The 54,556-nt window shown below is 67.6% G+C and carries 58 protein-coding genes and 1 tRNA gene (1 of these 59 cut by a window edge); 31 read left to right on the top strand and 28 right to left on the bottom strand.

The genetic code is table 11. From position 1 onward, the window contains the following. Positions 1-319 precede the first annotated feature (319 nt). Positions 320-1,156, top strand: a complete 837-nt coding sequence (gene choW, locus ICN82_RS08490; protein WP_193181662.1) for a choline ABC transporter permease subunit — start codon at positions 320-322, stop codon at positions 1,154-1,156. Further along, positions 1,153-2,184 (top strand): choline ABC transporter ATP-binding protein, encoded by a 1,032-nt coding sequence (gene choV, locus ICN82_RS08495; RefSeq protein WP_193181664.1) that lies wholly within the window; start codon positions 1,153-1,155, stop codon positions 2,182-2,184. The genes choW and choV overlap by 4 nt, the downstream gene beginning before the upstream one ends. Positions 2,185-2,271: 87 nt before the next feature. Here choV and ICN82_RS08500 read toward each other — a convergent pair whose 3' ends face one another. The 6 genes from ICN82_RS08500 to hslO all read right to left on the bottom strand — a co-directional run bounded on the left by ICN82_RS08500 (position 2,272) and on the right by hslO (position 10,157). After that, positions 2,272-3,489, bottom strand: coding sequence for a class I SAM-dependent RNA methyltransferase (locus ICN82_RS08500; RefSeq protein ID WP_193181666.1), 1,218 nt, complete (start codon positions 3,487-3,489; stop codon positions 2,272-2,274). A gap of 69 nt (positions 3,490-3,558) precedes the next feature. Further along, positions 3,559-5,451 (bottom strand): ABC transporter ATP-binding protein, encoded by a 1,893-nt coding sequence (locus ICN82_RS08505; RefSeq protein WP_193181668.1) that lies wholly within the window; start codon positions 5,449-5,451, stop codon positions 3,559-3,561. Continuing rightward, a complete protein-coding gene (locus tag ICN82_RS08510) occupies positions 5,448-7,301 on the bottom strand; it encodes an ABC transporter ATP-binding protein (protein ID WP_193181669.1) in 1,854 nt (617 codons plus the stop codon). Before ICN82_RS08510 ends, ICN82_RS08505 begins: the two co-directional genes overlap by 4 nt. Before the next feature lie 96 nt (positions 7,302-7,397). Then, on the bottom strand, positions 7,398-8,549 hold the full coding sequence (locus tag ICN82_RS08515) for a CCA tRNA nucleotidyltransferase (RefSeq protein ID WP_193181800.1): 1,152 nt from the start codon (positions 8,547-8,549) through the stop codon (positions 7,398-7,400). Further along, the gene (locus tag ICN82_RS08520; protein WP_193181671.1) at positions 8,546-9,154 is read right to left on the bottom strand and encodes a CoA pyrophosphatase; all 609 of its coding nucleotides are present in this window, start codon (positions 9,152-9,154) and stop codon (positions 8,546-8,548) included. The genes ICN82_RS08515 and ICN82_RS08520 overlap by 4 nt, the downstream gene beginning before the upstream one ends. Continuing rightward, a complete protein-coding gene (hslO, locus tag ICN82_RS08525; protein ID WP_193181673.1) occupies positions 9,147-10,157 on the bottom strand; it encodes an Hsp33 family molecular chaperone HslO in 1,011 nt (336 codons plus the stop codon). The genes ICN82_RS08520 and hslO overlap by 8 nt, the downstream gene beginning before the upstream one ends. 70 nt (positions 10,158-10,227) lie before the next feature. On the opposite strand from hslO, the gene ICN82_RS08530 reads away from it, so the two are divergent. After that, on the top strand, positions 10,228-10,668 hold the full coding sequence (locus ICN82_RS08530) for an NUDIX domain-containing protein (protein WP_193181675.1): 441 nt from the start codon (positions 10,228-10,230) through the stop codon (positions 10,666-10,668). 68 nt (positions 10,669-10,736) lie between these two features. On the opposite strand, the gene ICN82_RS08535 is transcribed toward ICN82_RS08530, so the two are convergent. Continuing rightward, positions 10,737-12,038 (bottom strand): PP2C family protein-serine/threonine phosphatase, encoded by a 1,302-nt coding sequence (locus ICN82_RS08535; protein ID WP_193181677.1) that lies wholly within the window; start codon positions 12,036-12,038, stop codon positions 10,737-10,739. A 138-nt stretch (positions 12,039-12,176) separates the two neighbouring features. On the opposite strand from ICN82_RS08535, the gene ICN82_RS08540 reads away from it, so the two are divergent. Then, the gene (locus ICN82_RS08540; protein WP_193181679.1) at positions 12,177-12,518 is read left to right on the top strand and encodes an Hpt domain-containing protein; all 342 of its coding nucleotides are present in this window, start codon (positions 12,177-12,179) and stop codon (positions 12,516-12,518) included. Here the strand turns inward: ICN82_RS08540 and ilvA are convergent. Both ilvA and ICN82_RS08550 read right to left on the bottom strand, forming a co-directional pair. Beyond that, the gene (ilvA, locus tag ICN82_RS08545) at positions 12,511-13,758 is read right to left on the bottom strand and encodes a threonine ammonia-lyase IlvA (RefSeq protein ID WP_193181681.1); all 1,248 of its coding nucleotides are present in this window, start codon (positions 13,756-13,758) and stop codon (positions 12,511-12,513) included. The two genes, ICN82_RS08540 and ilvA, sit on opposite strands and share 8 nt — an antisense overlap. A 53-nt stretch (positions 13,759-13,811) precedes the next feature. Then, entirely contained in the window at positions 13,812-14,240 is a 429-nt protein-coding gene (locus tag ICN82_RS08550; RefSeq protein ID WP_193181683.1) for an acyl-CoA thioesterase, read from the bottom strand. A gap of 132 nt (positions 14,241-14,372) precedes the next feature. On the opposite strand from ICN82_RS08550, the gene ICN82_RS08555 reads away from it, so the two are divergent. Both ICN82_RS08555 and ICN82_RS08560 read left to right on the top strand, forming a co-directional pair. Continuing rightward, positions 14,373-15,599: an argininosuccinate synthase gene (locus tag ICN82_RS08555; protein WP_193181686.1), complete on the top strand. Its 1,227-nt coding sequence runs from the start codon at positions 14,373-14,375 to the stop codon at positions 15,597-15,599. 154 nt (positions 15,600-15,753) lie between these two features. Further along, a complete protein-coding gene (locus tag ICN82_RS08560; RefSeq protein WP_193181688.1) occupies positions 15,754-16,158 on the top strand; it encodes a HEAT repeat domain-containing protein in 405 nt (134 codons plus the stop codon). Here the strand turns inward: ICN82_RS08560 and ICN82_RS08565 are convergent. Further along, positions 16,153-16,229 (bottom strand) — tRNA-Arg (locus ICN82_RS08565). The genes ICN82_RS08560 and ICN82_RS08565 overlap by 6 nt on opposite strands. 137 nt (positions 16,230-16,366) lie before the next feature. Here ICN82_RS08565 and ICN82_RS08570 point away from each other — a divergent pair. Both ICN82_RS08570 and ICN82_RS08575 read left to right on the top strand, forming a co-directional pair. Beyond that, positions 16,367-17,413, top strand: coding sequence for a LacI family DNA-binding transcriptional regulator (locus tag ICN82_RS08570; RefSeq protein ID WP_330998979.1), 1,047 nt, complete (start codon positions 16,367-16,369; stop codon positions 17,411-17,413). A 117-nt stretch (positions 17,414-17,530) separates the two neighbouring features. After that, positions 17,531-18,022, top strand: coding sequence for a L,D-transpeptidase family protein (locus ICN82_RS08575; RefSeq protein WP_193181690.1), 492 nt, complete (start codon positions 17,531-17,533; stop codon positions 18,020-18,022). Here ICN82_RS08575 and ICN82_RS08580 read toward each other — a convergent pair. Then, the gene (locus tag ICN82_RS08580; RefSeq protein ID WP_193181692.1) at positions 18,016-18,525 is read right to left on the bottom strand and encodes a CAP domain-containing protein; all 510 of its coding nucleotides are present in this window, start codon (positions 18,523-18,525) and stop codon (positions 18,016-18,018) included. The two genes, ICN82_RS08575 and ICN82_RS08580, sit on opposite strands and share 7 nt — an antisense overlap. Positions 18,526-18,672: 147 nt before the next feature. Here ICN82_RS08580 and ICN82_RS08585 point away from each other — a divergent pair, with 147 nt between their 5' ends. Together ICN82_RS08585 and ICN82_RS08590 are read left to right on the top strand one after the other, a co-directional pair. Continuing rightward, complete coding sequence (locus ICN82_RS08585; RefSeq protein ID WP_193181696.1) at positions 18,673-19,257, top strand: L,D-transpeptidase; 585 nt, start codon at positions 18,673-18,675, stop codon at positions 19,255-19,257. A 262-nt stretch (positions 19,258-19,519) separates the two neighbouring features. Continuing rightward, positions 19,520-19,699, top strand: a complete 180-nt coding sequence (locus ICN82_RS08590; RefSeq protein ID WP_193181698.1) for a hypothetical protein — start codon at positions 19,520-19,522, stop codon at positions 19,697-19,699. Positions 19,700-19,785: 86 nt separating this feature from the next. Here ICN82_RS08590 and hemH read toward each other — a convergent pair whose 3' ends face one another. Together hemH and ICN82_RS08600 are read right to left on the bottom strand one after the other, a co-directional pair. Then, positions 19,786-20,853, bottom strand: a complete 1,068-nt coding sequence (gene hemH, locus ICN82_RS08595) for a ferrochelatase (protein ID WP_193181804.1) — start codon at positions 20,851-20,853, stop codon at positions 19,786-19,788. A 63-nt stretch (positions 20,854-20,916) separates the two neighbouring features. Continuing rightward, entirely contained in the window at positions 20,917-21,747 is an 831-nt protein-coding gene (locus ICN82_RS08600; RefSeq protein WP_193181700.1) for a methyltransferase domain-containing protein, read from the bottom strand. On the opposite strand from ICN82_RS08600, the gene ICN82_RS08605 reads away from it, so the two are divergent. The 3 genes from ICN82_RS08605 (at position 21,746) to ICN82_RS08615 (ending at position 23,441) form a co-directional block, all read left to right on the top strand. Further along, positions 21,746-22,507, top strand: coding sequence for a ComF family protein (locus tag ICN82_RS08605; RefSeq protein ID WP_193181702.1), 762 nt, complete (start codon positions 21,746-21,748; stop codon positions 22,505-22,507). The genes ICN82_RS08600 and ICN82_RS08605 overlap by 2 nt on opposite strands. Before the next feature lie 33 nt (positions 22,508-22,540). Beyond that, positions 22,541-22,798: a glutaredoxin 3 gene (gene grxC / locus ICN82_RS08610; protein WP_193181703.1), complete on the top strand. Its 258-nt coding sequence runs from the start codon at positions 22,541-22,543 to the stop codon at positions 22,796-22,798. Between the two features lie 184 nt (positions 22,799-22,982). After that, positions 22,983-23,441, top strand: coding sequence for a MarR family winged helix-turn-helix transcriptional regulator (locus ICN82_RS08615; protein ID WP_193181705.1), 459 nt, complete (start codon positions 22,983-22,985; stop codon positions 23,439-23,441). On the opposite strand, the gene ICN82_RS08620 is transcribed toward ICN82_RS08615, so the two are convergent. Further along, positions 23,428-24,309: a ribokinase gene (locus ICN82_RS08620; RefSeq protein ID WP_193181707.1), complete on the bottom strand. Its 882-nt coding sequence runs from the start codon at positions 24,307-24,309 to the stop codon at positions 23,428-23,430. The genes ICN82_RS08615 and ICN82_RS08620 overlap by 14 nt on opposite strands. 92 nt (positions 24,310-24,401) lie before the next feature. Continuing rightward, on the bottom strand, positions 24,402-26,657 hold the full coding sequence (locus tag ICN82_RS08625; RefSeq protein WP_193181709.1) for an NADP-dependent malic enzyme: 2,256 nt from the start codon (positions 26,655-26,657) through the stop codon (positions 24,402-24,404). A gap of 177 nt (positions 26,658-26,834) precedes the next feature. On the opposite strand from ICN82_RS08625, the gene mutS reads away from it, so the two are divergent. Further along, positions 26,835-29,468 (top strand): DNA mismatch repair protein MutS, encoded by a 2,634-nt coding sequence (mutS, locus tag ICN82_RS08630; protein WP_193181710.1) that lies wholly within the window; start codon positions 26,835-26,837, stop codon positions 29,466-29,468. Between the two features lie 6 nt (positions 29,469-29,474). Here the strand turns inward: mutS and ICN82_RS08635 are convergent, their stop codons facing one another. Beyond that, positions 29,475-30,098, bottom strand: a complete 624-nt coding sequence (locus ICN82_RS08635) for a Smr/MutS family protein (RefSeq protein WP_193181712.1) — start codon at positions 30,096-30,098, stop codon at positions 29,475-29,477. A gap of 18 nt (positions 30,099-30,116) precedes the next feature. After that, on the bottom strand, positions 30,117-30,779 hold the full coding sequence (locus tag ICN82_RS08640) for a Tim44/TimA family putative adaptor protein (RefSeq protein ID WP_193181714.1): 663 nt from the start codon (positions 30,777-30,779) through the stop codon (positions 30,117-30,119). Between the two features lie 94 nt (positions 30,780-30,873). Between ICN82_RS08640 and ICN82_RS08645 the strand changes: the two genes are divergently transcribed. Together ICN82_RS08645 and secB are read left to right on the top strand one after the other, a co-directional pair. Continuing rightward, positions 30,874-31,383, top strand: coding sequence for an FxsA family protein (locus tag ICN82_RS08645; RefSeq protein WP_193181716.1), 510 nt, complete (start codon positions 30,874-30,876; stop codon positions 31,381-31,383). A gap of 156 nt (positions 31,384-31,539) precedes the next feature. Next, positions 31,540-32,031, top strand: a complete 492-nt coding sequence (secB, locus tag ICN82_RS08650) for a protein-export chaperone SecB (RefSeq protein WP_193181718.1) — start codon at positions 31,540-31,542, stop codon at positions 32,029-32,031. Between the two features lie 53 nt (positions 32,032-32,084). Here secB and ICN82_RS08655 read toward each other — a convergent pair whose 3' ends face one another. The 5 genes from ICN82_RS08655 to ICN82_RS08675 all read right to left on the bottom strand — a co-directional run bounded on the left by ICN82_RS08655 (position 32,085) and on the right by ICN82_RS08675 (position 36,500). Then, positions 32,085-33,602, bottom strand: a complete 1,518-nt coding sequence (locus ICN82_RS08655) for an acetyl-CoA hydrolase/transferase family protein (protein ID WP_193181719.1) — start codon at positions 33,600-33,602, stop codon at positions 32,085-32,087. A gap of 148 nt (positions 33,603-33,750) precedes the next feature. Next, the gene (gene dnaQ, locus ICN82_RS08660) at positions 33,751-34,488 is read right to left on the bottom strand and encodes a DNA polymerase III subunit epsilon (RefSeq protein WP_193181720.1); all 738 of its coding nucleotides are present in this window, start codon (positions 34,486-34,488) and stop codon (positions 33,751-33,753) included. Next, the gene (gene coaE, locus ICN82_RS08665) at positions 34,481-35,074 is read right to left on the bottom strand and encodes a dephospho-CoA kinase (protein ID WP_193181721.1); all 594 of its coding nucleotides are present in this window, start codon (positions 35,072-35,074) and stop codon (positions 34,481-34,483) included. The genes dnaQ and coaE overlap by 8 nt, the downstream gene beginning before the upstream one ends. Then, positions 35,071-35,904, bottom strand: a complete 834-nt coding sequence (locus ICN82_RS08670) for a shikimate dehydrogenase (RefSeq protein ID WP_193181722.1) — start codon at positions 35,902-35,904, stop codon at positions 35,071-35,073. Before ICN82_RS08670 ends, coaE begins: the two co-directional genes overlap by 4 nt. Next, complete coding sequence (locus ICN82_RS08675; RefSeq protein ID WP_193181723.1) at positions 35,901-36,500, bottom strand: Maf family protein; 600 nt, start codon at positions 36,498-36,500, stop codon at positions 35,901-35,903. The genes ICN82_RS08670 and ICN82_RS08675 overlap by 4 nt, the downstream gene beginning before the upstream one ends. A 393-nt stretch (positions 36,501-36,893) precedes the next feature. Here ICN82_RS08675 and hemJ point away from each other — a divergent pair, with 393 nt between their 5' ends. From hemJ to ICN82_RS08710, 7 genes are all read left to right on the top strand, one after another. Next, positions 36,894-37,349, top strand: a complete 456-nt coding sequence (gene hemJ / locus ICN82_RS08680) for a protoporphyrinogen oxidase HemJ (protein WP_193181724.1) — start codon at positions 36,894-36,896, stop codon at positions 37,347-37,349. 119 nt (positions 37,350-37,468) lie between these two features. After that, positions 37,469-38,740, top strand: a complete 1,272-nt coding sequence (gene rho / locus ICN82_RS08685; RefSeq protein WP_193181726.1) for a transcription termination factor Rho — start codon at positions 37,469-37,471, stop codon at positions 38,738-38,740. Between the two features lie 13 nt (positions 38,741-38,753). After that, positions 38,754-40,040, top strand: a complete 1,287-nt coding sequence (mnmE, locus tag ICN82_RS08690) for a tRNA uridine-5-carboxymethylaminomethyl(34) synthesis GTPase MnmE (protein ID WP_193181727.1) — start codon at positions 38,754-38,756, stop codon at positions 40,038-40,040. An 11-nt stretch (positions 40,041-40,051) separates the two neighbouring features. Continuing rightward, a complete protein-coding gene (mnmG, locus tag ICN82_RS08695; RefSeq protein ID WP_193181729.1) occupies positions 40,052-41,923 on the top strand; it encodes a tRNA uridine-5-carboxymethylaminomethyl(34) synthesis enzyme MnmG in 1,872 nt (623 codons plus the stop codon). A 2-nt stretch (positions 41,924-41,925) separates the two neighbouring features. Next, the gene (gene rsmG, locus ICN82_RS08700) at positions 41,926-42,534 is read left to right on the top strand and encodes a 16S rRNA (guanine(527)-N(7))-methyltransferase RsmG (protein ID WP_193181731.1); all 609 of its coding nucleotides are present in this window, start codon (positions 41,926-41,928) and stop codon (positions 42,532-42,534) included. Next, positions 42,527-43,342, top strand: a complete 816-nt coding sequence (locus tag ICN82_RS08705; RefSeq protein WP_193181733.1) for a ParA family protein — start codon at positions 42,527-42,529, stop codon at positions 43,340-43,342. The genes rsmG and ICN82_RS08705 overlap by 8 nt, the downstream gene beginning before the upstream one ends. A 10-nt stretch (positions 43,343-43,352) precedes the next feature. Next, positions 43,353-44,222 (top strand): ParB/RepB/Spo0J family partition protein, encoded by an 870-nt coding sequence (locus tag ICN82_RS08710; RefSeq protein WP_193181735.1) that lies wholly within the window; start codon positions 43,353-43,355, stop codon positions 44,220-44,222. 10 nt (positions 44,223-44,232) lie between these two features. Here ICN82_RS08710 and ICN82_RS08715 read toward each other — a convergent pair whose 3' ends face one another. From ICN82_RS08715 to rph, 4 genes are read right to left on the bottom strand one after another with little or no spacing between them, the layout of a single operon-like run. Continuing rightward, on the bottom strand, positions 44,233-44,586 hold the full coding sequence (locus ICN82_RS08715; protein ID WP_193181736.1) for a YbaN family protein: 354 nt from the start codon (positions 44,584-44,586) through the stop codon (positions 44,233-44,235). Then, complete coding sequence (gene hemW, locus ICN82_RS08720; RefSeq protein ID WP_193181806.1) at positions 44,587-45,741, bottom strand: radical SAM family heme chaperone HemW; 1,155 nt, start codon at positions 45,739-45,741, stop codon at positions 44,587-44,589. It abuts the gene before it with no gap. A gap of 1 nt (position 45,742) precedes the next feature. Next, positions 45,743-46,354, bottom strand: coding sequence for an RdgB/HAM1 family non-canonical purine NTP pyrophosphatase (rdgB, locus tag ICN82_RS08725; protein ID WP_193181737.1), 612 nt, complete (start codon positions 46,352-46,354; stop codon positions 45,743-45,745). After that, a complete protein-coding gene (gene rph, locus ICN82_RS08730) occupies positions 46,351-47,061 on the bottom strand; it encodes a ribonuclease PH (RefSeq protein ID WP_193181738.1) in 711 nt (236 codons plus the stop codon). The genes rdgB and rph overlap by 4 nt, the downstream gene beginning before the upstream one ends. Positions 47,062-47,161: 100 nt before the next feature. Here rph and hrcA point away from each other — a divergent pair, with 100 nt between their 5' ends. Genes hrcA through ICN82_RS08745 form a run of 3 tightly spaced genes read left to right on the top strand, consistent with a single transcriptional unit; the run spans position 47,162 to position 49,405 of the window. Beyond that, positions 47,162-48,220 (top strand): heat-inducible transcriptional repressor HrcA, encoded by a 1,059-nt coding sequence (gene hrcA, locus ICN82_RS08735; protein WP_193181739.1) that lies wholly within the window; start codon positions 47,162-47,164, stop codon positions 48,218-48,220. A gap of 11 nt (positions 48,221-48,231) precedes the next feature. Continuing rightward, complete coding sequence (locus ICN82_RS08740; protein ID WP_193181740.1) at positions 48,232-48,867, top strand: nucleotide exchange factor GrpE; 636 nt, start codon at positions 48,232-48,234, stop codon at positions 48,865-48,867. A gap of 1 nt (position 48,868) precedes the next feature. Beyond that, the gene (locus ICN82_RS08745) at positions 48,869-49,405 is read left to right on the top strand and encodes a YdcF family protein (RefSeq protein ID WP_193181742.1); all 537 of its coding nucleotides are present in this window, start codon (positions 48,869-48,871) and stop codon (positions 49,403-49,405) included. Here the strand turns inward: ICN82_RS08745 and ICN82_RS08750 are convergent. Both ICN82_RS08750 and pcaQ read right to left on the bottom strand, forming a co-directional pair. After that, the gene (locus ICN82_RS08750; protein WP_193181744.1) at positions 49,351-50,283 is read right to left on the bottom strand and encodes an alpha/beta fold hydrolase; all 933 of its coding nucleotides are present in this window, start codon (positions 50,281-50,283) and stop codon (positions 49,351-49,353) included. The two genes, ICN82_RS08745 and ICN82_RS08750, sit on opposite strands and share 55 nt — an antisense overlap. A gap of 94 nt (positions 50,284-50,377) precedes the next feature. Further along, the gene (pcaQ, locus tag ICN82_RS08755; protein WP_193181746.1) at positions 50,378-51,295 is read right to left on the bottom strand and encodes a pca operon transcription factor PcaQ; all 918 of its coding nucleotides are present in this window, start codon (positions 51,293-51,295) and stop codon (positions 50,378-50,380) included. An 82-nt stretch (positions 51,296-51,377) separates the two neighbouring features. Between pcaQ and pcaD the strand changes: the two genes are divergently transcribed. The 5 genes in view from pcaD to ICN82_RS21290 are tightly spaced (each overlapping or abutting the next) and all read left to right on the top strand, a layout consistent with a single transcriptional unit that may run on beyond the window. Then, positions 51,378-52,184 (top strand): 3-oxoadipate enol-lactonase, encoded by an 807-nt coding sequence (gene pcaD, locus ICN82_RS08760; RefSeq protein WP_193181748.1) that lies wholly within the window; start codon positions 51,378-51,380, stop codon positions 52,182-52,184. Then, positions 52,181-52,573 (top strand): 4-carboxymuconolactone decarboxylase, encoded by a 393-nt coding sequence (pcaC, locus tag ICN82_RS08765; RefSeq protein WP_193181750.1) that lies wholly within the window; start codon positions 52,181-52,183, stop codon positions 52,571-52,573. The genes pcaD and pcaC overlap by 4 nt, the downstream gene beginning before the upstream one ends. Further along, entirely contained in the window at positions 52,563-53,303 is a 741-nt protein-coding gene (pcaH, locus tag ICN82_RS08770) for a protocatechuate 3,4-dioxygenase subunit beta (protein WP_193181751.1), read from the top strand. Before pcaC ends, pcaH begins: the two co-directional genes overlap by 11 nt. Next, the gene (pcaG, locus tag ICN82_RS08775) at positions 53,303-53,914 is read left to right on the top strand and encodes a protocatechuate 3,4-dioxygenase subunit alpha (protein ID WP_226898380.1); all 612 of its coding nucleotides are present in this window, start codon (positions 53,303-53,305) and stop codon (positions 53,912-53,914) included. The genes pcaH and pcaG overlap by 1 nt, the downstream gene beginning before the upstream one ends. Further along, on the top strand, positions 53,889-54,556 hold the 5' portion of the coding sequence (locus ICN82_RS21290) for a BKACE family enzyme (RefSeq protein WP_226898381.1). Its footprint extends 205 nt past the window's final position; 668 of the gene's 873 nt are visible here — the first part of the coding sequence; its start codon is at positions 53,889-53,891; its stop codon lies beyond the right edge, outside the window. Before pcaG ends, ICN82_RS21290 begins: the two co-directional genes overlap by 26 nt.

A 54,556-nucleotide genomic window follows, 5' to 3' on the forward strand; every position in this document is an offset into this window, starting at 1 on the left:
CGGCGACCCGTCGGGCCGGCGCGGCATCGCCGGAATGCGGCTGGAGCGCGGCGTTGATGACCGCCTGCTCCGGCGCTCCGGCGGCGCAGGCAGGCCAGCGGCCGCACTCCGCCCGTCCCGCGACCCCAGGCGCCGGCTCCGCTGCGGGACAGGCCCCGGCCATGTCGGCGCGGATCGCCGCATCCGGGGATCACCGCGTCGCCGGGCCGGCCCGCCTCCTCCAAGAGCCACCGCGCGACGCGGCCGCGGGACATCGGATCTGCACAGGGAACGGGGCCGGTCATCAGGGCCTCCGCGAAAAGAACGTAAAAGGGGTAACATGGACTGGCTGACCGGCAACAAGATCCCGGTGGGACAATGGGCAGCGGCGGTATTCGACTGGCTCCAGATCAACGGGGCGTGGTTCTTCGACGGTCTCGCCGATGTCATGGAGCGGATGATCGAGGGCATCCTCTGGGTGCTGCAGGAACCGCCGATCCTGCTGGTGGTCGCGGCATTCGTGACCCTCAGCTACCTGCTGCAGCGCAGCTGGAGGATCGCGGCCGGGGTGCTGGCCGGCTTTCTCTTCATCATCAATCAGGGCTACTGGGAAGAGACGACCGAAAGCCTCACCCTCGTGCTCTCGGCCTGCCTGGTCTGCATGGCGGTCGGCGTGCCGATCGGCATCGCCGCGGCGCACCGGCCCCGGCTGCATGCCGCGCTGCGCCCGGTGCTGGACCTGATGCAGACGCTGCCCACCTTCGTCTACCTGATCCCGGCCATCGTCTTCTTCGGCATCGGCATGGTCCCGGGCCTGATCGCGACCGTGATCTTCGTGCTGCCCGCGCCGATCCGGCTGACCTGCCTCGGCGTCGCCGCCACGCCGCAGCCGCTGCTGGAAGCCGCGCGCGCCTTCGGCGCCACCCCGCGCCAGGTACTGTGGAAGGTCGAACTGCCCTGGGCCGTGCCGCAGATCATGGCCGGGCTGAACCAGACCATCATGCTGAGCCTGTCGATGGTGGTCATCGCCGCGCTGGTCGGCGCCGACGGGCTGGGCGTGCCGGTCGTGCGGGCGCTGAACCAGGTCAATACCGCGCTCGGCTTCGAAAGCGGCTTCGTCATCGTCGTCGTCGCCATCATGCTCGACCGGGTGCTGCATGCAGGAGGCCGCAAATGACCGCCGCCGTCCGTTTCGACAAGGTCGACATCGTCTTCGGGGACTCGCCCGAAACCGCGCTGCCGCTCATGGATGCGGGGCAGGACCGCGCCGCGATCCAGGCCGCGACGGGCCAGGTGCTGGGGGTGCATGACTGCTCGCTCGAGGTTGCCGAGGGCGAGATCCTGGTGCTCATGGGCCTGTCGGGGTCCGGCAAGTCGACGCTTCTGCGCGCGGTGAACGCGCTGAACCCGGTCGCGCGCGGCCGGGTCGAGATCCGCCGCGGCGACCGGATGGTCGACATCACCCATGCCGATCCCGCGACGCTGCGCGAGATGCGGCTCAACCAGATCGCCATGGTCTTCCAGCAATTCGGCCTTCTGCCCTGGCGCAGCGTGGCCGAGAATGTCGGGCTGGGGCTGGAGCTCGGCGGGATGCCGCGCCGCGACCGCGCCGCCCGGGTCGCGCGCCAGCTGGAGCTCGTCCATCTCTCGGACTGGGCGGACCGCAGGGTGGGCGAGCTGTCGGGGGGCATGCAGCAGCGCGTCGGGCTGGCGCGCGCCTTCGTCACCGAGGCGCCGATCCTCTTGATGGACGAACCCTTCTCGGCGCTCGACCCGCTGATCCGCACCCGGCTTCAGGACGAGCTCCTGCAATTGCAGCGCGAGCTGCGGCGCACGATCATCTTCGTCAGCCACGATCTGGACGAGGCTTTCAAGCTGGGCAACCGCATCGCGATCATGGAAGGCGGACGGATCGTGCAATGCGGCACGCCGCGACAGATCTTCTCCGCCCCGGCCAATGACTACGTGGCAGAATTCGTCGCCCATATGAACCCGCTGGGCGTGCTGACGGCCGAGGATGTCATGGAGCCCGCGACAACGGCCGGGGGCACCGGGATGGACGCCGCCACGCCGGTGGCGGAGGTCATGCAGGCGCTCCGCGTGGCCGCGGCGCCGCTGCCGGTGATCCGCGACGGGCAGTGCATCGGCCAGGTCAGCCCGGCCGGCGTCCTGGCCCGGCTCGCCGCCACGGGCACCTCCGGCTGAGCCCCGGCCCGCCGCGGCCCGAAAGCGGCGGGGTGGGTCCGGGAGGGGGATCTGTCCCCTCCCGGCTCCGCTGCGGCAAGCGCGCCCTCAGCCCCTGCGCACGAACCCGGCCACGATCTCGGCATGCGGCGACCAGCGGAACTGGTCCACCACCGTCACCTTCCCCATCTCGTAGCCGCCGCCAATCAGGATCGCCGCATCGCGGGCAAAGCTCGACGGGCTGCAGGAGACCGAGGCGATCACCGGCACCGCCGATTTCGCCAATTCCGCCATCTGCGCCGCGGCCCCGGCGCGCGGCGGGTCGATCACCACCGCCTCGACGCCCTTCAGCTCGTCCGCCATCAGCGGGCGGCGGAACAGGTCGCGCGCCTCCGCCCGCAGCTGGTGCAGCCCCTCGGTGCGGTTCCAGGCGGCCTGCAGCGCCGCGACCTGCGGCCGCTCGGCCTCGAAGGCCAGAACATCCGCCCGCGCCGACAGGGGCAGCGCGAAGGTCCCGCAGCCGCAGAACAGGTCGGCGATGCGCGCCGCCCCCGCCGTGATCTCCTCCACCGCCGCGGTCAGCGCCGCCTGGCCATGGGCCGTCGCCTGCAGGAAGGCCCCCGGCGGCAGCGCCACCCGTGCCGAGCCCAGCCGGATCTCGGGGGCGGCCCATTGCGCCACCTGCTCGCCGTTCCAGGACAGCCGCGCCAGCCCGGCCTCCGCGCCGAGCGCCACCAGCTCCTGGTGCAGCGCCAGGTCCAGCGGCTTGCCGCCCGTGGCGGCCAGGTCCGGCCCGTTCAGCGTTTCGGTCGCCAGATACGTGATCTCGCCCTTGCGCGATCCGCCCGCCATGGTCATCGCCCCCAGATGCGGCATAATCGCGGCGAGACGCGGCGCGATCACCCGGCAAGCCGGCACCTCGACCAGCGTATGGGACCGCGGCCCGTGGAACCCCACCATCGCGCCCTTCTTGGTGCGCCGCCCCGAGAAGCCCGCACGGCGGCGGCTGGCAGGCGGCGAGGTCAGGGGCGGGGCCACCTCCGCCGCGATCCCCCGGGCGCGCAGCGCATCGGCCACGATGCCGCGTTTCCATTCCGAGACCAGCGCGTTCGATCCGTGCTGGATCACGCAGCCGCCGCAGGCGCGGGCATGGGGGCAGGGCGGCGTGACCCGGTCGGGCGAGGGGGTGACGATCCTCGGCGCGGGCATCGTGCCGCCCTCGAGCGTGCCGGTGACGGTCTCGCCGGGCAGGGCGCCGGGCACGGCGATGCCCTCGGCCAGCCCGTCGCCCAGATGCCCCAGTTTCGTGATCACAAGCTCGGTCATGCCTGGCTCCTCATGTGCCGGGCCGACCTATACCACGCGGGCGGGCGGGGCCAGAGCCCCGCACGCGCGCTATTCGGCGGCTTCCGCGCCGAGGAACCCGCCCGACTGGCGATGCCAGAACCGCGCATAGAGCCCGCCCTGCGCCAGCAGCTCGTCATGCGTCCCCGTCTCGGCGATGCGCCCGGCCTCCAGCACGATGATCCGGTCCATCGCCGCGATGGTCGACAGCCGGTGCGCGATGGCCAGCACGGTCTTGCCCTCCATCACCCGGGTCAGCGCCTCCTGGATCTCGGCCTCCACCTCGCTGTCCAGCGCGCTCGTCGCCTCGTCCAGCGCGAGGATCGGCGCGTCCTTCAGGATGGCGCGGGCCAGCGCGATGCGCTGGCGCTGCCCGCCGGACAGCTTGACGCCGCGCTCGCCCAGATGGGCCTCGTAGCCGATGCGCCCGCGATGGTCGCGCAGGGTCAGGATGAAATCATGCGCCGAGGCCTTGCGCGCGGCCTCCATCACCTCCGCATCCGTGGCATCGGCGCGCCCGTACCGGATATTGTCCATCGCCGAGCGGTTGAACATCGCGGTTTCCTGCCGGACCATGGCGACCTGCCGGCGCAGCGCGTCCTGGGTCAGCTCGCGGATGTCGCGCCCGTCCAGCGTGATGCGCCCGCCTTCCACCTCGTAGAGCCGCAAGAGCAGCGACATCACCGTCGACTTGCCCGCGCCCGAGCGGCCGACCAGACCGATCTTCTCGCCGGCGCGGATCTCCAGGTCGAACCGGTCCAGCGCCGCGCCGGGCGTGCCGCCATAGCCGAAGGACACCTGTTCGAAACGCAGCGCGCCCGCGGCGCGCGGGATCTCGGCCGCGCCGGGCGTGTCGGTGATCGCGTGCGGCGGGGTCAGGGTGCGGATCCCGTCCTCGATCTCGCCGATATTGGAGAAGATGCCGAGCGCCGCGAAGCTGACCCAGCCGGTCATCGTCGCCAGCCGGGTGGAGACCAGCCCCGCCGCCGCGATGTCGCCCGCGCTGGCGGTGCCCTGCGACCACAGATACAGGCTCAGCCCGATCAGCACCGTCGGCAGCACCCCGGCCAGCACGAAGATGCACAGCCGGAACATCACCACCACCGAGGCCCAGGCCACCGACGCCTCGCGATAGCCCGAGAGCGACTGTTCGGTGGCGGCCTCCTCGCTGCTGCCATGGGCGAAGAGCTTGACCGTGGTGATGTTGGTGATCGTGTCGACGATCTGCCCCGTCACCATGGCGCGGCGCGCGGCGCGCAGCTGCGACCGGGTGCGGATGCGCGGCAGGAAATGGCGGATCAGCAGCGCATAGCCGCCCATCCAGACCAGCACCACCAGCCCCAGCCACCAGTTGACCACGCCCAGCATGACCACGGCGGACAGCGCCGCGGCCACCGCGTTGCCCAGGATGTTGGTGGATTCCGTCACCACCTCGGTCAGGGCGCGCGCGGTCTGCTGGGATTTCTGCGCGATCCGCCCGGCGAAGTCGTTGTCGAAATAGCTGACGCTCTGGCCCAGCGTGTGGCGGTTGATGCGGCTGAGCACCAGCGCATAGAGGTTGGGCTGCAGCGTCACGGTGTTGAAGGCGGCATTGGCGACCATCGAAAGCGGAAAGATCGCCAGGTAGAAGACCGCGAAAACCGCGATCTGCCAGCCATGGGTCGCCAGGTAGGACGGCCCCGCCGCCTGCGCCCCGTCGATCACCCAGCCGATCATCCAGAAGCCGATCACCGTGGTGATGCCGACCGAGATGGAGGCCGCCACCGCCAGCCGGATCTGCCGGCCCGCCCCGTTCAGCGCCCAGCCCATGAAGGCCCGCAATTTCCGCGGCGGCGGACCATCGGCATCGGCGAAGGGTTCGATCGTGTCGGCCAGGCGCCGGAAGAAGGGCGGGATCCGTGCCGCCTTGCGTTCCGCGATCTCAGCTTCGGGCCATTTGCTCATCCGGCCGCCTCCGTCTTGTCATCCGTTCCCAGGAAGCCGCCGGACTGACGCGCCCAGAACCCGGCATAGAGCCCGCCGCGCCCCAGCAGATCGCCATGGCTGCCGGCCTCGGCGATGCGCCCCTGGTCGAGCACGAGGATGCGATCCATATGGGCGATGGTGGACAGGCGATGCGCGATGGCGATGACGGTCTTGCCCTCCATCATGCCGTAAAGCGTGTCCTGGATGGCGGCTTCGACCTCACTATCTAGCGCGCTGGTGGCCTCGTCCAGCACCAGGATCGGGGCATCCTTCAAGATCACGCGAGCGAGAGCGATCCTCTGCCGCTGGCCGCCGGACAGCTTCACGCCGCGTTCGCCGACCTGCGCGTCATAGCCGGTGCGGCCTTGCGCATCGCGCAGCCCCAGGATGAAATCATGGGCCTGCGCCTTGCGGGCGGCGGCGATCATCTGGGCCTCGCCGGCCTCGGGGCGGCCATAGAGGATGTTGTCGCGCACCGAGCGGTGCAGCAGCGAGGCATCCTGGCTGACCATGCCGATTTCACGGCGCAGGCTGTCCTGGCTCACACCGGCAATGTCCTGGCCGTCGATCTCGATCCGGCCGCCATCGGGGTCGTAGAAACGCAGCAGCAGCTTGACCAGCGTCGACTTGCCCGCGCCCGAGCGGCCGATCAGGCCGATCTTCTCGCCCGGCGCGATGTCCAGCGTGATGGCGTCCAGGCCGCCCGTCTGCTGGCCGTAATGATGGGTCAGGTCGCGCAGCGCGATGGCGCCCTTCTCCAGCCGCAGGGCGGGGGCACCGGGGCGGTCGGTCAGGGTCACGGGCTGGGCGATGGTTTCCAGCCCCTCGGAGACGACCCCCAGCGACTGGAAGAAGTTGGACACCGCCCACATGATCCAGCCGGTCATCGCGTTCAGCCGCAGCACCAGCGCCGCGGCCGCCGCGACCACGCCGACCGAGGCCGCGCCCTGGCCCCAGAGCCAGATCGCCCAGCCGACCACGCCCAGCACCAGCGCCCCGTTCAGCAGCGTCAGCACCACGTCCATGATGGTGAAGAGCCGCATCTCGGCGGCGAAGGTGGACCGGGCATGATCGATCGCCTCCTTCGCATAGTCGAGTTCGCCCGAATGATGCGCGAAGAGCTTGACCGACTGGATGTTGGTATAGCTGTCCACCACCCGCCCGGTGACGGCGGAGCGCGCGTCAGAGGCCGCCTTCGAGGCCGGCCCGATCCGCCGCACGGTCCAGCGCAGCAGCGCCAGATAGGCCGCGAACCAGGCCGCCATGGGGATGAACAGCCGCAGGTCGGCATCGGCCAGAAGGATCGCCGCGCCGATCACGTAGGCGGTGGCGAAGGTCAGCGCGTCGAAGACCTGGAACACCGCCTCGCCGGCCGCGGGCGGCGCCTGCATGATGCGGTTGGCGATGCGCCCGGCAAAGTCGTTCTCGAACCAGCCGACCGACTGGCGCAGCACATGGCGATGCGCGCGCCAGCGGAAGAGCGTGCCGAAATTGGGCATCACGGCGTTGTTGAGAAGCGCCACGTTCAGCCCCTGCAGCGCCGGGCGCAGGGTCACGAGGAACACCGCCATCGCCACCAGCTCGACCCCGTGCGCCGCCCAGAAGGCGGCGGGGGTGGTGTTGCCCATGAGGTCGACGACCCGGCCGAGATAGCCGATCAGCCAGATCTCCACCGCCGCGACCGCGATCGAGGTGACGAAGGCCCAGGCGAAGACCTTGCGGAAGGGGCGCGACAGGTACAGCAGGTAGGACCGGAGCCCGCGCGGCGGCCTGTCGGTCTGGGGATAGTCGGCATAGGGGTCGACGAGGGTCTCGAAGAAACGGAACACGGGAAGCAGCCTTTCAGGGTCGGCCGGTGATAGGCCGATTCCCGTGCCCCGGGAAACACCCGGCGGGGTGGCGGCGGCGGGAAGATGCCGCGCCGGTCAGTCCTGCGCCCGCGCCAGCAGCGCCGCGCGATCCAGCGCGAAACCCGAGCCGATCCACGCCTCGCGCAGCGATGCCAGCCGCGCGCCCAGCTCCGCCCCCTGATGGCCCAGGGCCATCAGGTCGCGCGCGGTCACCGGAAAGCGCGCGGCCGCGGCATGGTCCAGCACCGGTTCGAGATCCGGGGGCAGGGGCTGGCCGGTCAGTGCCGCGGCGATCAGCGCCAGGTCGCGGCCGCGATCGATGCCGTGCTCCTGGGCGATCCGGGCCGGCGCGTGCCCGGCCTCCAGCGCGTCACGATAGAGCTGCAGCCGCCTCGCCTCGGCCCGCGACAGCCGCAGCGCCGCGACCGGGTCGGTTCCGCCCAGCACCGCGAGGCGCCGGATCGGGTCCGGCGCGAGACCGTCCTCGAGATGGATCAGCGGCGCCAGGGCCTGCGCCTGCGCGCCCGGCAGCACCTGCGCCAGGATCCCCGCCTGCGCCATGGTCGCCACGACCGGCGCCGGATCGGGCGCGGCCAGCAGCTTGCGCATCTCCTGGCCCTTGCGTTCGGCGGCGATGCGGCCCAGCCCCTCGGCCAGGGCGGCGCAGGCGGCCAGTCCCGTGGCATCCGGCCCCTGCCGCCCGTACCAGGCGGTGAAGCGGAAGAAGCGCAGGATGCGCAGGTAATCCTCCGCGATCCTCTCCTCGGCCTCGCCGATGAAGCGCACCCGTCCGGCGCGCAGATCCGGCAGCCCCTCCAGCGGATCGACGACGCGGCCATCGGCCTCGGCATAGAGGGCGTTCATGGTGAAGTCGCGCCGCGCGGCATCCTCCTCGATCCGCCAGGAGAAGGTGACGCGGGCATGGCGCCCGTCGGTTTCGACATCGCGGCGCAGCGTCGTGACCTCGTAGCCCTCCCCCCCGGCCACGACGGTGATCGTGCCGTGATCGGCCCCGGTCGGAACGGATTTCAGCCCGGCCCGCCCGGCGGCAGCCACGGTCTGATGGGGCCGGGCGGTGGTGGCGATGTCGATATCGCTATCCGCCCGGCCCAGCAGCGCATTGCGCACGCAGCCGCCGACGAACCAGGCGCGATGCCCGTCGCGCATCAGCGCCGCCATCACCGCCTGCGGGCCGGCCCGGTCCAGCCAGTCGGGCGCGATCCTCAGCGACATGCGGCGACCCGGTCGGCCAGGCCCTTCAGGATCCGCGCCGTGGCGCCCCAGATATAGTAGGGCCCCCAGGGCACCGCGTAGTAATGGCGGCGCGTCCCCTGCCAGCGGCGGCCCTCGACGCGGAAATTCGCGGGATCCGCGAGGAAATCAAGAGGCACGGTGAAGACCTCCTCGACCTCGCCCGCCTCGGCCACCGGCTCGAAGCGCGCCGCCAGTTCGGCGACGACCGGTGTCACGTGGAAGGAGGTCACGGTCTCGTGCGGGGGGAGCCGGCCCAGGACCCGCACCAGGGCCGGGTCCAGTCCGACCTCTTCCTGCGCCTCGCGCAGGGCCGCCGCCTCGGGGCTGCCGCCATCGCCGGGATCCAGCCGCCCGCCGGGAAAGGCGATCTGGCCGGGATGATGGCGCAGTTTCGAGGACCGCTTGGTCAGCAGCACCTCGAGCCCGGCGGGCCCCGGCAGCAGCGCGACCAGAACCGCCGCGGGACGCAGGCGGCGCCCGGCGGGCTGCCCGGCGCCGGGGGTGAGGTCGAAATCGGAGGAGGCGCCCTCCCCCTGCCGCAGCGCCGCGGCGACAAGGGGCAGGCCGGTCTCAGCCATCGTCGCGGATATCGCCGTCTTCCCCGCGCGTCGCCTCGAAGCCCAGCGTCGCGGGGTCGAATTCGTAATGCGCGCCGCAGAACTGGCAATCGGCGGTGACGATGCCCTCCTCGGTGGTCATGTGGGCGATGTCCTTGGCCGAATAGATCGACAGGCTCTGGCGCACGCGGTCGGCCGAGCAGGTGCAGCCGAAGGTCACCGGCTGGCTGTCATAGACGCGCGGCTGCTCCTCGTGGAAGAGCCGGACCAGGAGGTCGGTGGGCTGCACGCTCGGGCCGATCAGCTCCAGGACGTCCATCGTGTCCAGCAGCAGGTTGGCGCGGTTCCAGTTCTCCTCGTCATCGCCGTCGAGCATGTCGTTGGGCCGCAGCAGGCCGCCCTCGCCCGAACCGCCCTCCTGCGAGACGAAGGGAGAGGCCTTGGGCATGTGCTGCAGCATCACGCCGCCGCCGCGCCAGCTTTCCGGCGTGCCGGGCTGCGTCGACTGGCCGAAGGCGATGGAGAACCGCGTCGGCAGCTGTTCGGACTGGGCGAAATAGGTCTCCGCGCAGGCGGCCAGCGAGCCCCCCGACAGCGGCGTGATCCCCTGATAGGGCGTGGTGCCGCGTCCCTGGTCGATCAGGATGGCGAAATAGCCCTGGCCCAGCAGCGCGAAGGGATCCGTCCCGTCGAGCCGGTCGCGATCGAAGGAGGCATAGGCGCGGATCCGGGCCGGCTCGCCATCGGCGGTGGGGCCGTAGTAATCGGTCGCGATCAGCCGCACCGGCCCGTCGCCGCGCACCTGCAACGACAGTTTCCAGCGCAGCTCGATCGTCTGGCCGATCAGCGCGGTCAGCAGGGCCATCTCCGCGACAAGCGCCTCGACCGGGGCGGGGTAATCATGTTGTTCGAGAATGCGGTCCAGCACGGTATCGAGCCGCGCAACGCGGCCGCGGATATCCGCGAGGTCAAGCTGGAACGGCAACACGTTGTCGTCCCAGGCGATCTGCTTGCCAATGGTCATGGGCTTTCCTTCAGGGCTTCGCTTGGGCATACCGCGCCTAGATAGGCTCGGCAACCTGGGGGTCCAAGACATGCGCCGCTACGGAGAGAGGGTGAAACCCGGCATCCGCTACCGCGTCCGGCCGGGCGCCTACGCGATCCTGTTTGCCCAAGGGCGGATCCTGCTGACCCGCCAGGCCGCGCCGCAGCCGGAATACCAGCTGCCCGGCGGCGGGATCGATCCCGGCGAATCGCCCCTGCAGGCGCTGCATCGCGAGGTGCTGGAGGAGACCGGCTGGCGGATCGGCGGGCTGCGCCGCATCGGCGCCTATCGCCGCTTCGTCTACATGCCCGATTACGACCTCTGGGCGGAAAAGACTTGCCGCCTGTACCTGGGCCGCGCCATCCGCCCGCTCGCCCCGCCGCTGGAGCCGCATCACCGCGCGGTCCTGCTGCCGCCGCGCCGGGCGCTGGAATGCCTGGGCAGCGCGGGCGACCGCGCGGTGCTGGCCAGGCTGATCCGCGCGGGCTGATCCCGTCCGGCCGATCGCCGGGGGCCGCCTGCGCGGACGGCCCTCGACGGATCGATCGGCCCCCGCGGTCACGCCAGGGGCGGCGCCCGGGTCGGCCCGCGATATTCCAGCAGCACGGCCGAGACGTCGTCGGGCAGATCCTCCGCGCCGTAGAACTGGCTGAGATCCCAGACCATCGCCTCCAGCAGGCGGGGCCCTGCGAGCCCCCGGTTGCGCGAGAGGATATTGGCCAGCCCGTCCTCCCCGATCATCTCGGACCGCCCGGGCCCCGCGGGACATTCCGTGACCCCGTCCGAGGCCATCAGCAGCCGGTCCCCGGGATGAAGGCGGAAGCGGAACCCGTCATACTCGCTCTGAGGCAGAAGCCCCACCGGCAGATCCCCCGCGCCGAAGAATTCGATCCGCCCGTCGGCCCGCTGGACCGCCGGGTGGGGGTGGCCGGCCTGCGTCATCTCCACCTCGCCGGTTTCGAGATCGACGATCGCGAGGCAGAGGGTGAAGTAATGTTCCGTCTCGATATCCTGGAACATCAGGTCGTTGAGCCGCCGCACGGCCAGAGGCGGCGGCAGCGGCCGGTAGCTGCCATCCGCCAGCCGGTCGAGCGCCACGTTCTGGTCGCGCGAGGTGGAGGAGAGATAGCCCGCCAGCCGCGCGGTCAGCAGCGCCGAGGTGATGCCATGGCCCGACACGTCGATCGCATAGAGCCCGATCCGTCCCGGCGCGACGGGGAACCAGCCCACCAGGTCCCCCCCGACATGCCCGGCCGAGCGCAGGAGCAGGGACATCTCGGCCTGGCCGAAATCGCGATGGCGGTCGCGGATCAGCGATTGCTGCAGCCGCTTGCCCTCGGCGAGGTCTGCCTCGATCGCGTCGTACAGGGTGCGGATCCGCTGGAAGGCCAGGCTCAGCTGGCGGTTCTTCTGGCTCAGCTGGCGTTGCATGGCGACGATGCGCTGCCCGGCGGTCAGACGCGCGCGCAGCTCCACCGCATTGACCGGCTTCGTGATGAAATCATCGGCCCCGACCTCCAGCCCCTTGGCGATGTCGTCCCGCTCGGATTTCGAGGTCAGGAGGATGAAATAGCCATAGCCCTCGGGCTCCAGGTCACGGAACCGCGCGCAGAATTCCGGCCCGTCCATGCCCGGCATCATCCAGTCCGACAGCACCAAATCGAAGGCGTGCCCGCGGCAGAGGTCCAGCGCCTCCTCGCCGGAACCGGCCTCCGTCACGCGATAGCCCATCCGCCGCAGCGTCGCCGAGAGGATCCGCCGCTGCATCCGGCTGTCATCGACGATCAGCACCTCCGACAGTCCCGCCGCAAGAATGTCGCCCGGCGGGGGATCCGTGCCGCTGTCGAGGGAAGACTCCATCCATACCATCCGCATCCTGTCGCGCCGGTCATCGCATGGCAGGCTTTAACGCGCTGTGAAGAGGGGTCGGAATCCTTCTCCCTCCCGCTAACGCGGCCTTCATCCCTTCGCACCATGCTGGCGGCGAAAGGATCGCGGATGCTGGACTGGGACCGGATCTCCGAATTGCGCGAGGAAATCGGCGTCGAGGATTTCGCCGAGGTCGTGGCGCTGTTCCTCGAGGAAACCGGGGAGGCGCTGTCGCGGCTCGCGGCGGGTCGGCCGACGCTGGCGGCGGATCTGCATTTCCTCAAGGGGGCGGCGCTGAACCTGGGATTCGCCGACCTGGCCCGGATGGCGGCGGAGGGAGAAGCCCGGGCAGGGCAGGGCGGGGCGCCGGACCTAGCATCTCTGGCGGCCTGCTACCGTTCCAGCCGGGACGCATTCCTGCGCGGCGCGGCGGCGAAGGGATACCTTGCCGCCGCGCCGGCGGTCAGATGACGAATTCCGCCAGGGTCTGATCGGCGGTGACATCGGTATAGGTGAATCCGCGCGCATCCAGCCGCGCGAAGAGCGCGGTGAAATTCTCGGGCGCCGCGGTCTCGATCCCGATCAGGACCGACCCGAAATTGCGCGAGGACTTCTTGAGATATTCGAAGCGCGCAACATCATCCTCGGGCCCCAGGAGATCGAGGAAGTCGCGCAGCGCGCCGGGCCGCTGCGGCAGGCGCAGGATCATGTATTTCTTCACCCCTGAGAAGCGCTGCGCGCGTTCCTTCACGTCGGGGAGCCGCTCGAAGTCGAAATTCCCGCCAGAGGTCACGCAGACCACGCTGCGCCCGGCGATCTCCTCGCGCAGATCCTTCAGCGCATCCACTGCCAGCGCGCCGGCGGGCTCCAGCACGATGCCCTCGACATTCAGCATTTCCAGAAGCGTCGTGCAAAGGCGGTCTTCCGGGATGGCCCGCACGTGGTCCGGCGCGGTGCCCGCGAGCCGTTCGAAGGGGAGGGCGCCGATCTGCGCCACCGCCGCGCCATCGACGAAATTGTCGACGCCGGACAAGGCCACCGGCGCCCCTGCCGCCAGCGCGGCGGCCAGGCTGGCCCCGCCTGCAGGCTCCACCAGCCGGATATCGGTGCCGGGCGCGGCCTCGCGCAGGAAGGACACCGCCCCCGCCGACAGACCGCCGCCGCCCACGGGCAGGATCAGCATGTCGGGCGCGCGCCCCAGCTGGTCGAGGATCTCGACCGTGACGCTGGCCTGTCCCTCGATCACGTCCGGATCGTCGAAGGGCGCCAGGAAATGGCCGCCGATCCCGGAACAGAAGGCCTTGGCCGCGGCCAGCGTGTCGTCGAAATAATCGCCGACCAGCCGGATCTCGATATTCTCGCCGCCGAAGGTGCGGGTCTTCATGATCTTCTGCTCGGGCGTCGTCACCGGCATGAAGATCGTGCCCTTCACCCCGAAATGGCGGCAGGCATAGGCGACGCCCTGGGCGTGGTTGCCTGCCGAGGCGCAGATGAACTGGTCCTGGGCGGGATCGGCCTCGCGGCATTTCTGCATCGCGTTGAAGGCGCCGCGGATCTTGTAGCTGCGCACCGGCGTCAGGTCCTCGCGCTTCAGCCAGATCTCGGCCCCGTATTTCGCCGAGAGATGGGCATTCAGCAGCAGCGGCGTGGCGTCGAACACGCCATGCATGCGGGCCGTGGCGGCGCGGGCGGCATCCATGAAACTGGTCATGTCCCGCAGATGCAACGAAACCGCCGCGACGGCAAGCCCGCGAATGCCTCCGCTCAGTCCAGCTCGACCAGCGCGTCCTCCAGCTCGGCGCGGATCTCCGGCGGCATGAAGGTGGAGCGGCGGTGCTCGGGGTCGAAGAACACCTCCACCATGTCATAGGTGGCGTGCAAGAGGCCGGTATCCGCGTTGAACATCCGCAGGTGGAAGCTGACCGACTTGGTGCCGACCCGCGTCACGGCCCCGTCGATGCGGATCAGGTCGCCGGCCTCCAGTTCGCGGATGAAATTGGTCGTGGCCTGGGCAGTGACGCAATGGATGCCATGCGTCTCCATCATGTCCTTGTAGGAAATGTCCAGCACCGTCCACAGGTGGTAGGCCGCATCATCGAAGAAGGGCGCGTAATGGCGCACGTTCATGTGCCCGAAATGATCATGATGCCAGGGGTGGATCACCCCGCGCAGCAGCTCCTGGAATTCGCCCATGCCCGTCCTCGCGTCTTTTTGCGGCCAGAATACCAGCAAGGCCGCCACGGAAAAGCCCATTCCGCCGCATTTGCTTGTCCCTGCGGGCGTTCCCCGCTATTTGCGCGGCAAGTTTGACCAGGAGACTGCCCCATGACCGCGCCCAAGAAGGTCGTGCTCGCCTATTCGGGCGGGCTTGATACCTCCATCATCCTCAAATGGCTCCAGACCGAATATGGCTGCGAGGTGGTGACCTTCACCGCCGATCTCGGCCAGGGCGAAGAGCTGGAGCCGGCCCGCAAGAAGGCCGAGATGCTGGGGATCAAGCCCGAGAACATCTTCATCGAGGATGTCCGCGAGGAATTCGTCCGCGACTTCGTCTTCCCGATGTTCCGCGCGAATGCGGTCTATGAGGGGCTCTACCTGCTCGGCACGTCGATCGCGCGGCCGCTGATCTCCAAGCGGCTGATCGAGATCGCCGCCGAGACCGGCGCGGATGCGGTCGCCCATGGCGCCACCGGCAAGGGCAATGACCAGGTCCGCTTCGAACTGTCGGCCTATGCGCTGAACCCCGAGATCAAGGTGATCGCGCCCTGGCGCGAATGGGACCTGACCTCGCGCACGCGGCTCTTGGAATTCGCCGAGGCGAACCAGATCCCGATCGCCAAGGACAAGCGCGGCGAGGCGCCCTTCTCGGTCGATGCGAACCTGCTGCACACCTCCTCCGAGGGCAAGGTGCTGGAGGATCCCGCCGAGACCGCGCCCGACTATGTCTATCAGCGCACGGAAAGCCCGCTGAGCGCGCCGGATGCGCCGCAATACGTGGAAATCACCTTCGAGAAGGGCGATGCCGTCGCCATCGACGGCGAGGCGATGAGCCCGGCGACGATCCTGACGAAACTGAACGAGCTGGGCCGCATCCACGGCATCGGGCGTCTCGACTTCGTCGAGAACCGGTTCGTCGGCATGAAATCCCGCGGCATCTACGAGACCCCCGGCGGCGAGATCCTTCTCGAGGCGCATCGCGGCATCGAGCAGATCACGCTGGATTCGGGCGCAGGCCACCTGAAGGACAGCCTGATGCCGCGCTATGCCGAACTGATCTATAACGGGTTCTGGTTCTCGCCCGAGCGCGAGATGCTGCAGGCCGCCATCGACCGCAGCCAGGAATTCGTCTCGGGCACCGTCCGGCTGATGCTCTACAAGGGCTCCGCGCGCACGGTCGGCCGCTGGTCGGATGCGTCGCTGTATTCCGAGGCGCATGTCACCTTCGAGGACGATGCCGGCGCCTATGACCAGAAGGACGCGCAGGGCTTCATCCAGCTCAACGCGCTGCGCCTGAAGCTTCTGGCCGCGCGCAAGCGCCGCCTGCAGAAGTGACCTTTCCCGGCCGGGCGCCCTGCATGCCCGGCCGGACCGGCTGACGGCAAATCGACCGCTGCGGCGGTTTGCCCGGCGGCTTTGCCGCCCCGGCCCATGCAGACTGGCCCCGACCCGGCAGTTCCGCCGGCGCGACCGCGAAGATCCGGAGCCGATGCAGACCCATTGCCCGAACTGCTTCGACACGATCGAGGCCGATGCCATGACCTGCCCCGCCTGCGGCTGCGCGGTGCTGTTCTGGGGCCGTGCGCTCAGCGAGACCGAGCGGCTGATCCACAGCCTCGGCCATCCCGACCGCGCGCAGCGGCTGAAGGCGGTCTACGCGCTCGCCGACCTGCCGCAATCCGAGGCGGCCCTGCCCCTGGCGGATCTGTGCTTTGCCGCGCCCGGCGATGTCTGGCAGGCGGTGGAGGTGATCCGCACCCTGGCCGCCATGCCCGCCGTGGAACGGGTGGAGGTCGCGCTGGCGCGGCTGGCGCTGGAACATCCCGCAGGTCCGGTCCAGACCCTGGCGGCCCATGCGCTGGACGCGAAATTCGGCGGCGGAGACGGCTGGTGATCCCGGCAGGATTCGAACCTGCAACCTGCCCCTTAGGAGGGGGCTGCTCTATCCAGTTGAGCCACGGGACCACGCAGGGCGTGATTGCCCGATTGCGCCGCGCAACTCAAGCCCCCGCGGGACTTCTGCGGATATCGGCGACGGCAGGACGCCTTGTGCCCGGCGAAGCAGACGCGCTACGATACCGGCATAGCATCCGGGAGGCACCGTGAACACCGAACCCCCTTCCCAGCCGGTCCGCCCGCTGACCCTGCGCGACGTGTCCGAGGCCTGCGGCGTCAGCGAGATGACGGTCAGCCGGGTGCTGCGCAATCGCGGCGATGTCTCGGAGGCCACCCGCGAAAAGGTCCTGGCCGCCGCCAAGAAGCTGGGCTACGTGCCCAACCGCATCGCCGGCGCGCTGGCCTCGCAGCGGGTGAACCTGGTCGCGGTCATCATCCCCTCGATGTCGAACATGGTGTTCCCCGAGGTCATGACCGGCATTTCCGAGGTCCTGGACGGCACCGAATTGCAGGCCGTGGTCGGGCTGACCCATTACAAGCCCGACCGCGAGGAGCAGGTTCTCTACGAGATGCTGTCCTGGCGTCCCTCGGGCGTGATCATCGCCGGGCTGGAACATACCGACGCCTCCAAGGCGATGATGCGCGCCGCGGGCATCCCCGTGGTCGAGATCATGGATACCGATGGCGAGCCGATCGATTCGGCGGTCGGCATCTCGCATCGCCGCGCCGGCCGGCAGATGGGCGAGGCGATCGTCGCCGCAGGCTATCGCCGCATCGGCTTCATGGGCACCAAGATGCCGCTGGACCATCGCGCGCGCAAACGCTTCGAGGGGATGACCCAGGCGCTGGCCAAGGCCGGGCTGGAGATCGAGGACCGCGAATTCTACGAGGGCGGATCCGGTTTCGTGAAGGGCCGCGAGATGACCCAGGCGATGCTCAGCCGCAGCCCGGATCTGGATTTCCTGTACTATTCCAATGACATGATCGGTGCAGGCGGGTTGTTGTGGTGCCTGGAGCAGGGCATCGACGTGCCGGGTCGGCTGGGTCTGGCCGGGTTCAACGGGGTCAATCTGCTGCACGGGCTGCCCAAGCTTCTGTGCACGATGGATGCCTGCCGGAACGAGATCGGCCGCCGCGCGGCGCAGCTGATCGCCGATCGCGTGGCCACGCCGGATCAGGGCCGCGGGGCCATCATCGAGCTGAGCCCGGAGATCGCGCTCGGCGACACGATCCGCCGCGCGGCGGCCGACTGAGGCGGCACCGCATCAGCGTACCGGCCGCAATGCGCGGCCGGTGATCGACTCGCTTGGTTTAACCCGATTTTGAAAGTATTCTCCGCAAAAAAGACGGAACCCTTATCGAGGCAGAGCATGGTCCGGGTCCTTTCCCTTGTCCTTTTCCTGGCGCTTTCCGCATGCGGCGGCGGCAGCAAGTTCCAGTCCTATGACGGACCGGAAGTCACGCAGATCTACATCTCGAAGGAGCGGCGGAAGCTTTACCTTCTCCACGAGGCGCAGGTCATCAAATCCTATGATATCGGACTGGGCTTCAACCCGGTCGGCCACAAGGTCGCGCGCGGCGACGGTCGCACGCCGGAAGGCCTGTACCTGATCGACCGGCGCAACCCCAACAGCGCCTATCACCTGTCGCTGGGCATCTCCTATCCCAACCGCGCCGACACGGAACGGTCCAAGACGCTGGGCGTCGATCCGGGCGGCGACATCTTCATCCACGGCGAATCGTCCAAGCCGATGAACGGCAAGGACTGGACCGCGGGCTGCATCGCCGTCACCGACAAGGAGATGGAGGAGATCTTCGCGATGGTGAAGACCGGGACCCCGATCTACATCACCTCCTACTGAGCCGCCCCGCCGCGCGATCCCAGGGTCAGCACCCACCAGATCATGCCGCTGGCATCCTGGTGGAACGCAAAGCCCAGATCGGTCGCGGCGGGATCGCGGATGCTCTCCGCCCAGGCCTCGTCCTGAAGCCAGGCGGTGAGCGTTTCCAGTTCGGTATCGAAGGACTGGGAATACAGTTCGGCCACCAGCTGGCCGGGATAGCCGGCCCGGGCGATGCGCGCATAGGGGCTCGACCAGTCCGACCCCCAGGCCCAGGCCCGTTTCTGCGCCGAGATATCCGCCGCCTGCGCCGCCGCCGCGCGCGACAGTTCGGGGCTCAGCGCCACGGGCGCCACGCCGGCAAGCCGACGCATGTCATTGACCGATTCGAGCATGTTCATCTGTACCTCGTCCAGATCGCTGGCGCGCAGATGAGGTGCCCCCGGCACCCGCTGCACGGAACTTCCGCCGCAGCCCGACAGACACAAGGCGACCGCGATCCCGGCCGTCAGAACACGCAGCATGGCACACCCTCCACCATTTTCCGCAAACTAGCGGGCGAATGTCACGGCTTTCAACCAATGCAAGGGTCCGGACGCGGTTTGATTTGCCGATGCGGCTTCGGCGCCATATCTTCCGGGCAAATCCGTTTCCTGCCGCGAGAGATGCCGATGACCCTTCGCCGTTCCAGACTGACCCGCCGCAGCCTGCTCGGGGCCGCGCTTGCCGCACCCGCCCTGTCCATGCCCGCCCTGGCCCAGACCGCCGCCGAGGACGCGCCCGAACTGCCGGTGGCCCGCGTCACCAGCGGCTTCCGCGCCCATGACTGGCGGGACCATTTCGACAGCCTCGGCAGGGGGGCGATCCTCGTCGATACCGAAAGCCGGACGCTGCATTACTGGTCCGGGGACCAATCGGTGGCGCTGGTCTATCCGACCAGCGTCCCGCTTTCCGAGGAGATGACCCGCCGCGGCCGCACCTCGGTCACGCGCAAGGTCGTCGGGCCCAGCTGGGCGCCCACCCCCTCCATGCTCAAGCGCAACCCCGACTGGCCGCCCTTCATCGGGCCGGGCCCGGACAATCCGCTGGGCACGCATGCGCTGTACCTGTCCTGGAAATACTACCGCATCCACGGCACCCACGACACGCGCAAGATCGGCCGCCAATCCTCCAATGGCTGCATCGGCCTGTATAACGAAGACATTGCCATGCTCTTCGACCGGGTCGAGGTCGGCACGCAGGTGCTGCTGATCTGAGCGCGGAAGGCGGCGGATCGCCGGGGCCCGGCGATCTGGCCGTCCGTCGCACGGCGGCAGGAACTTTTCCGCGATCCCGGGGTTATTTGGGGTTGCGATGAGCGGGAAGATGCGGTTTTTGATGCGTTTTTGCATCACCCTACCGTGAGCTTCAACGCAGCGTTGCCTTTCGCGAATTTGCGCGGCATGAGTCGATTACGAGGACATCGCCGTCGTCCGCACCTCATGTAACTACCCGGGCGGCAACCATTGGAGGTTAACCATGAAGAAGTTCGCACTCGCTGCTACCCTGGCTGTCGCTGCCACTGCCTCTTTCGCAGGCGGCCTGGAAGAGCCGATCGTTGAGCCGGAAGTCATCGTCGAAGAAACCAGCGGCACCGGCGCTGCATGGATCGTTCCGGTCCTGCTGCTGGCAGTCGTTGCTGCCGTCGCCGCAAGCTGATTTCGGCCCCGGCCCGCAAGCCGAAGAGACATTGAGGTGGCCGATAAGGCCACCTTTTTATTTTGCCCCGCGGGGTGGTTCCGGCCTCAGCCGGTCCAGCCCATGAGGTTCCGCTCGATCACCCCGGTCAGGGCCGCGACATGTGCCGCGTCGTCATTGAGGCAGGGGATGTAGGTGAAGCTTTCGCCGCCCGCATGTTCGAAGCTTTCGCGGATCTCCTCGTTGATCTCCTCCAGCGTCTCGACGCAATCCGCCGAGAAGGCGGGGGCGATCACCGCGATGCGCTTCTTGCCGGCCTCGGCCAGCCGCGCGACCTCCTCGACCGTATAGGGCTGCAGCCACTCCTCCGGGCCGAATCGCGACTGGAAGGTCGTGACCAGCGCGTCGCTGTCCCAGCCCAGCCGCTCGCGCAGGAGCCGCGACGTCTTCTGGCACTGGCAGTGATAGGGATCGCCCTGCATCAGGTAGCGTTTCGGCACGCCATGATAGGAGGCGACCAGAAGGTCGGGGCGCGTTTCCAGCCCGGCATAGGCCCGTTCGACAGACTGCGCCAGCGCCTCGATATAGGCCGGGTCGTCGAAATAGGGGGGCACGATGCGGGCGGCCGGCTGCCAGGTTTCCTTCATCAATGCCCGGAAGAACTGGTCATTGGCGGTGGCCGAGGTCGCGCCGGCATATTGCGGGTAAAGCGGGAAGAACAGGATCTTCTCGCAGCCCTGCTCGACCAGGGACCGCACCTTCGATTCCGTCGAGGGATTGCCGTAGCGCATGCAGAAATCCACCATCACCCCGTCGCCATGGCGGGATCTCAGCGCGGCGGCGATCTTTTCCGTCTGGGCGCGGGTCACGGTCATCAGCGGGCTCTCGTCCCGCTCCGTGTTCCAGATGCCGCGATAGGCCGCCCCCGAGGAGAAGGGCCGTTTCGACAGGATGATCAGCTGCAGCAGCGGCTGCCATTTCCAGGCCGGGTAGTCGATCACCCGCCGGTCGGAGAGAAACTCGCTGAGATAGCGGCGCATCGACCAGTAATCCGTGCCGTCGGGCGTGCCCAGATTGGCAAGAAGCACGCCGACCCGGCCGCGCGCCACGCGCGGATGGTCCCCCGGGGCGTGGGGAATCGGTTCGGCGGGGGCGGAAGCCCTTGCATCCAGCATCGTGCACTCCTCGTCGGCAGAAATCATGAAAGCCCCTAGCAGATAGGAAGGGCCCAAGTCAGGTCAATTCCCGGTATCCGGAAGGGGAGATTCGCTCACATTGAGGGCATCGGCCAGGCGCGCCGCCGCCGATCCCGGCCGCAGCGGCCGCGGCTGCGAGGCATCGGGCGCCCAGCCGGTCAGCGTCACCAGCTCGAACGTTGCCTGCACCGGCCCCTCGGGCGCGCCGGGATAGCGGCGCGCCGCCTCCAGCATCACGTCGCGCCGGGTGAATCCGCGCGGCCGCGCGGCTAGGGCATTGGTCTCGCCCATGGCGCGCAGATCCTGCATCAGGTGCAGCACGGAACGGTACTGGACGGCATGGCGCTCTGCATCCGCGACGGGCAGGGACAGGCCCGCGCGCTGCAAGAGCGCGCCCAGCTGCCGGATCTCGCCCATCGGCAGGATGCGCGGCGACAGCCCGCCGGTCAGCGCCGCCTCCGCCTCCGCCAGGGACGCGCGCAGCTCGGACAATGTGGTCCCCCCGAAGAACACCGCCAGACACAGGCCGTCCGGACGCAGCGCGCGACGGCACTGCACCAGCTGCCCGACCGGGTCCTCGGCCCAGTGCAGCGCCATCGCATGAACCACCAGGTCGCAGGAGCCCGGCGCGAGATCCAGCAGCGGCGCATCCTCCACCAGCCGCGCCCCCGGCCGCAGATCCCTCCAGGCCTGCGGATGACCGGTCACGACGGCCACGTCCCTTAACGGCCTATTAACCATGGAGAGCCTTTCCTCGATCCCGTCCCGGGCAAGGCGGTGCAGAAACAAGGCCTCCCCGCCGGCCTGCCGGGCACGGCGCCGCGCCCGGCACAGCGCGGCACGATCGGTCATCGCTACGGGGGCATCTGTCATGGCGTCTCTCCTTTCGCGCAGCCTAGCGCCCGCGCCCGCGCTTATCAAAGCGGCACGGCGGCTTGTCTTTCCCGATCAGTGCCCGCGCTGCGGCACGCTGGTCGCCGAGGAGGGCGGGCTGTGCGGGCCCTGCTGGCGGGACACGCCATTCCTCGCGGGCCTGGTCTGCGATCTCTGCGGCACGGGGCTGATCGGACCGGATGACGGCAGCCTGCCGCATTGCGACGCCTGCCGGAGCCTGCCGCGCCCCTGGGCCAAGGGCCGCGCCGTCTTCGACTATTCGGGCGCGGCACGCCATATGGTGCTGGGGTTCAAGCATGGCGACCGGCTGGACCTGGGGCCCCATCTGGCCGACTGGATGGCCGCCCGGGCCGGCCCGCTGATCCGGCCCGGCATGGTGCTGGTTCCGGTGCCGGTGCATTGGCGCAGGCTGCTGGCGCGGCGCTACAACCAGGCGGCGGTTCTCACCCGGCTGCTGGCCCCGCGGCTGGGCCTGGCGCATCTGCCCGATGCGCTCCGCCGCTGCCGCAACACGCCGCCGCAATCAGGAGACGGCTTTGCCGGACGCGCCGCCGCGCTGGAGGGTGCCATCGCCGTGACCCGCAGGCAGCAGCCGCGGCTGGCGGGCCGGCCGGTGCTGCTGGTGGATGACGTGATGACCTCCGGCGCGACGCTGACCGCCTGCTGCACCGCGCTTCTTGCCGCGCAGGTGCCGCTGGTGCATGTGCTGCTACTGGCGCGGGCGCATCAGCGCGCCTAGGTTAGGGGCAGGAGCCAAGGAAAGGCGGTCCGGATGAAACCCGTAGAAATCTATACCTCGCCGCTATGCGGCTATTGCCACGCGGCCAAGCGGCTCTTGACGACCAAGGGCGTCAGCTTTGCCGAGATCGACCTCTCGAAGCAGCCCGAGCGGCGCAGCGAGATGACCCAGCGCGCCTCCGGCGGGCGCACGGTGCCGCAGATCTTCATCGGCACGACCCATGTCGGAGGCTGCGACGAGCTGTTCAAGCTGGATCGCGACGGCAAGCTCGACGCCCTGCTGGCCGGGTGATGCCCGCGCCGGCACTGCCCCGCGAGCGCCCATCTGCGCGTTCGCTGGGCAGGCCGCGCCGGGGCAGACCCGATTTTCCAAAATTCACTAAATTTCCAGACTGTTTTGGTCTAGAGTAAGAAAATTAACTTTCTTGCCTTTCCGGCCGCCCCTTGCAGGCGTCCGCATTGATTGATGGATAACTATGAGTAATCTTGCGCCTTCCCCGCTTGTCATCCAGCTATTCGGCGAGCTCCTCCTTCTCGACCAGTTCCTGCGCAACCGCATCGCCAAGGCCCTGCCCGAGGAGGTCGAGCTGTCGCAGTTCCTCGTGCTGCTGCACCTGGCCACCAGCGGCGAGGAGCTCGGGCCGGCCCGGCTGGCCACCAGTTTCAACGTCACCCGGGGCGCGATGAGCAACACGCTGGGTCGGCTGGAACGGGCAGGGCAGATCACCATGCGCGGCGATACCGTGGATGCCCGCCGCAAGTTCGTCTCGATCTCCGAGGCGGGGCAGAGGACGCTGGACGAGGTGGTGGGCGCGATCAATCCGCGGCTGCGCGAAACGCTGTCGCGCCACCCGCGCACCGAGATCGGCCAGTGCCTGACGCTTCTGTCCGAATTGCGCGACAGCCTGGAAACCAGCCGCCTCAGCCCGCTTTAGCGAGGAATTCGGCGGTTTCCGCCGCCCCGGGAATGGAAGCCGCCGCGCCGGCCCGCGTCACCGACAGGGCCGCCGCCGCCTGGGCCCGGGGCAGCGCGCGGGACCAGTCCAGCCCCTGGTCCAGCCCCGCCGCAAGGTAGCCCGCGAAGGTGTCGCCGGCCCCGGTCGTGTCCACGGGCGCGACCCGGAAGGCAGGGTAGGTGGTGCTTTCCCCGGTGCCGCCATCCAGATGCGTCGCGCCGCGGGCACCGCGTGTCACCACCACATGCGGCAGTGCCAGCGCCGCGAGGGACCGCCCGGCCGCCTGCTCCAGCTGTGCGGCCTCCACCTCGTTGAGCAGCAGGACCGACAGCAATGGCAGCAGCGGGGCAAGCGCGGCCATGTCGAAGGGCGCCGCCGAGACCACGACACGCATCCCCCGGCTGCGGGCCTGTTCCGCCGCGGCGACCTGGCCTCCGGTCTCGTTCTGCAGAAGCAGGGTGTCGCCGCGGCGCGCGCCCTCCAGCGCCGCGGTCACGCCGTCTTGCGGGATCTCGCGATTGGCGCCGGCAAGGATGGCGATGGTGTTCTCGGCCGCGTCATCCACCATGATGAGCGCCATGCCCGTGGGCACCGGCAGCCGCGCGATCCGGTCCGTGGCCACCCCGTCGCGCGCGAGAAGATCCAGCATCGCGCCGCCATCCGGCCCGATGGCGCCCAGATGGACCACCTGCGCGCCGGCCCGCGCCGCGGCGACGGACTGGTTGGCGCCCTTGCCGCCGAGCCCCTCGGCATAGGACCGCGCCGCCAGCGTCTCTCCGGGGGACGGCAAATGCGGCACGCGCAGCACCTTGTCGATATTGATCGAGCCCAGATTGTAGATCGTCACCGGTCTCTCCTGCCGCCGGAGGGCGCGCGCCCCCGCCCCGTGATACAGGACGGGAGTGCTTCACGTGAAACGATTTTTTCCGCTGCGGAAGCTCAGCCCAGTCGCGCCGCGGCCACCACCGCCATGTTCAGGATGTCATTTACGGTGGAACTGGCCGAACAGATCTGGATGGGCTTCGGCACGCCGGTCAGGATCGGCCCGATCACCGTCGCCCCGGCCAGCTGCTGCATCATCTTGACCGAAATCGAGGCCGAATGCCGGGCCGGCACGACCAGGATATTGGCCGGCGCGGTCAGGCGCGAGAAGGGATAGTCCTTCATCAGGTCCATGTTCAGCGCCACATCCGCCGTCATGTCGCCCTCATACTCGAAATCGACACCCATCTCGTCCAGCAATGCCGGGGCGAGATGCATCTTCTCGGCCCGTTCGGAAACGGGGTAGCCGAAGGTCGAGAAGCTGACGAAGGCGACGCGCGGCTCCAGTCCCAGCCCGCGGGCCACCTTGGCGCCCTTGATGGCGATATGGGCCAGGTCCTCGGCCTCGGGCCATTCATGCACCAGCGTATCCGAGATCAGCACGACCCGCCCCCGATGCAGGAGCGCCGTGACGCCGACCGCGCCATCGGCCGCCGAGACGTCGAAGACATGGCCGATCTGGTCCAGCACATGGGCGGATTTGCGCGTCGCCCCGGTAATCAGCGCATCGCCATGGCCATGGGCCAGCATCAGCGCCGAGAACACGTGACGGTCGCGCCCCGCCATGCGGTTGATGTCGGAATGGTCGAAGCCCTTGCGCTGCAGCCGCTTGTAGAGAAACCCCTTATAGGCATCCAGATGGGTGGTGTTCGCGGCGTTGATGACCCGCAATTCGCGCACCGCATCGCCCAGCCCCGAGGCTTCCAGCTTGTGCTTCACATCCTCCTCGCGGCCGACGACCACCGCCTTGCCATGACCCGCGCGCTGATAGGCCACCGCCGCGCGCAGCACGCGCAGATCGTCGCCCTCGGCAAAGATCATCTGCGCCTGCGCCTTGCGCGCCCGGGCATAGAGCCCCTCGATGATCGGCGCCGTGGGATCCATCCGGCCCTTCAGGCGCTGTTCATAGGCCTCCATGTCGACGATCGGGCGGCGCGCCACGCCGGTCGCCATCCCCGCCTTCGCCACCGCCGGCGGGATCACGTGGATCAGCCGCGGATCGAAGGGCGTGGGGATGATGTAGTCGCGCCCGAAGCTCAGCTTGCGGCCATAGGCCACCGCCACCTCGTCGGGCACGTCCTCGCGCGCCAGTTCCGCCAGCGCCCGCGCGCAGGCGATCTTCATCTCGTCGTTGATCGCCCGGGCATGGATGTCCAGCGCCCCGCGGAACAGGTAGGGAAAGCCCAGCACGTTGTTGACCTGGTTGGGATAATCCGACCGCCCGGTCGCCACGATGGCATCAAGACGGACCTCGTGGGCCTGTTCGGGGGTGATTTCCGGATCGGGATTGGCCATGGCGAAGATCACCGGGTTGTCGGCCATCGACGCGACCATGTCCGGCGTCACCGCCCCCTTGACCGAGACGCCCAGGAACACGTCCGCGCCCTTCATCGCCTCTTCGAGCGTGCGCAGATCCGTGCGGGCGGCATGGGCCGACTTCCACTGGTTCATGCCCTCGCTGCGGCCCTGGTAGATCACGCCCTTGGTGTCGCACATGATGCAGTTGTCCTGCTGCGCACCCATCGCCTTGAGCAGTTCCAGGCAGGCGATCCCGGCCGCGCCGGCCCCGTTCAGCACGATGCGGCAATCCTCGATCTTCTTGCCGGACAGATGCAGCGCGTTGATCAGTCCCGCCGCGCAGATCACCGCCGTGCCGTGCTGGTCGTCATGGAAGACGGGGATGTCCATCGTCTCCTTCAGGCGCTGCTCGATGATGAAGCATTCCGGCGCCTTGATGTCCTCGAGGTTGATCCCGCCGAAGGTCGGGCCCATCAGCTGGCAGGCCTTGATGATCTCTTCGGGGTCCTCGGTATCCAGCTCGATATCCACCGAATTGACGTCGGCGAAGCGCTTGAACAGAACCGCCTTGCCCTCCATCACCGGCTTGGAGGCCAGCGCGCCCAGGTTGCCCAGGCCCAGCACCGCGGTGCCGTTGGAGACGACCGCCACCAGGTTGCCCTTGGACGTGTAGTCATAGGCGGTCTCGGGATTGGCGTGGATTTCCTCGCAGGGGACGGCGACGCCGGGAGAATAGGCCAGGCTCAGGTCGCGCTGCGTGCTCATCGGAACCGATGCCGATATCTCCAGCTTGCCCGGCGAGGGTTCCAGGTGGAAGGCCAGGGCCTCCTCGCGGGTGATCTTGCTCTTGGACATGCGGCTCCCCTCCTGTTGGTTGCGGCGTAATACGGGGTTTGCCGGCCTGCCTCAACTGTCTCATTCCCGGGCGAAGGGCCTGTTTTGGTAAGGAAACCTGAGAGCTGTGGCGATGGTTGTATTCCCGGCGCCCGAACGCCATACCACGGGCACCACCTCCGAGAGGCAGAGCCGCGCATGTCCGACGTCACGCCGATGATGGCCCAGTTCCTGGAAATCAAGGCCGCCCATCCGGGCGACCTGCTGTTCTACCGCATGGGCGATTTCTACGAGATGTTCTTCGAGGACGCGGTGGCGGCGGCGGGCGCGCTGGACATCGCGCTGACCCGGCGGGGCAAGCACCAGGGCCAGGACATCCCGATGTGCGGCGTGCCGGTCCATGCCGCCGAGGGCTATCTGCACCAGCTGACCCGCAAGGGATTCCGCGTGGCCATCTGCGAGCAGCTGGAGGACCCCGCCGAGGCCAAGAAGCGCGGCTCGAAATCGGTGGTGAAACGGGGGGTCACACGGGTGGTCACGGCCGGGACGCTGACCGAGGACAGCCTGCTGGAGGCGCGCGCGAACAACTACCTGGCGGCCCATGCGGAATTGCGCGGCGAGGGGGCGCTGGCCTGGTGCGACATCTCCACCGGGATGCTGGCCGTGGCGCCCTGTCCGCGGCTTGCCCTGGGGCCGCTCCTGGCACGGCTGATGCCGCGCGAGCTGCTTTGCGCCGCGACCGCCGAGGAAGGGCTGCGCGACACGGCCCGGGACATGGCGATGGTGCTGACCCCGCTGGGGCCTGCCAGTTTCGACAGCCAGGCCGCCGCAGGGCGGATCGCGCGCGCCTATGGCGTCGACGGCCCCGATGCCTTCGGCAGCTTCTCGCGGGTGGAACAGGCGGCGCTCGGCGGGCTGATCGACTACCTGGAAATCACCCAGAAAGGGCGGTTGCCGCGGCTGTCGCCGCCCCGGCGCGAAGACCCCGGCGGCACGGTCCAGATCGACGCCGCAACCCGCCGCAACCTGGAACTGGTGCAGGCCCTGTCCGGCGGCCGCGAGGGATCGCTGATTGCCGCGATCGACCGGACGCTGACCGCGCCGGGCGGCCGGCTGCTGGCGAACCGGCTGGCGACCCCCTCGCGCGACCTCGGCCTGATCCGGGACCGGCTGGAGGCGGTGGCGGCGCTGCATGCCGAGGCGGCGCTGCGCGACAGGCTGCGCGACGGGCTGCGACGCGTCCCCGACATGGACCGGGCGCTGGGGCGGCTTTCGCTGGAACGCGGCGGGCCGCGCGACCTGGCCGCGATCCGCGACGGGCTGGCCGCGGCGGCGGCGCTGGCGGCGGAACTCGATGGCGCCCTGCCTCCCGCGCTTTCCGCGCTGGCGCAGGATCTGGGCACGGAACCGGCCATCCTGGCCGAACTGGAAAGCGCGCTGGTCGCCGAGCCGCCGCATCTGGCGCGCGAGGGCGGCTTTGTCGCGCCGGGCTATCACGCCGATCTGGATGCCGCGCGGCAGCTGCGCGACGAGGGCCGCGGCTATATCGCCGCGCTGCAGGGGAAATATTCCGAGGAAACCGGGATCGGGGCGCTGAAGGTCAAGCATAACAACGTGCTGGGCTATTTCATCGAGACCCCGGCGACCCATGCGCAGAAGATGCTGGCCGAACCGCTGGCCGACCGGTTCCGGCACCGCCAGACCACGGCCAATGCGCTGCGCTTCACCACGCCGGAGCTGACCGAGCTGGAAAGCCGCATCCTCAATGCCGGGGGCGAGGCCCAGGGGATCGAGCTGCGCATCCACGAGACCCTGCGCCAGGCCTGCCTGGCGGAGGCGGCCGCCATTTCCACCGCTGCGCGGGCCATGGCCGAACTGGATTTGCATGCCGGGCTGGCCGATCTGGCACAGGATCGCGACTGGTGCTGCCCGCAGGTGGATGACAGCCGCGCCTTCGAGATCGAGGCCGGGCGCCACCCCGTCGTCGAGGAGGCGCTGCGCCGCTCGGGCGATCCCTTCGTCGCCAATGACTGCCGGCTCAGCGCCACCGGCGGCGCGGCGATCCGGCTGCTGACCGGGCCGAACATGGCCGGCAAATCCACCTGGCTGCGGCAGAACGCGGTGATCGCGCTTCTGGCCCAGATCGGCAGCTTCGTGCCCGCGGCCACGGCCCGCATCGGGCTGGTCAGCCAGATCTTCAGCCGCGTCGGCGCCTCGGACGACCTGGCGCGCGGGCGCTCGACCTTCATGGTCGAGATGGTGGAAACCGCCGCCATCCTCAACCAGGCGGATGACCGCGCGCTGGTGATCCTCGACGAGATCGGACGCGGCACGGCGACCTATGACGGGCTGTCCATCGCCTGGGCGGTGCTGGAACATCTGCACGGCGCCAATCGCTGCCGCGCGCTTTTCGCCACGCATTACCATGAACTGACCCAGCTGGCGGACACACTGCCGGGGGTGGTCAATGCCACCGTCGCGGTCAAGGAATGGCAGGGCGAGGTGATCTTCCTGCACGAGGTGAAGGACGGCGCCGCGGCGGCCAGCTATGGCGTGCAGGTGGCGCGGCTGGCGGGATTGCCGGACACGGTGATCGCCCGCGCCCGCGAGGTTCTGGGCCGGCTGGAACAGGGCGAGCGCGAGGGGCGCGGCCGCGCTGCGATGGAGGACCTGCCGCTGTTTGCCGCCGCCGCACCGCCCCCCGCTGCCCCGGCCGCGGCCGCCGCGCCATCCGCCGCGGAGATGCGGCTGAGGCAGGTGGATCCCGATGCGCTGAGCCCGCGCGAGGCGCTGGAGATGCTGTATGAACTCAAGGGGCTGACGGCCGGCTGAACGCCGTCAGCGGTGGCGGCGCAGATAGACGTAATAGGCGCCGGTGCCGCCGTGTTTCAGATGCGCCTCGGCGATCTGCAGCACCATCAGGCGCAGGGGGCCGCTGGTCAGCCATTGCGGCACCTGGTGCTTCAGCACGCCGCGCGGCACCGGCATCGGGCCGGGCTCGTCGCGGTCCTTGCCCTTGCCGGTGATGACCAGCACCAGCCGCATCTGCCGCATGTAGCTTTCCGAGATGAACCGCGTCAGCACCGGATGCGCCCGGTCCTGGGTCATGCCGTGCAGGTCGATCCGCGCCTCGGGCGCCAGCTTGCCCTTTTTCATGCGGCCGAAGGCCTTGCTGTCCATGCGCACCGGATTGCGGGCGATCTGCTCGGAAATGGGGGGGCTGATCTCGTGGCGCGCAGCCCCCGGGCGGGCGCGTTCGCCGATGCGGAATTCGGGAATGCGGTTCCCGGAAACCGAAGACCCGGCCTCGCGGGCAGGGTGGGGGGCAGGGGCCTTGGGCGGGGCCGTCCGATCGGCGGCGGGCGCAGGCTGGGTCGCCGGCGCGTGGCGCGTGACCGATGCCGCCACCCGGTCCCAGATGGCGCGATCCTCCTCGCTCAGGCCGCGCCGCTTGCGTGCCATGCCCCGTCCCCGCCCGGCTCAGGCGCCGGTGGCGACGAGCTGCCAGTTGGGATCGTCGCTGCCCATCACCCGGCCGAAGGTCCAGATGTCGCGCTGGCGCTTGATGAGGTTGGGATCGCCCTCGACCGTGGTGCCGTTGACGTCGCGCACGACCGACGTGACCTCGGCGGTGAAGCGCACCGTCACCTCGCCCTCGCGGGTGGCATCGTCGAAGGCGGCGCCGACCAGCACGAGTTCGCGGATCCCCACGAAATTGGCGTCGATCGTCAGCCCCTGGCGCTCGCGTTCCTGGATCACGTCGAGAAAGCTGTCATGCACCTCGGGCGCGAGGAAGTCGCGCACCTCCGACAGGTCGCCGCGCTCGAAGGCCATCAGGATCATCTCGTAGGCACCACGCGCCCCCTGCAGGAACTCGCCGACGATGAAGGCCGGCTCTGCCGCCTTCATCTTGGCCAGCGCCTCGGCGGCGGGGCTGCCGCTGTCGACGTGATCGACGATGTCGCGATCCGGGCCGCCCTCGATCACCTCGAAATCCGGGCGCGGCTGCCGGGCCTCCTGGGCCGGGACCTGCACCGGGGGCTTCTCGAATCCGCCGCGTGTGCCCAGCACGTTCTTCAGGCGCAGGATCAGGAAGATCGCGATGCCCGCGAGCACGAGAAGTTCGATGACGGATGAGCTCATTGGCAGCCTCTGGTGGTAACGACCCGGTGTCTTCCCTATGTAAGGGCTCGATACACCCAAGTCCACCGGACCAGAGCAAAGGGAGACTGCCCAGATGTGGCTGTTGATCGCATTCATCGCCGTGCCGCTGATCGAGATCGGGCTGTTCATCCAGGTCGGCGGGCTGATCGGTCTGTGGCCGACCCTGGCGATCGTCCTTCTGACGGCGGTGATCGGCCACGCGATGATGCGCAAGCAGGGCGGCCAGGTGCTGCAGAAGCTGCAGCGCGCCATGGCCGGGGACGGCAACCCGGCCGAGCACATGGTCCATGGCGCGATGATCCTCTTCGCCGGGGCGCTGTTGCTGACGCCGGGGTTCTTCACCGACACGGTGGGCTTCCTGCTGCTGATCCCCGCGGTGCGCGTGGCGGCCTTCGGCTGGATGCGCCGCAACGTGAAGATGCAGGGGGTCTACGTGAACATGGGCGGCGGCATGCCCCCCGGCGCCGGCCCGCGCCGCGGTCCCGGCCGCAGCGACACGATCGAGGGCGATTTCACCGAGGTGGATCCCGACGACCTGCCCCCGCGGCCGGGCAGCGCGCCCTCGGGCTGGACCCGCCGCTGACCCGGTATGTGACGGATTCATGTCGTTTTCCCCGGAAAACGGCGTCTTTCTCCGGGTTTCGCGCCCCGGCTGCGCCCAAGTTACCCGCCCGCCGCCATTGAGACGCCCGGCGCTTCCTGCTAACAACCGCCGGGACATTCAAACGGGAGAGTCCCAATGGCCGAGAACGGCGCAGCCCCGCAGCAACCCCAGGTCAAGATGCAGATCCTTGGCCAGTTCATCCGCGACATGTCCTTCGAGAACATCGTGGCCCAGAAGGGCGTCCAGGGCGACGTGAAGCCCGATGTCCAGGTGCAGGTCAATCTCGACGCCAAGAAGCGCCCGGCCGACAACCAGTACGAGGTGCAGACGAAATTCACCGTCACCTCGAAGAACAAGGACAGCGATGACGTCCTGTTCCGCATGGACCTGGATTATGCCGGCATCTTCCTGATCGAGGGCGTGCCGGAGGCGCAGCTGCATCCGTTCCTGATGATCGAATGCCCGCGGATGATCTTCCCCTTCGTGCGCCGCATCGTGTCGGACGTGACCCGCGACGGCGGCTTCCCACCGCTGAACCTGGAGAACGTGGACTTCATGGGCATCTACCGCAACGAGATCGCCCGCCGGGCCGCCGCACAGCAGCCGGAGACCCCGGCCGTCAACTGAACCGGCGACGCGGGACGCAGGCGGAGGGAGCGCAGGCGCTCCCTCTTTTCATGTCAGGGCATCATGCTGCCCGTCTCCATGAAGCGCTGGTGCCAGCTGAGCGCCTCCGAGGGCAGGGACGGCGCGTATTGCCCGTGGCTGAGCCGCGCGGCGCGGGCCATGTAGTCCTCCAGCATCGGGCGATAGGCGGGATGGGCGCATCTGGCGACGATTGCCTCCGCCTTCTGGCGGGGCGACAGGCCCCGCAGATCCGCCAGGCCCTGTTCGGTCACCAAGACCTGCACGTCCTGCCCGATATGATCGACATGCGAACATTGCGGCACGATGGCCGAGATCGCGCCGCCCTTGGCGGTCGAGGGGGTCATGAAGATCGACAGATAGCCGTTGCGGGCGAAATCGCCCGAGCCGCCGATCCCGTTCTGCACCCGTGATCCCATGATGCGGGTCGAGTTGACGTTGCCGTAGATATCCGCCTCGATGAGGCAGTTCATCGCGATGCAGCCCAGACGGCGCACCAATTCGGGATTGTTGGAGATCTCCTGCGGGCGCAGGATCAGCCTGTCCCGGAACCGCGCGGCGTTGTCGTTGAAATACTGCGCCTTTTCCGGCGAAAGCGAAAACGCCGTGGCCGAGGCGACGCGCAGGGTCCCGGCCTCGATCATGTCCAGCATGCCGTCCTGGATCACCTCGGTGAAGGCGGTCATCTGCTCGAAGGGCGTATCGATCAGCCCGGCCATCACGGCGTTGGGCACGTTGCCCACCCCCGATTGAAGCGGCAGAAGCGACGGCGGCAGGCCGGCGCGCCGGGCCTCCCAGGTCAGGAACTCCAGGATATGTCCCGCGATCGCCTCGGCGGTAGCGCCGGGCGGCGAAAAGGGCGCGTTGCGATCCGGCGCATCCGTCGCCACCACGGCCGCCACCTTGGCGGGATCGACGCGGAAATGCGGCTGGCCGATGCGGTCATCCGGACGGATCAGCGGGATCGGAACGCGGTTCGGCGGCAGCGCCGTGCCATAGTAGATGTCATGCATCCCGTCCAGCAGCGGGCTCTGCCAGTCATTCACCTCCAGGATGATGCGCTCGGCGATATCCAGCCAGGTCTTGTTGTTTCCCACCGAGGAAGAGGGGATCAGATCGCCCTCGGGCGTGATGCCGGCGATCTCGATCACCGCCGTGTCGAGCCGGCCGAGGAAACCCTGCCAGGCCATCGGCGCGACCTGGCTGAGATGCATGTCTACGTAATCCATCCGCCCGTCATTGATGCGCTGACGCGCGACCGGGTCGGAATTGTAGGGCAGGCGGAACTCGATCCCGTCGGCCTCCGCCAGCGCCCCGTCCAGCTCCGGGCCGGTGGAGGCGCCGGTCCAGATCTTCACCCGGAACGGATTGCCGCGCGCGTGTTCCGCGCGGATCCGGTCGGCCAGCGCCAGCGGCACCGCCTTGGGATAGCCCGATCCGGTGAAGCCGCTCATGCCGATGGTCGAGCCGTCGGAGATCAGCGCGGCCGCATCCTCGGCGCTCATGATCTTCGACCGGAAATCGGAATTGCGGATACGCGCCTGCTGTAGCATCTGGTCCTCCCTGGCTGCATTCGGTCGAACCTGTCGTGCCGCGCGCCGGGAAGGCTTGCAAATGGCAAAATTCCGTATCCGGAAAATTTCCTTTTGTTCTATATCGCTATCATAGCGATATGCATTCAGCGCATAGCTTGGACCGGGCCTAGGCGCCGAATTTCCGCCACAGCGCCTCTTCGCCGAGGCCCGCGACGAAAGCCGCATGCGCGGCCCGTTCCTCGTCGCTCAGCCGCGGGGGCAGGGGGACGGGACGCGGCGCCGGCTTCCAGTTGCTGCCGTGATCGCCGCCGTCGCCGCTGCGGCGGCCCGCCGCCAGTTCCAGCCCGGGCTGCCGCCCCCCGACCAGTTCCAGATAGACCTCCGCCAGGATCTGGCTATCGAGAAGGGCGCCGTGCAGGTCCCGTTCGCCATTGTCGATGCCGAAGCGCCGGCACAGCGCGTCCAGCGAGGCCGGCGAGCCGGGAAAACGGCGGCGGGCAATCGCCAGCGAGTCCACCACCCGTTCGCGCGCGATCGGCGCAAGCCCCATGCGGGTCAGCTCGAAATTCAGGAACTTGTGGTCGAAAGCGGCATTATGCGCGACGATCCGGGCCTCTTCGCCGATGAAGGCCGCGAAGTCACGGCCGATCCGTTCGAAGAGCGGCTTGTCAAGCAGCGTGACCTCCTTGCCCTGCGCCGGGCGAGGCGGATTCAGCAGGTCGGGACCGATCCCGTGCACGCCGAAAGCCTCGGACGGCATGCCGCGCGCCGGATTGATATACTGATGATAGGTCTTGCCCGTGGGAAGGTGGTTCCACAATTCCACCGCGCCGATCTCGACCACCCGGTCGCCCGTATCCGGGTCGAAGCCGGTGGTTTCGGTATCCAGAACGATCTCACGCATGGTTTGCCTCCAGATCCGCTATCACCGCCCGAACCTGACGGCGGGCCGTCTCCATGTCCACCGTCTCGATCAGGTAATCCGCGCGGCGCCGTTTCTCCGCATCCGGCATCTGCCGCGCCAAGATCATCTCGAAGTCGGCCTCCGTCATGCCGGGTCGGCCCAGCACCCGCGCGCGCTGGACCTCCGCCGGGGCGGAAACGACCGCGACGGCATCCATCTCGGCCTCGGTCCCGTTTTCGAACAGCAGGGGAATATCGCAGACGACGATCCGCGCCCGGCTCTGCGACACCACGCCGGCCCGGTCGGCCGCGACCAGCGGATGGACCAGCGCCTCGATCCGCGAAAGCGCGCCGGCATCCGCGGCGATCCACGCCTTCAGCGCGGCGCGCGACACGGCCCCGTCGCGAACGGCCGCCGGATGCAGCGCCGCGATCCCGGCCACGGCCGCGCCGCCCGGCGCATAGAGCCGGTGCACCGCGGCATCCGCATCCCACAGCTCGCAGCCTTCGAAGACGAACATCCGCGCCGTGGTCGACTTGCCCATGCCGATGGAGCCGGTCAGGCCGAGGCGAACGGGCCGGCTCATGGGGCGAGCATCAGCGCGCGCAGATCTGCCGTCACCTGCGCATCGCCGCCGAACCAGCGGTTGAACCCCGGCACGCCCTGCCACAGCAGCATGCCCAGCCCGTCGACCACCTGCGCCCCGCGCCGTGCCGCCGCCTGGAGAAAGGGCGTCTCCAGAGGGGTATAGACGATATCGGTGGCCAGCATGCCGGGCCGCATGGCCGACAGGTCAAGATCGAAGGCCGGCTGGCCCGCCATGCCCAGGGAGGTCGTGTTGACCACGGTCGCCGCATCCTTCAGCGCGGCATCCGTCTCGCCCCAGTCCAGCACCCGCACCCTGGGACCGAAAGCCGTGGCCAGTCCCTCGGCCCGGGCCCGGGTCCGGTTCATCAGCCGGATTTCCGGCGCGCCGGCCTCCAGCATCGCATGCAGGATCGCCCGCGCCGCCCCGCCGGCCCCGAAGACGGCAACCGGCCCGTCCTGCGCCTGCCACCCTTCTGCCGCGCCGGCGAGGTTGGCATGAAACCCGTAGCCGTCGGTATTGTCGGCCTCGTAGCCGCCGCCGGGCAGGAAGGTCAGCGTGTTCGCCGCGCCGATCGCCCGCGCCCGCGGCGTCGCGCGCCGCGCGCCGGCCAGCGCCGCCTCCTTGTGGGGAATGGTGACATTCACCCCGGCGAAGCCGGCCCGCGGCAGGGTTTCCAGCACGGAGGCCAGGTCGGCGGGCTCCACCTCCATCGGAATGTAATGCCCGGCGATCCCCTGGCGGGCCAGCCAGTGCCCGTGCATCCGCGGCGACTTGGAATGCCCGATCGGGTTGCCGATGACGCCGGCCAGCGGAATGCGCAGGCTCATCCGGCGATGTCCCCGCGCAGGGTCAGCCAGGCCAGAAGCTCCATCAGCGGCAGGCCGAGGATGGTGAAATGGTCGCCCTCGATGCGCGAGAACAGGCGCACGCCCTCCTCCTCCAGCTTGTAGCCGCCCACGGAATGGCGGATGCTGTCCCAGTTGCGGGCCAGGTAATCCGCCGCATAGGCCTCCGAAAACGCCCGCATCTCAAGCCGCGCCACGCCGACATGCCGCCAAAGCGGTTCGCCGTCGCGATAGACCACCGCCGCCGAAAGCAGCGTGTGGCGGTCGCCGCGCAGCCGCGACAGCTGGTCCGCCGCCGCCTCGGGCGTTTCGGGCTTGCCGATGACCGCGCCGCGATGCTCCAGCACCTGATCGCAGCCCAGAACCAGCATGCCGGGGCGCTTGGCGCTGATCTTGGCCGCCTTCGCCTCGGCCAGCGCATCCGCCACGTCCCGCGCGTCCATCCCCTCTGCCGCGAAGGAGGCGCGGATCGCCTCCTCGTCGATGCGGGCGGGCAGGGTCTCGATCCCGAGCCCGGCATTGCGCAGAAGCTCGGCCCGGATGGCAGAGGAAGAGGCGAGGATCAGATCGACCGGCATGTGGATAACCCTGTGACTCCTGTCTTGGAGAATCTGTGGCCGGATAGCGGATAAGATCAGGCAAGGCCAGAGACGCGCCGGTTTCGCCGAGATGTCAGAGAGTCCCACCCCCGCTTTGCCGGCTGTGCGGGAATCGGCGGCGCCCTGTGTGGACAATCCTCCTCGCGAAATCGAATCCTCATAGTTATCCACAGGCTGAAGAACTTTTCCTTCGCCAAGTCTCCGTTAATATGGAATTAATTTATTAACCGGGACTCGCGGGTGAAAATGATTCAGATTTATCCACATGGGGAAAACGGGACGGATAAACTTGAAATCCACACTATCCACAGGCTCTAAATCACCATCTTCCTTCTCTATCTATTAATAAATAAGAGGAGGCGAGGAGGCCCCATGATCAGCGACTTTCTTGCCTCGGCCTATCCGTGGACAAAATCCCTTCACGTGATCTCGGTCATCGCCTGGATGGCAGGGCTGTTCTACCTGCCCCGGCTATTCGTCTATCATGCCGAGAAGGGAACCGTCGGCAGCGAGACCGATCAGCTGCTGCGTGTCATGGAATACAAGCTGCTGCGCTTCATCATGACCCCGGCGATGATTGCCACCTGGATTTTCGGCCTGTGCCTCGTCCTGACCCCCGGCATCCTCGACTGGAGCCAGGGCTGGGTCCACGTCAAGGCGCTGGCGGTTCTCGTCATGACCTGGTTCCATCACTGGCTGGCGCGGTGCCGCAAGGATTTCGCGGCAGGGCGCAACACGCGGCCCGGCCGCCGCTATCGGCTGATGAACGAACTGCCGACGCTGCTCATGGTGGTCATCGTCGTCATGGTGATCGCGCGCCCGTTCTGATTGACTCGGCTGCCGAAAGCCTTTAGCAGCACCCCCACAGGCGTCCGCCTGCTGATTCCCCATGTCTATACGGTTGATCCCGCATCTGGCGGTAGATCTCTGAGAGAGCATCCATCTTTATGACCGAAGAACGTCTCAACCTGGCTGATCTCAAGGCCAAATCTCCGAAATCCCTTCTCGCCATGGCGGAAGAACTGGAAATCGAGAACGCCTCCACGATGCGCAAGGGCGAGATGATGTTCCAGATCCTGCGCGAGCGGGCGGAAGAGGGCTGGGAGATCTCGGGGGATGGCGTGCTGGAGGTCCTGCAGGACGGGTTCGGCTTCCTGCGCTCGCCCGAAGCGAATTACCTGCCCGGCCCCGACGACATCTATGTCAGCCCTGACATGATCCGCCAGTTCTCGCTGCGCACCGGCGACACGATCGAGGGCGTGATCCACTCCCCGCGCGACAATGAACGCTATTTCGGGCTGGTGAAGGTCTCCAAGATCAATTTCGAGGATCCCGAACGCGCCCGCCACAAGATCGCCTTCGACAACCTCACGCCCCTTTATCCCGACGAGCGGCTGAAGATGGAAATCGAGGATCCGACGATCCGCGACCGTTCGGCACGGATCATCGACCTGGTGGCACCGATCGGCAAGGGCCAGCGGTCGCTGATCGTCGCCCCGCCGCGCACCGGCAAGACCGTGCTCCTGCAGAACATCGCGCATTCGATCGAACGCAATCATCCCGAATGCTACCTGATCGTCCTGCTGATCGACGAACGCCCCGAGGAAGTCACCGACATGCAGCGTTCGGTGAAGGGCGAGGTCATCTCCTCGACCTTCGACGAGCCGGCGACGCGCCACGTGGCCGTGTCGGAAATGGTGATCGAGAAGGCCAAGCGCCTGGTGGAGCACAAGCGTGACGTGGTCATCCTGCTCGACTCCATCACCCGTCTGGGCCGCGCCTTCAACACGGTCGTGCCGTCTTCGGGCAAGGTGCTGACCGGCGGCGTGGACGCCAACGCGCTGCAGCGGCCCAAGCGGTTCTTCGGCGCCGCGCGGAATATCGAGGAAGGCGGGTCGCTGACCATCATCGCGACGGCGCTGATCGATACCGGCTCGCGCATGGACGAGGTGATCTTCGAGGAATTCAAGGGCACCGGCAACTCCGAGATCGTGCTCGACCGCAAGGTCGCGGACAAGCGCGTCTTCCCGGCGATGGACATCCTCAAATCGGGGACCCGCAAGGAGGACCTGCTGGTCGACAAGGCCGACCTGCAGAAGACCTATGTCCTGCGGCGCATCCTGAACCCGATGGGCACCACCGACGCCATCGAGTTCCTGATCTCCAAGCTCAAGCAGACCAAGAGCAATTCCGATTTCTTCGACTCGATGAATACCTGACACGGAGCCGGCCATGGACACCATCTATGGCTTGGCCAGCGGCCAGGGAAAGGCGGGCGTGGCCGTCCTGAGACTTTCGGGGCCGGACGCGCATCGGGCATGCCATGCGCTTGCCGGACGCCTTCCGCCGCTGCGCCAGATGAGCCTTGCCACGCTGCGCGACCGGGCCGGCGAGACACTCGACCAGGCGCTGGTCGTGATCTTCCCGGCCGAGCGCAGCTTCACCGGCGAGCCGGTGACCGAACTGCACCTGCATGGCAGCCCCGCGGTGGTTTCGGCCGTGATGACCGAAATCGCGGGGCAGGGGCTGGCGCGACTGGCGGAGCCCGGCGAATTCACCCGGCGGGCGATGGAGAACGGGCGGCTGGACCTCACCGAGGTGGAGGGCCTGGCCGACCTGGTTCAGGCCGAGACCGAGGCGCAGCGGCGCCAGGCGATGAAGGTCATGGCCGGCGCATTGGGCCGCAAGGTCGTGAGCTGGCGCGACGATCTGGTTCACGCCATGGCATTGATCGCAGCCAGCATCGATTTCTCGGACGAGGACCTTCCCGAGGAAATCGTGGCGGAGGCCCGTCGTCTCCTGACGTCGATTCTCGGGGATCTGGAATCGGAACTGAGCGGGATTTCCGCCGCGGAACGCATCCGCGACGGCTTCCTGGTTGCGATCCTCGGCCGGCCGAATGCGGGAAAATCTACTCTTCTCAATGCTTTGGCTGGCAGGGACGCGGCAATCACCTCTGATATCGCGGGAACGACCCGCGACGTGATCGAGGTGCGGATGGATATTTCGGGTCTGCCCGTCACGCTTCTGGACACGGCCGGCCTGCGTGAGGCGGGCGACGAGATCGAGAAGATCGGCATCGCCCGCGCGCTCAGCCGTGCCGAAGATGCGGATCTGAGGATCTATCTCTGCGACGAGGCAGGCTTGCCTCCCGGCCTGGCACCCTTGGCGGAAGACATCGTCTTGCAGGCGAAGGACGATGACGGGCGGTTGTCGGATGGTATCTCGGGCAGAACGGGGCATGGCATTCCGGGTCTGCTGGCGCGGGTCGCGGCGTATCTGACCGATCGCGCTTCGCAGGCCGGTTCTGCCAGCAATGACCGGCACCGGATTGCCATGACTCGCGCGAAAGTGGCTATGGAATCGGCGCTGCTTGAGCTAGACCTCGGCGAGGAACGAACGGAGTTTCTTTCCGAGCATCTTCGTCAGGCGGCCCATAGTCTGGACGAGCTGATCGGAAAGGTGGATGTCGAGGATATGCTCGACGACATCTTCCGAAACTTCTGTCTCGGAAAATAGGAGTGTTTCACGTGAAACATGCAGATTTCGATGTCGTCGTGGTTGGCGGTGGACATGCAGGAACCGAGGCGGCCCATGCAGCGGCGCGGAGCGGTGCCCGGACTGCACTCGTCACGCTGAAATTTTCCAACCTGGGCGTCATGTCCTGCAATCCGGCGATTGGCGGATTGGGGAAGGGGCATCTCGTCCGGGAAATCGACGCGTTGGATGGCATCATGGGCCGGATCGCGGATGCCGCGGGGATCCAATATCGATTGCTCAACCGCCGCAAAGGTCCGGCTGTACAGGGTCCCCGGGCGCAATCGGATCGCAAACTTTATTGCCAGGCGATGCAGGCAGAGCTTTCCGCGACACGGAACCTGACCATCCTTGAAGGGGAGGTGACGGATTTCCTCATGCGGGGCGAGGCGGTTGGCGGTGTCCAGCTCGCCGATGGCAGCGAGATTACCGCCGCTGCGGTCGTGCTGACGACGGGAACCTTCCTCAATGGTGTGATCCATATCGGAGATCAGCACTATTCCGCGGGACGCATGGGAGATCGCCCATCGATCCCACTCGCCGAGCGTCTAAAGAGTTTCGCTTTGCCTCTGGGGCGTCTCAAGACCGGTACGCCGCCACGCCTTGATGGTCGCACGATTGCTTGGGACAAGTTGGAGCATCAGCCGGGCGATGACCAGCCCGTGATGTTCTCCTTCCTGAACCGCGCCCCGAAGGCGCGTCAGATTTCCTGCGGGATCACCCATACGAATTCGGCAACGCATGAGATCATCCGCGAAAATCTCGAACGTTCTGCCATGTATGGGGGGCACATAGAAGGGATTGGCCCCAGATATTGCCCTTCTATCGAGGACAAGGTCGTCCGCTTCGCCGACAAGGAGTCGCATCAGGTCTTCCTTGAGCCGGAGGGTCTCGACGACCATACTGTTTATCCGAATGGCATCTCCACCTCTCTCCCTGAAGAGGTGCAGCACGCTTATGTCCGGTCGATATTCGGCTTGGAAAGCGTCGAAATCCTGCAGCCTGGCTATGCGATCGAATATGACTTCATCGATCCCCGTGCACTGGATACGACGCTGGCGCTGCGGGACGTGCCGGGTCTCTACCTCGCCGGGCAAATAAATGGCACGACGGGATATGAAGAGGCCGCGGCCCAGGGGCTGGTCGCCGGGCTGAACGCGGCGATGCGGGCGACGCAGCGAGAGCGTGTCGAATTCACGCGCGCGGAGAGCTATATCGGCGTCATGCTGGACGATTTGACGTCACGGGGCGTGTCGGAACCCTATCGCATGTTCACGTCACGTGCAGAGTTCCGGCTGAGCCTGCGGGCGGACAATGCCGATCAGCGTCTGACACCCAAGGCAATCTCGATCGGAATCTGTTCCGGAGAGCGGCGCACAGCTTTCGAGGCGAAAATGACAGGGCTTTCCAAGGCGCGGGACGTGCTTGGGGCGGACACCTGGACGCCGAAAGAGTTGATCGCGCATGGTTTCGAGATCAGCAATGACGGCACGCGTCGAACCGCTCTGAACCTGCTATCCTACCCGAATGTCAGCTTCGAGCGGATCCTCGAACTCTCCCCCCGCTTCGCCGATATTCCAGAAGATCTTCGCTCTCAAGTCGCGACGGATGCGCTTTACGCGCAATATGTCGAACGTCAGCAACGGGATGCGGCAGCGCTCAAGAAAGAATCCGAGATGCGGATCCCCGAGGATTTCGACTTCTCGGCGCTTTCCGGGCTTTCTTCGGAGCTGAAATTGAAGCTCAAGGCAAACCGCCCGAGGAATCTTGCCCAAGCGTCTCATATTGAGGGCATGACCCCTGCAGCAATGGTGCTCATTTTATCCAAGCTTCGGCAGACCGTTGGCAAGAAAGCCGCGATTTGACGATGGCGGCAGATCAGTTTGATGTTTCACGTGAAACACGGGATCGCCTGAGAATTTATCAGGGCCTTCTGGAGAAGTGGAATTCCAAGATCAACCTTGTGGCGCCGTCGACCCTTGCCGAAAGTTGGGAGCGTCACTTTCTCGACTCCCTCCAGGTTTTCCATCTTCAGAAGGAAGAGCCACGGCATTGGTGCGATCTTGGTTCCGGCGCGGGCTTTCCCGGAATGGTAGCTGCTATCGCCGCGGTCGGCGCGGGGTGGAACAGTTCCTTTACGCTGATCGAATCCGATCAACGTAAATGCACCTTCCTGCGGACTGTTTCACGTGAAACAGGCATACCCGTCACTATCCTTGCAGAGCGGATTGAGGACGCACCGGCCCAGCGGGCCGACGTGATTTCGGCGCGAGCCCTCGCGCCGCTGCCGCGGCTTCTTCCCTGGGTCCTGCGCCATGTCGCGCCAAACGGCCGGGCTTTTCTGCCCAAGGGGCGCAAATATCAACAGGAGATCGAAGAAGTTCGGGATAACTTCGCATTTTCACTTGAAATCAACCCGAGTCAGGTGGATTCAGAGTCTGTCATCCTGAAGCTTGAAAGTATCCGTGATGTCTGATCGTTCTTCCCCGCGTGTCGTTGCTGTCGCCAATCAAAAAGGTGGCGTCGGGAAAACGACAACGACGATCAACCTTGCAGCCGCTTTGGCAAGGCTTGGAAACCGGGTACTCATTATCGACCTCGACCCGCAGGGGAACGCCTCGACCGGCCTTGGCGTGGACCCGGATCGGCGAAGTCTTTCGACCTATGACCTCCTGATCGAGGGGCGTCCGCTTGCCGAGATTCTGGTGGATACCGAAGTCGAACGGGTGACGATCGCACCCGCGACGACAGATCTCAGCTCCGCTGATATTGAACTCGTCGCGAATGAGCGGCGGAGTTATCTGCTGAAAGATGCTCTCTCGGCCAAGGATGGGGCAGGGAATGGACTGGATTACATCCTGATCGATTGCCCGCCATCACTGAACCTCTTGACCGTCAACGCCATGGTCGCGGCAGATAGCATCCTGATCCCGTTGCAGAGCGAATTCTTCGCGCTTGAGGGGCTTTCGCAGCTGATGCTGACGATCCGGGAAATCCGGCAGGCTGCCAACCCGTCATTGCGGATCGAAGGCGTTCTGCTGACCATGCATGACAACCGCAACCGTCTGGCCCAGCAGGTGGAACGTGACGCGCGGGATACCCTGGGTGAACTGGTCTTCGAAACCATCGTGCCGCGAAATGTTCGCGTCAGCGAAGCGCCCTCCTTTGCCATTCCGGTGATCGATTACGATCCGATGTCCAAGGGCAGCCTGGCCTATAAAGCGCTGGCCGACGAGATTGTCGCGCGCTATCAGAATACAACCGCCGCCGTCGTAGAAGCCTGAGGAGAGCGAGATGGAAAAGCGTGGACTCGGACGTGGTTTGTCGGCGCTGATGGCCGATGTGGCGCTGCAGGAGCCGTCGCGGAGCGAGGCAGGGCGGAGCGCTGAACTGACCGTTCCGGTCGAAACGGTCGCACCCAATCCGGACCAGCCGCGGCGCCATTTCCGCGAAGAGGACTTGGCGGATCTCGCGGCTTCGATAGCGGAAAAGGGCGTGTTGCAGCCCCTGATCGTCCGCCCGAATCCCGGCGGTTCGCCGAAATACCAGATTGTTGCGGGGGAACGCCGCTGGCGCGCCGCGCAGCGGGCGCAGGTTCACAGCATTCCGGTCATCGTGCGGAACTACTCCGATACCGAAATGCTGGAAATTGCCATCATCGAGAACGTCCAGCGCGCGGATCTGAACGCGGTGGAAGAGGCCCTGGGCTATCGGCAGCTGATGGACAAGTTCGGCCATACGCAGGAACGCCTGGCGGAAGCTCTCGGCAAAAGCCGCAGCTATATCGCGAACTTGCTGCGTCTGCTGCAATTGCCTGACGAGGTTCTCGCATTGCTGCGTGACGGGCTGCTGAGTGCCGGCCATGCGCGGGCCCTGATCACGAGCGAAAATCCTGCGGAGCTGGCAAAGGTAGTTGTCGACAAGGGGCTGTCGGTCCGAGATACGGAACGCCTTGCCAAGGCATCGGCCGAGCCGCCCGCGCCCCGCCCGGCGCGTCCGGAAAAGGATGCGGATACGCGCGTGCTGGAACAGGATCTGTCGAATACGCTGGGCATGCGGGTCAGCGTCGACCACAAGTCCAACGGCTCGAACGGACAGCTGGTCATCAAGTACAAATCGCTGGATCAGCTGGATACGCTGTGTCGGCTGCTTTCGGTGTCCTGAGCGCCGAATTCTAGACCGACGGCCTTGTCCAGATGAAGATCAGGACAAGGCATAGCGTCCCGGCCTGCAGGCCGAGCGCGGTGGCAGGGACGTTCAGGCCGATCGATATCACCAGGCTGCCGATGATCGTCATGGTGGCCAAGCGCTTGGCGCGGCGCGATATGGCGCCGTTTTCCTGCCAGTCCCTGATCGATGGCCCATAGACCGGATGGGTGACGAGCCATTGATGCAGTCTTGGCGAAGACCGGGCAAAGCAGAAGGTCGCGAGCAACAGGAAAGGCACGGTCGGCAGCAGCGGCAGCGGAATGCCGGCCAGCCCCAGAAGCAGGGCGATCAGGCCCAGACAGAACCAGATCGCCCGCATTCAGTCCACCATCAGTCGTCGCAGTATTTCATTCAGGACCAACCGGCCCTGCGCCGTGCAGCGCAGGCGAGTACCGGCTCTTTGCAGCAGACCCATCTCCTCTAGCTCTGCCACACGTGTGTCGTCCAGCCGGTGTCCTAGCCGGGCCAGCCGCCCCAGATCTGTCCCTTCGGTCAGGCGCAGGCTCATCATCAGGTATTCCTCGGCGGTTTCCGTCAGGCCGAGCCCGTGGCGCAGGGTTTCGCCATTGCCGGTCTCCGTTACCTTGCGAAGCCAGAGCGCCGGAGAAAGTTCCGTCTCCGTTGCCATGCGGGTTCCACCTAGGCCGAGCCGGCCATGGGCGCCCGGACCGATGCCGACCCAATCGCCGCCCCGCCAATAGATGCGGTTGTGCCGGCTTTCGCTGCCGGGGCGTGCGTGGTTGGACACCTCATAGGCGGGGAGCCCGGCGGCATCGCACAGTTCCTGCGTGACCTCGTACATGTCGGCGGCGATGTCATCATCGGGCAGATCCCGCAGCCGGCCGGCGGCAAAGCGGTCGCCGAAGGCGGTGCCGGGTTCGATCGTCAACTGATACAAGGAAAGGTGGTCTACCGCCATATCTAGTGCAGTAGATAGTTCTGATCGCCACATGTCGAGGGTCTGTCCCTGCCGTGCATAGATCAGGTCGAAGCTGACGCGGGAGAACTGGGCGCGGGCGATGTCGAAGGCGGCCATGGCCTCGGCTGCGCTGTGCAGGCGGCCGAGCCGGCGCAGGTCCTCATCGTGCAGTGACTGGACCCCCATCGAGAGCCGGTTGACCCCGGCGGCGGCATAGCCGGCAAAGCGGCCCGCCTCCACCGATGTGGGATTGGCCTCCAGCGTGATCTCGGGATCGTTGACCATGGGCCAGAGCCTGCGGACCTCGTCGAGGATCGCGGCGACGGTCTCCGGCTGCATCAGGCTGGGTGTGCCGCCGCCGAAGAACACGGTCGACAGGATGCGCCCGGGGGTTTCCGCCGCCGCGCGGCGCAATTCGCTCAGATAGGCTTCGGTCCAGGCACGCTGGTCGATGCGGGCGGTGACATGGGAATTGAAGTCGCAATAGGGGCACTTGGCGGCGCAGAACGGCCAGTGCAGGTAGAGGCCGAACCCGGCCTCCTGCCATGTTTCCAGCTCAGCCAAGGGCCCCCGCCTTCAGCTTGGCGAAGGCATCGGCGCGGTGGCTGATGCGGTTCTTCTCCTCGGCCGCCATCTCGCCGAAGGTGATGTCATGGCCTTCGGGGATGAAGATCGGGTCATAGCCATGGCCCTCGGCGCCGCGCATGGGCCAGGTGAGGCGGCCCTCGGCCTTGCCCTCGAACAGCTCGTCATGCCCGTCGGGCCAGGCGATGCACAGCGTGCAGCAGAACCGGGCCGTGCGCGGATGCGGTGCGCCGCGTTCCTCCAGCAGGTCCCAGGTCTTGCGCATTGCCATGGGGAAGTCCCTGCCGGCGGGCGTCTCGGCCCAGTCGGCGGTATAGACGCCGGGCGCGCCGTCCAGCCCGTCGACGCAGATGCCGCTATCGTCCGACAGGGCTGGCAGGCCGGATTCCCTGGCCGCGAAATGGGCCTTGATCCGGGCATTGCCGGCAAAGCTGTCCTCGGTCTCGGCAGGTTCCGGCAGGCCCAGATCGCCGGCCGAGACGACCTCGATCCCGTAGGGGGCCAGCAGCGCGGCGATCTCCACCAGCTTGCCCTTGTTGTGCGAGGCCAGGCAGAGTTTCGGTTCGGTCAGCTTGCGGGTCATGCCAGGGCCGCCTTCTGTGCGGCGACCAGCGTCTGGCAGCCGGTTTCGGCCAGGTCCATCAGCGTCGACATCTGGTCGCGCGAGAAGGTGGCGCCCTCGGCGCTCATCTGCACCTCCACGAGCCGGCCCGCGCCGGTCAGCACGAAATTCCCGTCGACGCCGGCCTCGCTGTCCTCGGGATAGTCGAGATCGAGGATGGGCTGGCCGGCATAGATGCCGCAGGAGACGGCGGCGATATGGTCCAGCATCGGATCGGAGGTCACGATCCCGGCCTTCATGAGCTTGTCGAAGGCCAGGCGCAGCGCGACCCATCCGCCGGTGATCGACGCGCAGCGGGTGCCGCCATCGGCCTGGATCACGTCGCAATCGAGGACGATCTGGCGTTCGCCCAGGGCGACGCGGTCGACCCCGGCGCGCAGCGCGCGGCCGATCAGGCGCTGGATCTCCTGGGTGCGGCCGGACTGGCCCTTCTTGGCCTCGCGCGGCATCCGGCTATGGGTGGCGCGCGGCAGCATGCCGTATTCGGCCGTCACCCAGCCCAGCCCGGTGCCTTTCAGGAAATGCGGCGGGCGGTCCTCGATCGTGGCGGTGCACAGGACATGCGTGCCGCCGACCTTGATCAGGCAGGAGCCTTCGGCATGGCGCGTCACGCCGGTTTCGATGGTCACGGGGCGCATGTCGCCAAGCTGTCGGCCAGAGGGTCGCATCGGTCATCCTTTCACGGGTTGCCGCAGCCTTATCTGCCGCACATATGTGATTTCAAGGCCGATTGACGCCTCATCACGGAGCCGGCAAGCTCGTTCAGACATGAAGACCGACAAGACCCTGACCCCCGACATGAACGCACGCGCCCGCGAAGTCTTCCGCCGCGTCGTCGAAGGCTATCTGGAGACCGGCGAACCGGTCGGATCGCGCACGCTCACCCGCTCGATGGAGGAGAAGGTCAGCGCGGCCACGATCCGCAACGTGATGCAGGATCTCGAATTCATGGGGCTTCTGAACAGTCCGCATATCTCGGCCGGGCGCATCCCGACCGAACTGGGGCTGCGGATGTTCATCGACGGGTTCATGGAGGTGGAGAATCTCACCGACAGCGACCGCCTGGCCCTGGAGTCGACGGTCGGCCAGGGGCGCGGCGATGTCGGCTCGATGCTCGACAAGATCGGCGCGGCGCTGTCGGGGGCGACGCACGGGGCCAGCCTGGTGCTGGCGCCCAAGCAGGAGGCGCCGGTGCGCCATATCGATTTCGTCAGCCTCGGCGCGGACCGGGCGCTGGTGGTTCTGGTGATGGCGGACGGGCATGTCGAGAACCGCGTCTTCACCCCGCCGCCGGGACTGACCCCCAGCGCGATGCGGGAGGCGGCGAATTTCATCAATGCGCTGGCCGAGGGGCGCACGCTGGGCGAGCTGCGCTACGTGATCGAGACGGAGATGCGCCAGCGCCGGCAGGAGATCGACGGGCTGGCCCAGGCGCTGGTGGAAAGCGGCCTTGCGGTCTGGGCGGGGGAGGATTCCGATTCCGAACGGCTGATCGTGCGCGGGCGCGCGAACCTCCTGGACGGGGATGCCGCCGACCTGGACCGGATCCGCACGCTGTTCGACGATCTGGAGCGCAAGCGCGACATTGCCGAATTCCTGGAACTGGCCGAACAGGGCGAGGGCGTGCGCATTTTTATCGGCTCGGAGAACAAGCTTTTCTCACTTTCGGGTTCCTCTTTGGTGGTGTCTCCTTATATGAACGCTGATCGGAAAATCGTCGGTGCGGTCGGGGTGATCGGCCCCACGCGTCTGAATTACGGACGGATCGTGCCGATCGTGGACTATACGGCGCAACTGGTCGGACGCATCCTGTCCGACCGGGGATAAGAGGAGAGATCATGGCGGATCCGAAGAAGGACAACGGGATGTTCGAGGACAAGCCCGCAACCGGAGCCGAGGAAACCATAGACATCGAGGCGCTGGCCCGCGAATACGAACGCGCGGCCGAGGCGGGCGAGACCGAGACGCTGCCGCCCGAGGACGAGGCCCCCGCAGAGGCCGGCTCGGGGCCCAATGTGGATGCCGTCATCGCCGAGCGCGACGAGTATCGCGACCGCATGATGCGCGCCCTGGCCGAGGCCGAGAATGCCCGCAAGCGCGGCGAGCGCGACCGCAAGGATGCCGAGATGTATGGCGGCACCAAGCTCGCCCGCGACATGCTGCCGGTCTATGACAACATGAAGCGCGCGATCGAGTCGATCACCGAGGAACAGAAGGCCGAGCATGCCGCCCTGATCGAGGGGGTGGAACTGACGATGCGCGAACTGGTCAACATCTTCGGCAAGCACGGCATCACCCGCATCGCGCCCGAGGTCGGCGAGAAATTCGACCCGCAGGTGCATCAGGCGATGTTCGAGGCGCCGGTGCCCAACACCAAGGCCGGCGACATCATCCAGGTGATGGCCGAAGGCTTCATGATCAGCGACCGCCTGCTGCGCCCGGCGCAGGTCGGCGTCTCCTCGACCCCCGCCTGACATGGCCCCCGGACGCCCCGCGGCGTCCGGTGACGGCCGGACCGCCATCGTCATCCTGGGCGCGGCGGTCTGGCCCGGCGGAAGGGCAAGCCCCGCCCTGGCGCGGCGCATCGCCCGCGGCGCCGACCTGGCCCGGCAGTATCCGCAGGCCGCGGTGATCGGATCGGGCGGGCTCGGCCGCGACGCACCTGCCGAGGCCCATGTGATCCGCCGCGACCTGGTCGCCGCGGGCATCGACCCGGCCCGCATCCTCTGCGAGGACCGGTCCACCTCCACGCTGGAAAACGCGCTGTTCACCGCGCGGCTGATGCGGGCGCACGGGCTCGACCGGGTGCTGGTCGTCACCGACAGCTATCACTGCCCGCGCGCGGTGCTCAGCTTCCGCCGGTTCGGCATGGCGGCCCGCGCGCGTCCGGTCTGGCGGTTCGGCCGGGCGGATCGCTGGCTGCGCGCGGCCCTGCGCGAGGCGGTGGCCCTGCCGGTCTATGCCGTGCGGCTCTGCCACCACCGCACCCGCGACGGGGACGGCCCCGGCTGAGCGGTGCCGGGCGGTTCGGGGAGGATCCCCGACAGGAAGCCGGCGACGAAGCCCGCGAACATCTGCGGCGCCTCGATATTCATCGAATGCCCCACGCCGGGCACCTCCACCAGCCGGGCATCGGGCAGGGCCTCGGCCATGGCGCGCATGTCCTTCTGCAGGATGATCGCGTCCTGCTGGCCCCACAGGATCAGGGTTTCATGCACCAGTTCGCCGATGCGCCCGGCGAGTTCGCCGGTCTCGGCCTCCTTGGTCAGGTTCAGCGGCGTGCCCAGCCAGATGCCGTGCCCGGCGGTGAAGGTCTGGTCGATGACCTTCTCGTACATCGCCTGCAGATGGTCGATCCCGTCGCGGAACCGGGGCATCTTGCCGGGCAGGAAACTGTCGGCCTGGAACAGCGAGGAGGCGGCATTGGCCATCACCGCGCGGGTGGTCTGCTTGGACTGCTCCATCGCGCGGAAGGCGGCGATGGAGCTTTCCTCGAAGCGGATCCCCATGGGCGAGACCGGGTCCAGGTGCAGGATCCGCCCGATCCGCTCCGGCGCGATCAGCTGCATCCGCGCCGCGATGATCCCGCCGGTCGAATGCGTCACCAGGTGGACGCAATCCAGCCCCAGCACATCCATCGCCGCCAGCATGTCCGTGGCGTGCTGGGTGATCGAGTAATTGTCGTAATCGTCATCCGGCGTCGGGCGGTCGCTGTCGCCGCAGCCGCGCCAGTCGACGGCATGGACCGCGAGATCCGGCGGGAACCATTGCGCGGCGATCTCGATCCAGTCCTTGCTGGCCAGGTTGCCGTGGATGAATAGGACCGGCACTGGGCCGCTGCCCCATTGCCGATGTCCCAGCGTCACGTCGCCTGCCCTGATCCGTGCCATGTCCTTGTCCCTTCAATTCGCTGCCCCAGAGTAACCCGGCCGGAGGCGAAAGCCTCGGGTCCCGTTGCCGCGCCCCCGGTTTGCCCGGCGGCGGCTAGGATTCGGTGGCGACCCGCCGCAGGATGTCGGCGAAGCGCGTGACAGAGGCGCCGGGCGCCTTGTCCAACCGCGTGCACAGCCCGACCGATCCCAGGGTCGTGCCGGTATCCATCGGCAATTCGGCGAATTCCCCGGTTTCCAGCTGCGCCGCGACCACCCCCTGGGAGATGAACCACACGGCGCGGGACCGCTTGACGAAGGCCCAGCCGAAACTGGGCGAGACCGTCTCGATCGCATCCGCCGGGGGCGTCAGCCCCTGTTCCATCAGCAGCCGTTCCACGAAGGGCCGGATGATCGAGCCGGGCCCGGGCAGCAAGACCGGGTACCGCGCCAGGTCCTCGGCCGAGAGCAGGCGGGCGCCCTCCAGCGGATGGCCGGCGGCGACCACCACCACGACGCGTTCGCGGTAGAGCGGTTCGAAGGTGACGGCGGCCATGTTCTCGGGTGCGGGCAGGCGGCCCACCACCAGGTCCAGCCGCCCCTCGCGCAGGTCGTTCAGCAGCACCAGGTTCGATCCGCTGGCCACCGACAGCCGCGCCCCCGGCCCCTCGGCGCGATAGGCGGCCACCGCCCGCGGCACGATCGTCGCCAGCACCGTGGGCAGCGCCCCGATCCGCAGCGGCGGCCCCTGGTCCGGATCGAGGCTCTGCAGCGCGCTCAGCCCCTCGCGCGCGGCGGCAAGGCTGGCCCCGGCATGGCGCAGGAAGATCGTGCCATAGGGCGAGAGGCGGATGCCGCGTCCGTGTTTCTCGAAAAGCGGCCGGCCGCAAAGCTCCTCCAGTTCGCGCAGCGTGCGGCTGACGGCGGGCTGGGTCAGATGGAGCGCCTCGGCGGCGCGGCTGACGCTCTTGCGCTGCGCGACCTCGACGAACAATTCGAGGTGACGCATGTTGAGACGGCCGGAAAGACGCATAGCATATCCGATATGATTAACGGCTGAGAAATTATTAAACATGCCCGAAATCATATGCCACACCATCCGCAGGGAGACATCAATGCAATTCATCACCGCCAATGACATCACGCTCCATGTCCGGGTCGCGGGGCCCAAGGCCGCCGCGCAGACCCTGGTCCTGGTGAATTCGCTGGGCACGGATTTCCGCATCTGGGACGAGGTGCTGGCCCATCTGGCCGGACGCGCCCCGGACCTGCGGGTGATCTGCTATGACAAGCGCGGCCACGGGCTGAGCGATGCGGGCGAAAGCATCACCATGGCCGATCACGTCGCCGACCTCGCCGGGCTTCTGGACCTTCTCGGGACGGGGCCGGCGGTGGTGCTGGGCCTGTCGGTGGGCGGGCAGGTGGCGCTGGGTCTGTCGGCGGCGCGGCCCGAGCTGGTCGCCGGGCTGATCCTGTCGAATACCGCGCACCGGATCGGCACGCCGCAGATGTGGCAGACCCGGATCCGCACCATCGAGGACGAGGGGATCGAGGCGCTGGCCACGCCGATCCTGGAACGCTGGTTCTCGGCCGGGTTCCGCGAGGGGTTCCCGACCGTTGTGGCGGGCTATCGCAACATGCTGATCCGCACGCCGCTGGCCGGATATCTGGGCACCTGCGCGGCGATCCGCGACACGGACCTGACGCTGGCCGCGGAATCCGTGACGGTGCCGACCCTCTGCATCGCCGGCGAGGAGGACGGATCGACCCCGCCCGAGCTGGTCGCGGGCATGGCCGCGCTGATCCCCGGCGCCGTCACCGAAATAATCGCCAAGGCCGGGCACCTGCCGGGGATCGAATTCCCCGACGAGGTCGCCCAGCTGATCGCCCGGCATCTGGACCGGATCAAGGAGACCCCATGACGACGCTTTCCCGCCACGATCAGGGCATGCAGACCCGCCGCGCCGTGCTGGGCGACGCCCATGTCGACCGCGCCGAGGCCGCCAAGACGGCCTTCGACGAACCCTTCCAGGCGCTGATCACCGAGGCCGCCTGGGGCCATGTCTGGTCGCGGCCGCAGATCACCCGGCGGGAACGCTCGATGATCACGCTGGCGCTTCTGGCGGCGCTGGGACAGTGGGACGAGGTCGCCATGCATGTGCGCGCCACCCGCAATACCGGCGCCACGCCCGATGATCTGCGCGAGGCGATGATGCATGTCGCCATCTATGCGGGCGTTCCCGCGGCCAATCACGCCAACAAGATCATCAAGGACACCCTGGCCCAGATGGAGGCGGCAGATGCACAATAACCCCCCCGAGACCGGCGCCTTCTATCCGCGCGATCCCGACTGGCATCCGCAGGCGCTGACGCCGGGCTACAAGACCTCGGTTCTGCGCGCGCCGCAGCGGGCGAAGATCAGCTTCGACCCGACCCTGGGCGAGATCGCCGGGCCGGCTTTCGGCCACGGGCTCTTGGGGCCGCTGGACAACGACCTGATCCTGAATTTCGCAAGCCCGGGCGAAAGCGCCATCGGCGAGCGGATCATCGTCCATGGCCGCGTGCAGGACGAACGCGGCCGCGGCGTCGGCGGCACGCTGGTGGAATTCTGGCAGGCCAATGCCGGCGGGCGCTACCGCCACAAGAAGGATGCCTATCTGGCGCCGCTGGATCCGAATTTCGGCGGCTGCGGCCGGACGATCACCGATGCGGCCGGCTATTACAGCTTCCGCACGATCAAGCCGGGCCCCTATCCCTGGCCGAACGGGGTGAATGACTGGCGTCCGCGCCACATCCATTTCTCGGTCTTCGGCACGGGCTTCGCGCAGCGGCTGATCACCCAGATGTATTTCGAGGGCGACCCGCTGATCGACATCTGCCCGATCGTCAACACGATCCGCGACCAGGCCGCCATCGGCCAGCTGATCGCGCCGATGGACATGGCCAATACCGTCCCGATGGACGCGATGGCCTACAAGTTCGACATCACGCTGCGCGGGCGGCGGTCGACGATGTTCGAGAACCGCCGGGAGGGCAACTGATGCAGCGTCTGGACAGGCTGAAGGAATCCCCGTCGCAGACGGCCGGGCCCTATGTGCATATCGGCTGCGTGCCCAGCTTTGCCGGGATCGAGGGCGTCTATCCCGAGGATCTGGGCCGGGCGATGATCACCGGCGATGCCAAGGGCGAGAGGATCACCCTGACCGGCCGGGTCTTCGACGGCACCGGCACGCCGCTGCGCGACGCGATGATCGAGATCTGGCAGGCCGATGCGGCGGGGCTGTTCAATTCCCCGGCCGAAACCCGCGGCAGCGCCGATCCCGCCTTTGCCGGCTGGGGCCGCCAGCCCACGGATGGCGAGACGGGCATCTATGCCTTCGAGACGGTCAAGCCCGGGCGCGTGCCCTTTCCCGACGGACGCCTGCAGGCGCCGCACATCACCATGTGGATCGTCGCGCGCGGCATCAATCTGGGGCTGTCCACCCGGGTCTATTTCGAGGACGAGGCCGAGGCGAATGCCGCCGATCCGATCCTGTCGCGGATCGAGCACAAGGCGCGGGTCCCCACGCTGATGGCCCGCCGCGCGGGCAGCGTCCATACCTTCGACATCCATTTGCAGGGCGAGAATGAAACCATCTTTTTCGACGTCTGAGCCGGCGCCGGTCGCGGGCCGGCCCTGCATCCTGTGCTGTGCCATCACCGGGTCGGTGCCCACCAAGGCGAACAATCCGGCCGTTCCGATCTCGATCGCGGAACAGGTGGAATCCAGCCACGAGGCGGCGGAGGCCGGCGCCTCGATCATCCATGCGCATGTCCGGAATGACGACCAGTCGCCATCCTCGGACCCGGAGAAATTCGCCCGGCTGAAGGAGGAACTGGAACGCCACGTTCCCGGCATCATCGTGCAGTTCTCCACCGGCGGCCGGTCGGGGGCGGGGCAGGCGCGCGGCGGGATGCTGCCCTTGCGGCCGGACATGGCATCGCTGTCGGTGGGGTCGAACAATTTCCCCAGCCGCGTCTACGAGAACCCGCCGGATCTGGTCGACTGGCTTGCCGCCGAGATGCGGACCCACGAAATCCAGCCCGAGATCGAGGCCTTCGACCTGTCGCATATCCTGCAGGCGATCCGCCTGCAGGAGGCGGGCCGGCTTCACGGTCGGCTTTACGTGCAATTCGTCATGGGGGTGAAGAACGCCATGCCCGCCGATCGCGAGATCTTCGACATCTATGTCGAGGTGATGCGGCGGCGCGCGCCGCAGGCCAACTGGTGCGCGGCCGGGATCGGCGCGGCGCA

It is taken from the genome of Mangrovicoccus algicola, from assembly GCF_014903745.1.
In the GTDB taxonomy this organism is placed as follows: domain Bacteria; phylum Pseudomonadota; class Alphaproteobacteria; order Rhodobacterales; family Rhodobacteraceae; genus Mangrovicoccus; species Mangrovicoccus algicola.

Coding starts and splice junctions, on each gene's coding strand:
- ICN82_RS08580 (WP_193181692.1), bottom strand. CDS start 18,525: ATGCTGCGTGTTCTGACGGCCGGGATCGCGGTCGCCTTGTGTCTGTCG.
- ICN82_RS08710 (WP_193181735.1), top strand. CDS start 43,353: ATGGAAAAGCGTGGACTCGGACGTGGTTTGTCGGCGCTGATGGCCGAT.
- ICN82_RS08745 (WP_193181742.1), top strand. CDS start 48,869: ATGGCCCCCGGACGCCCCGCGGCGTCCGGTGACGGCCGGACCGCCATC.
- choV (WP_193181664.1), top strand. CDS start 1,153: ATGACCGCCGCCGTCCGTTTCGACAAGGTCGACATCGTCTTCGGGGAC.
- rdgB (WP_193181737.1), bottom strand. CDS start 46,354: ATGACCCGCAAGCTGACCGAACCGAAACTCTGCCTGGCCTCGCACAAC.
- mutS (WP_193181710.1), top strand. CDS start 26,835: ATGTCCGACGTCACGCCGATGATGGCCCAGTTCCTGGAAATCAAGGCC.
- choW (WP_193181662.1), top strand. CDS start 320: ATGGACTGGCTGACCGGCAACAAGATCCCGGTGGGACAATGGGCAGCG.
- hslO (WP_193181673.1), bottom strand. CDS start 10,157: ATGACCATTGGCAAGCAGATCGCCTGGGACGACAACGTGTTGCCGTTC.
- ICN82_RS08535 (WP_193181677.1), bottom strand. CDS start 12,038: ATGGAGTCTTCCCTCGACAGCGGCACGGATCCCCCGCCGGGCGACATT.
- hrcA (WP_193181739.1), top strand. CDS start 47,162: ATGAAGACCGACAAGACCCTGACCCCCGACATGAACGCACGCGCCCGC.
- rph (WP_193181738.1), bottom strand. CDS start 47,061: ATGCGACCCTCTGGCCGACAGCTTGGCGACATGCGCCCCGTGACCATC.
- ICN82_RS08655 (WP_193181719.1), bottom strand. CDS start 33,602: ATGCTACAGCAGGCGCGTATCCGCAATTCCGATTTCCGGTCGAAGATC.
- ICN82_RS08520 (WP_193181671.1), bottom strand. CDS start 9,154: ATGGCTGAGACCGGCCTGCCCCTTGTCGCCGCGGCGCTGCGGCAGGGG.
- ICN82_RS08740 (WP_193181740.1), top strand. CDS start 48,232: ATGGCGGATCCGAAGAAGGACAACGGGATGTTCGAGGACAAGCCCGCA.
- ICN82_RS08550 (WP_193181683.1), bottom strand. CDS start 14,240: ATGGGCGAATTCCAGGAGCTGCTGCGCGGGGTGATCCACCCCTGGCAT.
- ICN82_RS08615 (WP_193181705.1), top strand. CDS start 22,983: ATGAGTAATCTTGCGCCTTCCCCGCTTGTCATCCAGCTATTCGGCGAG.
- coaE (WP_193181721.1), bottom strand. CDS start 35,074: ATGAGCCGGCCCGTTCGCCTCGGCCTGACCGGCTCCATCGGCATGGGC.
- ICN82_RS08640 (WP_193181714.1), bottom strand. CDS start 30,779: ATGAGCTCATCCGTCATCGAACTTCTCGTGCTCGCGGGCATCGCGATC.
- pcaG (WP_226898380.1), top strand. CDS start 53,303: ATGCAGCGTCTGGACAGGCTGAAGGAATCCCCGTCGCAGACGGCCGGG.
- hemH (WP_193181804.1), bottom strand. CDS start 20,853: ATGCTGGATGCAAGGGCTTCCGCCCCCGCCGAACCGATTCCCCACGCC.
- pcaC (WP_193181750.1), top strand. CDS start 52,181: ATGACGACGCTTTCCCGCCACGATCAGGGCATGCAGACCCGCCGCGCC.
- ICN82_RS08635 (WP_193181712.1), bottom strand. CDS start 30,098: ATGGCACGCAAGCGGCGCGGCCTGAGCGAGGAGGATCGCGCCATCTGG.
- ICN82_RS08585 (WP_193181696.1), top strand. CDS start 18,673: ATGACCCTTCGCCGTTCCAGACTGACCCGCCGCAGCCTGCTCGGGGCC.
- dnaQ (WP_193181720.1), bottom strand. CDS start 34,488: ATGCGTGAGATCGTTCTGGATACCGAAACCACCGGCTTCGACCCGGAT.
- ICN82_RS08530 (WP_193181675.1), top strand. CDS start 10,228: ATGCGCCGCTACGGAGAGAGGGTGAAACCCGGCATCCGCTACCGCGTC.
- ICN82_RS08555 (WP_193181686.1), top strand. CDS start 14,373: ATGACCGCGCCCAAGAAGGTCGTGCTCGCCTATTCGGGCGGGCTTGAT.
- ICN82_RS08670 (WP_193181722.1), bottom strand. CDS start 35,904: ATGAGCCTGCGCATTCCGCTGGCCGGCGTCATCGGCAACCCGATCGGG.
- ICN82_RS08505 (WP_193181668.1), bottom strand. CDS start 5,451: ATGAGCAAATGGCCCGAAGCTGAGATCGCGGAACGCAAGGCGGCACGG.
- pcaD (WP_193181748.1), top strand. CDS start 51,378: ATGCAATTCATCACCGCCAATGACATCACGCTCCATGTCCGGGTCGCG.
- ICN82_RS08750 (WP_193181744.1), bottom strand. CDS start 50,283: ATGGCACGGATCAGGGCAGGCGACGTGACGCTGGGACATCGGCAATGG.
- ICN82_RS08590 (WP_193181698.1), top strand. CDS start 19,520: ATGAAGAAGTTCGCACTCGCTGCTACCCTGGCTGTCGCTGCCACTGCC.
- ilvA (WP_193181681.1), bottom strand. CDS start 13,758: ATGACCAGTTTCATGGATGCCGCCCGCGCCGCCACGGCCCGCATGCAT.
- rho (WP_193181726.1), top strand. CDS start 37,469: ATGACCGAAGAACGTCTCAACCTGGCTGATCTCAAGGCCAAATCTCCG.
- ICN82_RS08575 (WP_193181690.1), top strand. CDS start 17,531: ATGGTCCGGGTCCTTTCCCTTGTCCTTTTCCTGGCGCTTTCCGCATGC.
- secB (WP_193181718.1), top strand. CDS start 31,540: ATGGCCGAGAACGGCGCAGCCCCGCAGCAACCCCAGGTCAAGATGCAG.
- ICN82_RS08540 (WP_193181679.1), top strand. CDS start 12,177: ATGCTGGACTGGGACCGGATCTCCGAATTGCGCGAGGAAATCGGCGTC.
- grxC (WP_193181703.1), top strand. CDS start 22,541: ATGAAACCCGTAGAAATCTATACCTCGCCGCTATGCGGCTATTGCCAC.
- ICN82_RS08705 (WP_193181733.1), top strand. CDS start 42,527: ATGTCTGATCGTTCTTCCCCGCGTGTCGTTGCTGTCGCCAATCAAAAA.
- ICN82_RS08605 (WP_193181702.1), top strand. CDS start 21,746: ATGGCGTCTCTCCTTTCGCGCAGCCTAGCGCCCGCGCCCGCGCTTATC.
- mnmE (WP_193181727.1), top strand. CDS start 38,754: ATGGACACCATCTATGGCTTGGCCAGCGGCCAGGGAAAGGCGGGCGTG.
- ICN82_RS08715 (WP_193181736.1), bottom strand. CDS start 44,586: ATGCGGGCGATCTGGTTCTGTCTGGGCCTGATCGCCCTGCTTCTGGGG.
- ICN82_RS08675 (WP_193181723.1), bottom strand. CDS start 36,500: ATGCCGGTCGATCTGATCCTCGCCTCTTCCTCTGCCATCCGGGCCGAG.
- hemJ (WP_193181724.1), top strand. CDS start 36,894: ATGATCAGCGACTTTCTTGCCTCGGCCTATCCGTGGACAAAATCCCTT.
- ICN82_RS08600 (WP_193181700.1), bottom strand. CDS start 21,747: ATGACAGATGCCCCCGTAGCGATGACCGATCGTGCCGCGCTGTGCCGG.
- ICN82_RS08625 (WP_193181709.1), bottom strand. CDS start 26,657: ATGTCCAAGAGCAAGATCACCCGCGAGGAGGCCCTGGCCTTCCACCTG.
- pcaQ (WP_193181746.1), bottom strand. CDS start 51,295: ATGCGTCTTTCCGGCCGTCTCAACATGCGTCACCTCGAATTGTTCGTC.
- rsmG (WP_193181731.1), top strand. CDS start 41,926: ATGGCGGCAGATCAGTTTGATGTTTCACGTGAAACACGGGATCGCCTG.
- ICN82_RS08645 (WP_193181716.1), top strand. CDS start 30,874: ATGTGGCTGTTGATCGCATTCATCGCCGTGCCGCTGATCGAGATCGGG.
- ICN82_RS08500 (WP_193181666.1), bottom strand. CDS start 3,489: ATGACCGAGCTTGTGATCACGAAACTGGGGCATCTGGGCGACGGGCTG.
- pcaH (WP_193181751.1), top strand. CDS start 52,563: ATGCACAATAACCCCCCCGAGACCGGCGCCTTCTATCCGCGCGATCCC.
- ICN82_RS08560 (WP_193181688.1), top strand. CDS start 15,754: ATGCAGACCCATTGCCCGAACTGCTTCGACACGATCGAGGCCGATGCC.